Raw genomic sequence first — 56,027 nt, 5'->3', positions numbered from 1 at the left:
CGGGCGCTCGGCTCCGACGAGTCTTCCTACGAGACCGTGTCTGCGGCCCAGCAGGTGTACGGCACCAACGTGATGGCAGCCCAGGGCGACAACGACGGCCGCGTGCAGGACGCCGCGATGCACAGCGTCGAGATGCACGGCCTGCTGGACCAGGCCCGTACCGAGGCCATCGGTCACCAGTACGCCGACGAGGAGGACGCGCGGAACCGGGCGCTCGAAAAGCAGGCCGCGTGGCGCGAGTTCGCAGTCGGCGCGGCGATCGGTGTCGGTACCGGCGTGGCTTCGGAGGTCATGATCCCGGCTGCCGGCGTCGCGGCCATCGCGGTTCCGCTCGCGTACGAGTCCGCCGGCTCAGCCGGTGAAACCATGATGGGAACGCACACGATCGACTGGCTCCACGACAATGAATACAACAATGACCAAAAAGCCATCGATTCCGTCCAGGATGCAAAAGACCGTGGAGCGAACAGAGCGATGACACCGCTCTTGAATTACGCGAAGGACCAGCACATGACTCCGCATCAAGTCTCGGAACTGACTCGGAATGCGCAGGACGCATACGATCGTGGCGGAAACGCCAGCGACACCGATGACACGCGGGGCTGGTGACAGGGGTGCGTAAGGCCGTCCTCGTTCCTGCCATGGCTGCGCTGCTCCTTGTGTCCGCTGGATGCAGCTCCGACAGCAAGAAGAAGCAAGCCGGCCCCGCGGCGGAAACCTGCAAAACCTTCCTCGGTGAAGCCGGAGAGGCATGGGTGAAGGGCAGCGCCAAGCAAGAGACCGGCGTGAGGGACGTCACGGGCCTTGCCGCCGCCCAAGAGGAATTCCGAAAGAACGCCAAGTCGTGGCGCCCCGCAGATAAAGGTAAGGTATCCCGTGTCAGGGATTCCGAGGTCTGTAACATCAGTGTGCGCGAACAGAGGCCGCACAAGGATTACTTGTCGCTACGCTTCGGTGCATCCGGGTTTCCCTTTGATGCCCCCTTCGGTGAAGAAGGTGAGTCCAGCGGCTCTGAAACTCTGATCCCGGTAAATTCTGACGTGAAGCTGGTCACCAGGAAACCACTCGGCTCGACCACTTATTATGTCTATGTGAAGTGCCAGGTGTCTGGGGCGGAATCCGGTCAAGAAGTGGGTATGCCGCTGGAGGGGTCCATGGCGGATACTCTCACCGGTAGCGGGAGGGCGGAGCACTTGAAGCGTCTTCTCTACTCCGCCCGCGTGGCGGCGAAGGAATTCGGCTGCTCGAATAGCCCTGTCATTCCGGCCGTCCCTTCATCGCGTTGACCGGCAAGGTCGGCCTGCCAGTTCGCGGCTCATGGGCGTGGCGTGAAAGCCGCATGGTGTCCGCGTTTGGCTTCGGGGGCCGGCCGGCCGGATCTCGTACGACGGGCCCCGTGTCGTGCTCACCGCGGGAGGACTGGGTGCCACCTGGGCCCTGGAGGCGCGGCGCGCTCATCGGGCGTTCGCGTCGCTGGCCGTCAGCTGTGCCACGTAGGGCGTGGCTGTGAGTGTTCGCCCGGAGTGGAACCGCGGATGTAGGTAGCCGGCCCCGGGTAAACCATCGACATGAAACGTCGACAACAATTCAGTCGGTGGCCCCCGACCATGGGACGCCAGATTTACGAGTGGTCCGCCTGGGAACGATCAGCGAGGGCATCCGGCCTCGGGGTTATGTGATGCAGGTCACGGGAATGGTCCGCGTGCGAGATCGTGTTGACGCTCGTCGAGGCGTCCGCGGCGAGGGCCTGCGGCCGAACCCGCACTGGTACTACCGTGAGGCTGGGGACGGGCCGGCAGACGAAAGCGGCCCCCAGGGTAGCCTCAAGGACAACTATTCTGACGTCATCGCAGGTGGCAGCGTTGCAGCGACTCTCCGGGGGGTTTTGATGTTTGCAGCCCTGAGTGAACACGACATCGCTCCCCGCACGGCCGCCGTGCGAGGCGGTACGGTGGGGCGTGAAGGATGCGGCTACGCGGTCCGAGGAGGGAGCCACCGATGATTCTGCTCCGTCGCCTGCTTGGTGACGTGCTGCGTCGGCAGCGCCAGCGCCAGGGCCGTACTCTGCGCGAAGTCTCCTCGTCCGCCCGAGTCTCGCTCGGCTATCTTTCCGAGGTGGAGCGGGGGCAGAAGGAGGCTTCCTCCGAGCTGCTCTCCGCGATCTGCGACGCGCTTGACGTACGGATGTCCGAGCTGATGCGCGAGGTGAGCGACGAGCTCGCTCTCGCGGAGCTGGCCGAGTCGGCAGCAGCGGTCCCGTCGGAGCCGGTGCCCGCACCGGTTCGTCCGATGCTCAATTCCGTCTCCGTGGCCGGCGTTCCGCCGGAGCGGGTGACCATCAAGGCGCCTGCGGAGGCGGTCGACGTCGTAGCGGCCTAGCCCCTGGTCCTCAGGACAGGGGTCCTGGCACCGCCGGCCTTGCGTCTCCGTACAGCGTGACGTGTGCGAAAGCCCTGATCGGGTACCCGATCAGGGCTTTCTGCTGTCTTTTGCAGGGACGGAAGGGACGGAAGTCCATGGCTAAAGTCGTCATGTGTCCGTAATAGTTCCTGTGTGCCATCGTTGATGGTGTTTCGATACGGAGGTGACGGATGAACGTCGTGAAGAGCCCGCTGTCCGATGCTGACCTGAAGACCGTGTCCGAGGCGCTGCAGGGCGCCCTCGTGGACCTGGTGGACCTCTCGCTGGTGGCGAAGCAGGTCCACTGGAATGTGGTGGGACCCCGGTTCCGCTCGGTGCATCTGCAGCTCGATGAGGTCGTCGACATGGCCCGGCAGTACTCCGACACGGTGGCGGAGCGCGCGTCCGCGCTCGGCGTGTCGCCCGACGGGCGCGCCAAGACCGTCGCCGCGGCCAGCGGCATCGGTGCCGTGGCCGAGGGCTGGGTGAAGGACGTGGACGCCGTCGGCACGCTCGTCGACGCGCTCGGTGCCGTGATCACCCGAATGCGGGAGCGGATCGACGCGACCGGCGAGGCCGACCCGGTGAGCCAGGACATCTTCATCGGCATCACCGGCGACCTGGAGAAGCACCACTGGATGTTCCAGGCCGAGCACAGCGGCTGAGGCCGCGGTCGCCGGGTGGTGGGACGCCACCACGGGAGCCGGGGGCGCGCCACGCATCGTCGTGGCGCGCCCCTTGTGTGCGCTCCGGGGGACGCGGTGGGGTGGTGGGGTTGTTCCGGCGGTGGTCTTGTGGGCTTCGGGGGCGGTGCGGGCGAGCGGGTTCCGTTTGGGTGGTGACCTTGGGTCGCCTGGGCGGTGACGCTGGGTTGCTTGGCGGTTCCTGCGGGGCCGGTGGTGGCTGCGGGGTCCGTGGAGTCCGTGGGGTCTGAGGGCTCTGTGGGGCGGTAGTGGGTCTGGCGGCGGTGGTCGGAGGCGCGAAGGTGCGTCAGGTCAGTGGAGGTGGCGGCGGTGACACGGCGGACGCTGCGCTGGATACCGGTGCTCGTACTGGGCGCGCTGTGGTGGTGGGGTGTGCTGCGGCTCGCCTTCGCACCTGACGCGGGCGCGTTCGAGGGTGCCGTCGCGGCCGGCGGCTGGGGGCTGAGTCTGCTCCCGGTGCACGCGTTGCCGAAGTCGCGGGCTGCGGGGGTCGCGGGGGCGCCGGGCAGGCATGGGGCGCGGCGCGTGCGGCTTGTTGCGGTACGGGTGGTGCGGGGTGTGGGGGCGGGGCTGTGGGGGCGGGTGCGGGGTCGTTCTGCTGAGGTGGGGTCGGCTGGGGCGGGTTCTTCGGTGGGCGGTACGGGGGAGGGGAGCGGTGGGGCCGGTGCGGCTGGTCGGGGTGGTGCGGCTGGCGGGGGTGGTGAGGCTGACCAAAATGGCGGGGCCGGTGGGGGCCGGTGGGGGCCGTGGGGGCGGTGAGGCCGGTGGGGGTGGTTGGGGTGGTGTGGTCACCAGGGCATGGCGACGCCGCCGTTCGGGCGGAGGATCTGGCCGGTCGTGAACGCCGCCGCGTCCGACGCGAGGTGCAGTACCGCGTGCGCGACGTCGTCCGGTTCGCCCACTCGGCCCAGCGGGGACATCCGTACCATCAGCGCCTCGGTGTGGGCCTGTACGTCCTCGTCGTGCCGGGTCGTCATCGGCGTACGGATCCAGCCGGGCGCGACCGCGTTGACGCGGATGCCGTGCGGGCCGACTTCCGTGGCGAGGGTCTTCGTGAGCTGGACGACCGCCGCTTTGGCCACGCCGTAGCAGAGCAGCCCCGGGCCGCCGGTGTCGACGGCGCCTGAGGCCATCGTGACGATGCTGCCCCGCGTACCCGCCGCGATCATGGCGCGGGCCGCCTCCTGACACGCGTACAGCACGCCCTTGAAGTTCACGGCGAACACGCGGTCCAGGTCCTCGTCGCGTGTCTCCAGGACCGGGCTGCTGTGCATGATCCCGGCGACCGCCGCGAGGATGTCCAGGCCGCCGGAGGTGCTGACGGTCGCGGCGACGGCCTGCGCGAGCTGTGCGCGGTCACTCACGTCGACGGTGTGGGTGTGGGCCGTGCCGCCGCGTTCCTCGATGCGGGCCGCCGTCTCGTGCAGGCCCTGCGGGTCGCGGTCCGCGCAGTGCACGGTGGCGCCCGCTTCGGCGAGCAGGACGGCGCAGGCGCGGCCGATACCGCTCGCGGCGCCGGTGACGAGTGCGGTGCGTCCGGTGAGGTCGTACGCCTTGACGGGCATGAGGGGACGGTACGAGCTTTTCTGACGGGGCGTCAATTGGCGTGCGGGGGGTGGTTATGGGCGTGCGGCGGGTTCGTACTGCGCGTGCGGGGCGGCTGGGCGCGGTGCGGGTCAGCTGGGGAGGAGGCCGGCCGGGGTGAGGTCAGCGGGTGGGGGCGGGGCCCGGCTGGCAGGTGGGGCACCAGTAGGTGGGGCGTTCGCGGGAGCCGTCGCCCTGGTCGGCCACCCGGATCGGGGTGCGGCAACGCAGGCAGGGGCGCGGGGCGCGGCCGTAGACGTAGAGGCGTTCGCCGGGGCGGGTGCTGCCGGTGGTGACGCGGTTCGGGCGGTCGCGGTTGGCTTCCAGGAGCTTCTTGGCGAGCGGCGGGATGCGGTCGGCGGTCTCGGCGGGGAGGGCGCCGACGGGCTGCCAGGGGCTGGTGCGGAGCAGGAAGCACAGCTCGGATTTGTAGATGTTGCCGATGCCGGCGAGGTTGCGCTGGTCGAGGAGGGCTTCGCCGAGTTCGCGGGCGGGGTCCCTGAGGAGGTTGCGCAGGGCCGTGTCCGGGTCCCAGTCGGGGCCGAGGAGGTCGGGGCCGAGGTGGCCCACGGCCTTCGGCTCGTCGCTGGTCCGGATCAGTTCCAGCACGGGCAGGCGGTAGCCGACGGCGGTGTGGGCCGCGTTGCCGAGGATCGCCCGGATCTGGTGGGCGGGGCCGCCGCGCCAGCGCTCACCTGCGGCGAAGACGCGCCAGGAGCCGTCCATCCGCAGATGCGAGTGCAGGGTGAGGCCGCCTTCTACGCGGGTCAGCAGGTGCTTGCCGCGCGGGGTGACGTCCAACACCGTCCGGCCGCGCAGGTCCGACGTGGCGAAACGGGGGACCCGCAGGTCGTAGCGCGTCAGCACCTGTCCCGCCAGCGCGTGGTCCAGCCGCTTGGCGGTCTGCAGGACGGTGTCTCCTTCGGGCATGTCATCAGGGTAGGTGGGGCGGGGTGGCGGTGCGGGGTGAGTGGTGTGTGCGGGGTGAGGGGGCGAGGTCGCCGGGGGCGGGACCGGGCGGGGCCAGAGCTGGCCGGGGCCAGGTCTCCTACGCCCTGAGTCTCAGCCCCCTCGGCGTCGCGTGGAAGCCGGCCGCTTCCAGGAGCGGGGCGTACGGGGAGGTCAGCGCCGCCGTGCCGTTGACGCGCTCGACGGTGATCGTGCCGAGCGCGCCGGAGCGGGCCGCGTCCGCGAGCGCGCCCGCCGCGGCCGGTACGCGCGGGTCCTCCGCCAGTTGGGCCGGGGTGCCGGGAGCCTCGGCGGAACCGTCCGTGGACGGCCACGCGAGCAGCGTCTTGCCGCCGCGCTCCATGTAGAGCGTCAGCTCCCCGTCGACCAGGACCACCAGGGAGCCGGCTTTGCGCCCGGGCTTGTGACCCGCTCCGGTCGGCGGCTCGGGCCAGGGCAGGGCCGCCCCGTACGCGTTGGCCGGGTCCGCCGCCGCCAGCACCAGCGCCCGCGCGGCCGCCGATCTGCCCGGCGCGTCCACGGCCGCGTACGGATCGGGCGGTGCGGCGCCCCGCTCCCGCGCGTTCGCCGCGGCGCGCAGGCGGTCCACCGCGCCGTCCATGGTGAACTGGGCCGCGCCGAGCCCCTCCACCACGTATCCGCGCCGTGCCTGCCCGCTCTCCTCGAAGACGGACAGAACCCGGTACGTCGCCGAGAAGCCGCCCTCGACCCCTTCGGCGGCGACGGCCCCGCGGGTCACCACGCCGTGCCGGTCCAGGAGGGTGCGGGCCAGGGCGTGGGCGCGGACCGTCGCGTCCGGCTCCGGCGCGGGCAGCAGCGACCAGCGGCCGGCGACCGTCGGCGGGCCGGTGCGGGAGGAGGCCCGGGCGGCCGCCGTGAGGCTCCCGTAACGCCCGCGCGGCACCGCTCTGCGCGCGCGGTGCGCCGTGGAACCGGCGGTGCGGCCCGAGCCGAGCACCGCGCGCATCGGCGCCAGCGTGTCGTTCGTCAGGCGGCCCGACCAGGCCAGCTCCCACAGGGCGTCGGCGAGCTGAGGGTCGGACGCCTCGGGGTGCGTCGTGGCGCGGACCTGATCGGCGATCTGCCGGAAGAACAGACCGTAGCCGCCGGACAGCGCGTCCAGCACCGACTGGTGCAGGGCCGTCGGCTCGAGCGGGTGCGGGGGCGGCAGCAGCAGCGGAGCCGCGTCGGCGAGATACAGGCTCACCCAGCCGTCCTTGCCCGGCAGCGAGCCCGCGCCCGCCCACAACACCTCACCGGACGCGGTGAGTTCGTCGAGCATCGCCGGGGCGTAGTTCGCCAGGCGCGAGGGCAGCACCAGCTTCTCCAGTGCCGACGCGGGTACGGAAGCGCCCTGGAGCTGCTCGATCGCGCGCACCAGGCCGTCCATGCCGCGCAGCCCGCCGCCGCCCACGTGCTGCCATTGCGGCAGGAACTGGGCGAGCGCGGCCGGCGGCACCGGCTCCAGCTCGTGCCGCAGCGCCGCGAGAGAGCGCCGCCGCAGCCGGCGCAGGACCGCCGCGTCGCACCACTCCTGGCTGATGCCCGCAGGATGGAACTCGCCCTGCACCACCCGCCCCGCCGCCGCGAGCCGCTGCAACGCGCCCTCGGTGACCGCCGTGCCGAGCCCGAAACGGGCCGCGGCCGTGGCCGACGTGAACGGGCCGTGCGTGCGCGCGTACCGGGCGAGAAGGTCGCCCAGCGGGTCCTTGACCGGCTCCGTGAACGCCTCCGGGACGCCGACCGGCAGCGCCGTGCCGAGCGCGTCCCGCAGCCGGCCCGCGTCCTCGATCGCCGCCCAGTGGTCCGCGCCCGCGACCCGGACCCGGATGGCGCGCCGGGCCGCCGCCAGCTCCCGCGCCCAGCCCGGCTCCGCGCCCCGCTCCGCCAGCTCCCCGTCCGTCAGCGGACCGAGCAGCCGCAGCAGGTCCGCGACGCCCTCGGCGTCCTTGACGCGCCGGTCCTCCGTACGCCATTGCAGTTCCTGCTCCAGCTCGGCCAGAACGTCCGCGTCGAGCAGTTCGCGCAGCTCCGCCTGGCCCAGCAGCTCGGCCAGCAGATGCGAGTCGAGCGACAGCGCCGCCGCACGCCTCTCCGCGAGCGGCGAGTCACCCTCGTACAAGAACTGAGCCACGTAACCGAACAGCAGGGAGCGCGCGAACGGGGACGCCTCCGGGGTGGTGACCTCGACGAGGCGGACCCGGCGCGCCTCGATGTCCCCCATCAGCTCCGCGAGTCCCGGTACGTCGAAGACGTCCTGGAGGCACTCGCGCACCGCTTCGAGGACGATCGGGAACGAGCCGAACTCGCTGGCCACCTCCAGCAGTTGCGACGCCCGCTGCCGCTGCTGCCACAGGGGCGTGCGCTTGCCCGGGTTGCGCTTGGGGAGCAGCAGCGCGCGGGCCGCGCACTCGCGGAAGCGGGCCGCGAACAGGGCCGAGCCGCCGACCTGATCGGTGACGAGCTGGTCCACGTCACCCTTGTCGAAGGCGACGTCGGCGGCGCCGATGGGGGCCTGCTCGGCGTCGTACTCCAGGCCCGGCTTGGAAGGCTCCTGGTCGAGCAGGTCGAGGCCCATGAGATCGGCGTCAGGAAGGCGCAGCACGATGCCGTCGTCGGCGTGCATGACCTGCGCGTCCATGCCGTACTTCTCGCTGAGGCGGGCCCCCAGGGCGAGCGCCCACGGGGCGTGGACCTGGGCGCCGAACGGGGAGTGGACCACGACCCGCCAGTCGCCCAGCTCGTCGCGGAACCGCTCCACGACGATCGTGCGGTCGTCCGGGATGTGACCGCACGCCTCCCGCTGCTCGGCCAGGTACGCCAGCACGTTCTGCGCGGCCCAGGTGTCGAGGCCCGCCGCGGCGAGCCGCACGCGCGCGTGGTCCGGCTCCATCGAACCGACCTCGCGCAGGAACGCGCCCAGTGCCCGGCCCAGTTCGAGCGGCCGGCCCAGCTGGTCGCCCTTCCAGAACGGCAGCCGGCCCGGCACCCCGGGGGCCGGTGACACGAGGACGCGGTCGCGCGTGATGTCCTCGATCCGCCACGAGCTGGTGCCGAGGGTGAAGACGTCCCCCACCCGGGACTCGTAGACCATCTCCTCGTCCAGCTCGCCGACCCGGCCGCCGCCCTTCTTCGGGTCGGCGCCCGCGAGGAAGACGCCGAACAGGCCGCGATCGGGGATCGTGCCGCCGGAGGTCACCGCGAGGCGCTGCGCGCCCGGCCGGCCGGTGACGGTCCCCGCGACGCGGTCCCACACCACGCGCGGGCGCAGCTCGGCGAACGCGTCGGACGGATAGCGGCCCGCCAGCATGTCGAGGACGCCCGTGAACGCCGACTCGGGCAGCGACGCGAAGGGCGCCGCCCGGCGCACGAGCGCCAGCAGGTCGTCCACCTGCCAGGTGTCGAGGGCCGTCATGGCGACGAGCTGCTGCGCCAGTACGTCCAGCGGGTTCGCCGGGACGCGCAGCGACTCGATGGCGCCCGAACGCATCCGCTCGGTCACCACCGCCGACTGCACGAGGTCGCCCCGGTACTTCGGGAAGACCACGCCGGTGGACACGGCGCCCACCTGGTGGCCCGCGCGCCCGACGCGCTGGAGGCCGGAGGCGACCGAGGGCGGCGACTCCACCTGCACCACGAGGTCGACGGCGCCCATGTCGATGCCCAGCTCCAGGCTGGACGTGGCGACGACCGCCGGCAGCCGGCCCGCCTTCAGATCCTCCTCGACGAGCGCCCGCTGCTCCTTGGACACCGACCCGTGGTGGGCGCGCGCGATGACCGGCGGGGCGCCCGTGGCCGCGCCCGAGCCGCCCATCAGTTCGGCCGGGGAGTGATGCTCGGGCATCGCCTCGCCGGTGGCGCGCTCGTAGGCGATCTCATTCAGCCTGTTGCACAAGCGCTCCGCCAGGCGGCGCGAGTTCGCGAACACGATCGTCGAGCGGTGCGCCTCGATCAGGTCGGCGATCCGCTCCTCGACGTGCGGCCAGATCGACGGCCGCTCGGCGCCCTGGTCGGAGTCGGCCACCGGGGAGCCGCCCAGCTCACCCAGGTCCTCCACCGGCACGACCACTGACAGGTCGAACTCCTTGCCGGACGGCGGCTGCACGATCTCCACCTTGCGCTGCGGCGACAGATACCGCGCCACCTCGTCCACCGGGCGGACCGTCGCCGACAGGCCGATCCGGCGGGCCGGGCGTGGCAGCAGCTCGTCCAGGCGCTCCAGGGACAGCGCGAGATGGGCGCCCCGCTTGGTGCCCGCCACCGCGTGCACCTCGTCCAGGATCACCGTCTCGATGCCGGTCAGCGCGTCGCGCGTGGCCGACGTCAGCATCAGGAACAGCGACTCGGGCGTCGTGATGAGGATGTCCGGCGGCCTCGTCGCCAGCGCGCGGCGCTCCGCCGGGGGAGTGTCGCCCGACCGGATGCCGACCTTCACCTCCGGCTCGGGCAGCCCGAGCCGGACCGCCTCCTGCCGGATACCGGTCAGCGGACTGCGGAGATTGCGCTCCACGTCGACGGCCAGCGCCTTCAGCGGCGACACGTACAGCACGCGGCAGCGCTTCTTCGGGTCCGCGGGCGCCGGCGTGGAGGCGAGCTGGTCCAGCGCGGCGAGGAACGCGGCCAGCGTCTTGCCGGACCCCGTCGGCGCGACGACCAGCACGTCCGACCCCTCGCCGATCGCCCGCCAGGCGCCTTCCTGCGCGGTCGTGGGCGCGGGAAAGGCCCCCGTGAACCAATCGCGGGTCGCGGGGGAGAACCCCTCGAGAACACTGCGGGAGCCGTGCGCCCCCTGCCTGGGCCTGACCATGCCCCCATCCTGCACCCCGCCACTGACAAACGCCGTGACCTGCGAAAACGGCTAGTTCAGCGGGGTGTCGTGACGCAGAATGGAGGGATGGCGGGCGAGCGGGAGTGGGCGCGGCACTGGCGGTACGAGCAGGTGCCGGGCCTCGACCTGCTCCGGGCCCGCTACCTGCGGCACACCTTCCCCCGCCACAGCCACGAGGGCTACGTCCTCGGCGCCGTCACGAGCGGCGTCGAGACCGTCGGCCTGCGCGAGGGCACGGTGCACGCGGGCCCCGGCAGCGTCGTCATGATCAATCCGGAGGTGGCGCACACCGCGAAGGCCGGCGGCCCGGACGGCTGGTCGTACGCGACCCTCTACCCCTCCGCGGACGTGGTCGCCGAGATCGCCGCCGAGACCACCACGGTGCGGGGCACGCCGGCCTTCGGGCGGACCATCGTCACCGACCCGCGCGCCTCCGAGCTCATCACCGAGGTGCACAGGGCGGCCGAGCAGGGCAACGCGCTGGCCGCCGACAGCCTCCTGCGCGTCGTCCTCGCCGGGCTGCTGCGCGACCACGGAGCCGCCCTCGTCCCGCGGCCCTCCCGCTCGGCCGGGGCCCGCGCGGCGGCACGCGCGCGTGCGGCGCTGGAACACGCGATGGCCGAGCCGCCGTCCCTGGAAGCTCTCGCCGCCGAGGTCGGCACCAGCCCGTTCGCCCTGTTGCGCGCCTTCCGGGGCGCCTACGGGATGCCCCCGCACGCCTGGCTCACCAACGCGCGCGTGCGCGAGGCCCGCCGCCTCCTGGAAGCGGGCGCCGCCCCCGCGGACGTGGCCGCCGCCGTCGGCTTCAGCGACCAGCCGCACCTGAACCGCCACTTCACGCGCATCGTCGGCGTGCCGCCGGGCGCGTACCAGCGAGAACGCCATCAGGCGGGAACGCGCGACAGTACGGGCGCACGCGACCACGCGCGCGGGGCCCGCATCGCGCGCGTGCGTGACCTCGGTGTCGGCGGAGGGCGCAAGAACGTACAAGACCGTGCCGAGGGCGCTCTCGTAACGTCATCGGCGTGGCAGAACAGACAACACCCACCGACATACGAGCAGCGGACGACCCGGCCGCCGGTGCTCCTGGACCCGGCAGCGGATCCGACGCCGCTGTCGTCCGTGACGCCCTCGGGGTCGGGATCGCCGTCGGCCTGTCCGGCTTCGCCTTCGGAGTGACGTCGGCGGGCAGCGGCCTGAGCGTCCTCCAGACCTGCGTGCTCAGCCTGCTCGTCTTCACCGGCGCCTCGCAGTTCGCCCTCGTCGGCGCGCTCGCAGCGGGCGGCAACCCCTTCACGGCCGCGGCCGGCGCCTTCTTCCTGGGCGTGCGCAACGCGTTCTACGGACTGCGCCTGTCGCAGTTGCTCGCGCTCCCGCGCGCGGTGCGGCCTTTCGCGGCGCACTGGGTGATCGACGAGACCTCCGCCGTCTCCCTCGCCCAGAAGACCCGCAGAGGCGCGCGTATCGGCTTCACGGTCACCGGGCTCACCCTCTACGTGCTGTGGAACCTCACCACCCTGCTCGGCGCCCTCGGTGCCGAAGCCCTCGGTGACACCGACGCCTGGGGGCTGGACGCCGCCGGTCCCGCCGTCTTCCTCGCACTGCTCGCCCCCATGCTCCGCACGACCACCGAGCGGGCCGTGGCCGCGCTCGCCGTCGTCCTCGGCCTGGGGCTGCTCCCCGTGCTCCCCGCGGGCGTCCCCGTCCTCGTCGCCGCGCTCGCCGCCCCCGCCGTGCTCTACGTGGAAGGCCGCCGACGGGGCCCGAAGCGCGCGGCACAGCGCGATACGCGACAAGGGGCGGCACAGCCCGACACCGACACGCGACAGGGAGCGGCACAGCCCGACGCGCGACAAGGAGACGAACGTTGAACATCTGGATCGCCGTCGGCCTCACCGCCGTGGGCTGCTACGCCGTCAAACTCATCGGGCTGCTCGTCCCTGCAGGCGTTCTCGAACGCCCCGTCGTCAAGCGGCTCTCCGCGCTGCTGCCGGTGGCCCTGCTCGCCGCGCTCACCGCCCAGCAGACCTTCCAGAACGGGCACGCCCTGACCGTGGACGCCCGGGCCGCCGGGGTCGCCGCGGCGGCCGTCGCGCTCCTCCTGCGCGCCCCCTTCCTTGTCGTCGTGGCCGCGGCCGTCGTCGTCACCGCCGGCCTCCGCGCGCTCACCGGCTGACCGACCGCCGCACCACGCGCCTTACGGGCGGCTCACAAGGGCCGCCCATAAGCGCGCAGGGTGCGCAGCGCATCGATCGTCACCAGGGAGCGCGACTCCAGGGCCGCGCCGGGCGTCCACTGGCGCCAGTTCACCGGCCAGCCCCCGTCGTCGCGCTGCTCGCTCGCCAGGTGATCCAGCGAACGGGCCATCTCCTCGTCCGTGAACCAGGAACGCGCCAGCGAGTCGGGCGTCCGCGCGTAGTCGTACGGGAAGTGGTGTTCCCCCGGCGCGTAGCCGGGCGCCACCGGCCACTCGTCCACGCGCGTGGGGTCGAGCACGGCGAGTCGCTGCTCGCGCACCAGGCGGCCCAACCGGTCGGCAGCCGCCCGCGCGCGTGAGCGGTCCGGCACCCCGTCCAGGAAGGCGACGGCCGCCTCGATCTCGTACGGGTGCGACGTCGTCAGGGACTCGATGACCGACCAGCAGAAGTCGGTGGCCCGGAACAGCCAGGCGTGCCACACCTCGTTGCGGTGCAGCAGGCCGACCACCGGCCCTGTGGCGAGCAGCTCGCCCGGCGGGTCGTCGACGACCGGCACGAACGGCGCGTGCGGATAGCCCCGCTGGCTGGGACAGACGGCGGGCAGCGCGCCCTGCGGGGTCGACACGGCGGTCAGATAGCGGCACATCCGCTCCACACGCAGCCCCGAGCAGCGCCCGATCGTGTCGAGGACCCGCAGCGCGTGCCCGGTGTGCAGCGGCTGGCTCACCGGCCCCCGCAGATCCGGCTCCAGGGCGTGCCCGTACCCGTCGTCCGCGTTGCGGTAGGCGACCAGGGCGCTCTCCACGGCGTCGGCCGCCGCCGGAGAGCCGTCCAGGAAGTGGTACGTGAAGCGGCGCTGTTCCAGCACGCGCGCGGTGAGCCACACGAACTCCCCGGCGCGGGCGAGCGGAGAGCGTGCCGACGGCGAGGGGACGGGGGAAGCTCCGGATTCGGCCATGCACCGACCGTAGGGCGCGAACCGTCCCCGGGAGGCGTCCCCGCGCCCGGCTGCACTCTCAGGGGCGGGATACTGGAGGCATGCGGTTGACGGTCTTCTGCTTACACACCTGATCACACAGCCGCTGACCTGGCCTTTTATGAGCGTTCGGGGGCTTGTTTGGCCCTCAGGGAGTTTCTGGGGAGTTTCACGCTCCGCCGAACCACGCGTCCATAGCTGCTCGCCCCTTGCTTCCGGCTTCCGGCATGAAGTGCGTGTATGTACGGAGAGTGAACGCCGGGTCGTGGTGTCCGAGCCATCGGGCCAGCGACACGATCGACTCGCCCGCTTCGAGCTGAACGCTGGCGTAGGTGTGACGCAAGGCATGGAAGCCCAACTCGTGTGAAGGGCTCCACCTGCTGGCCCCGTTGCTGCGGTCGGTCTCCACTATCAGGCCGGCGGAGGCCAGAGCAGGCTTCCATATCCGGGTGTTCCAGGTATCGCGGTTCCACGCCCGGCGCTGCTGCGTCGTCAGAAGCAACTGGTGAGTACGGGGGGCCCATTCGACGCGCTGGCGGTCGGTCTGCGGTTCGTGCGGACTCTTCCACGGCAAAGAGACCTCGCGCGATGACCACCGCTGCTGGTGCCGCCTGATGAGCGCCAGGACGCTGGGAGCCGCTTCTACCGTCCTCGTCTTCCCACCCTTGGGTGGCGCGTAGAACAGCTTGCCGTCGATCATGCATATCTGCCTCTGCACGTGCACCAGGCCGTTGACCTCGTCCACGTCCTCCGGCGAAAGCCCGAAGACCTCCCCTTGACGTAGGCCGAGACCGGTAGCGAGGTCAACCGCGAGACGATTCCGCTCGAGGAGACCGTCGCGCACGCTCATCACCTGAGCGCGCGACCAAGCCCGTGCTTTCTGCTCCGGCTTGGCGGGCGGCTTGACTGAACGGCTTGCCTTGAGTGGGTGTTTGGCCAGCCGGCCGTCGTCGACTGCGGCTTGCAGGATGACGGAGAGGTGACCCCAAATCGCCCGGATCGTTCCCGGCGCCAAGCTCTCTTCCAGGCCCGTCAGCCACCCTCGCAGCGGGGCCGCGGCGATACTGCCAAGAGGGTAGGAGCCGAGCTGCGGAATGACGTGCTTCCAGACACGCCTCCGCACAATGTCCCGCGTGGTCGCCGCGTACCTATTGTGAGGCCACCATTCCTCCTCGATGTACGTGCGCAACAGCATGGCCCCGTTGCGCGGGTCGACGAACTCCTGCCTGCCGATATCGACTTGGGCCTGCGACAGCCACGATTTGGCATCCTCTTTGCGCGCGAAGCTGCGCGCGCGAACCCCGGGGATGCCCGCGACTTTGTAGCGCTTTCCTTTGCCATGCAGGGCGGTGCGCTGCTTGGTGCGCTTACTGATCCAGCGGTCTTCTATGTAGCCCTGCACCTTAAACCTCTCCGCCCGCCGATTTCAGCCCCGGCGTTCGCCCGCAGCGAAATTCCCCCGAGCCATTTGGTCTTCTAAACGCCAACGCTACGCAATGTTGAGACATGTTCGAATTGTGACCCCACGCACAGCTGGCGAACCCTCTCGGCGCCCGCTACCTTGATCGTCGTCGGCCCTAAAAAGCCCGACAAACAGGGATTTTACTGGCCCCGTCCGTCACCGAGGAGCTTCAATGACGACCCTCCACGATTCGAACACTGACCCCTCTCCGCCCGGCCTTTTAACCACCACCGAAGTGTCCGAGCGCCTGCGGGTGTGCAAGGAAACGCTCCGCCGCTGGCGGGCCCGGGGGGAGGGGCCCGAATTCGTGAAGATCAACTGTCGCGTCGTGGTCTACGAGACCTCCGCCGTGGAGCGCTGGTTAAGCAGCTGCAAAGAGGAAACCGCCCAGGACCGCCGGGCTCGCGCTCACGAGATGCGCCCGTATGAAAGGGCACTCACCGCTGTTCCTCTCCAGAAGACTTCCCGGTGAACCCGCCAACTTCCTATATCTGTAGGGAAATTGCTATGCCCACAGTCACTTTTGTCGACGAGCTTCCCGCCGCCCAGACCCGCAATGAAGAGACCGCCGCTTGGGCGGAAGAAGTGTCCGCAACTCTGCGGCAGGTCCAGGGCCAATGGGCGATCGTCGAGCGCGGCCGGCGGGCAGCGGCCCGGACCGCCGCCGTCAAGGGAGCGCTGGTCGTCTTCCGTCCGGCCGGTTCCTTCGAGGCCGCAACCCGCACGGTCGACGGCGAGATGCGCTGCTACGCCCGCTACGTCGGCGGCCCCGAGGCGAAGAGTGTGCCCCGACAGCACCAGGCCTGAATTTCACCTCTGAAAAGCGCACACGAAACCGCCGGGGATCGGCGTGACGCCCGTTGCCGCGGGTGGCACGTCGAGGCCCCTCCCAAGGAATGGAGGAACCATGTCCATGATGCCTGATCCCGCCGGCCCCGATGACCTAAGCGCCGCTGAGGTCACTGACTCCTTAGGGCGTGCACAGACCGTGTGCCACCTTGCGGCCGGTCGCATACCCCCATCGCTTCAAGGGCGCCTGATGGCGTCGACAGCCCAGCAGCAGGCAAAGCACGCTCGCGCCGGCGGCGCCGTGACTGGGCGGACCGTGCATCTGACAGAAAGGTGCGACACGGAGGGGTGCGGGCAGGTCGACAACGAACAGCCGCTGCCTGCTGGCTGGTTCGTGGTCTGGGCCTCCGCAGACCGCGACGGGCTGATGGCCTGCTCCGGGTGGTGCGCGACGCGGCTGGTAGCGCGCGCGGACGTGTGGTCGCTGCGCGGACATGCGGCCGGGCCGGGGGCGGACACATGATGACCGTAAATGTCCGTCCCCCGGAGGCGGACGTCCGTCTGCCGGGCGCGCGGCTGCTCGGGCGCCCGGCGCCGGGCAGTGCACTGTGGGACGCGCTGCACTACGGCCCGGACCATGTGACGGCGACGCAGGCCGCGGTCATTCTCGGTGTCTCCTCGTGGATGTCCCCCTACACCCTGCACTGCGTGAAGGCCGGACTGGTCACACCGGAACGGAAACAGTCCGCGGCCATGTCCTGGGGGATGCGCCTGGAGTCGGCCATCGCGGACGCGTTCGCCGAGGCGCACCCGGACATGTCCGTACTGGACACCGGCACCTGGCGGTCGGCGGCGCGTGCGTATCAGGTCGCCACCCCGGACCGGCTGCTCGCTGACGGGGACGGGCGGACGTGTGGCCTGCTGGAAGTCAAGACCGCCCGCTACGACACCGGCTGGGGTCCGGACGGCTCCGACGATCCCGGGGACATTCCGGTCTCCTACTACTGCCAGGTGCAGTGGCAGCTGGACTGCCTCGGCCTGGACACGGCGTATGTGGCCGTACTGATCGCGGGCAGTGACTTCCGCACGTACCGCTTCGGCCGGGACCGTGCGGGCATCGGCAGGATGCGCCAGGCGGCGGAGGACTTCCTCGCGTCCGTCGCGTCCGGACACCGTCCGCAGTTGGACGGCAGCGTGTCCACCTACGACACGGTCCGCCGCCTGCCGGACGTCTTCTGCGACGAGGAGGCGGAGGTGTCCGCCACGGTGGCCGCAGCTTTCCGGGCATCCGTGCTCGCTCTGAAGGACGCCGAGGCCGCCAAACGTCTGGCTGCGTCCGCCCTCCTCGACGGGTTGGGCTGTGCCCGCCGTGCCGTCCACCTGGGCCAGACCGTCGCTACCCGCACCGCGAACGCGGACGGCTCGACGAAGGCACTCATCCCGAACAAGAACTTCCTGAAGGACAGCGCCCAATGACCTCCCCCATCACCACGGCGGTGGCCCGCCGGCAGTCTGACCCGGCTGCCGTGATCGGCGCGCACAAGGGCGACTTCGCCACCGTGCTGCCCTCCCACATCAAGCCGGAGACCTTCGTCCGCCTCGCCCAAGGCGCCCTGCGCCGCGACGTCAAGCTCGGCCAGGCCTTCGCCAACGATCCGGGCCAGGCGATGTCCGTCCTGCTGGACGCGGCCCGCCTGGGCCTGGACCCGGCCACCGAGCAATATCACCTGGTCCCGTTCAAGGGGCGGGTGCAGGGGATCGTGGGCTGGCAGGGGGAGATCGAACTGATCTACCGGGCCGGCGCAGTCTCTTCCGTCATCGTCGAGACCGTCCACGACGGGGACGAGTTCGCCTATGAGCCGGGGCGGGATGAGCGTCCCCGGCACGTCATCGACTGGTCCCTGGCAGACCGCGGGCCGCTGCGGCTGGTGTACGCGTACGCGGTCATGAAGGACGGCGCCACCTCCAAGGTGGTTGTCCTGAACAAGACGGACATCGAGCGGGCCAAGAAGACCAGCCAGGGCGCCGGCTCGCCGTCCTCCCCGTGGACCCTGCACGAGGCAGCCATGTGGTCCAAGACGGCCGTGCACCGGCTCGCCAAGTACGTGCCCACCAGCGCCGAATACATCACCGCCCAGGTCCGCGCCGTCCGCCAGGCCGACACCCCCACCCCGCCCACCGCGCCAGAGCCGGAGCCGGACGTGATCCACGCCGAGTTCGTCGACGACCAGGAGCAGGAGGCCGGCGCATGACGGCCGGTGCCGCCGACGTTCTCAAGGACGGGGGCATAGCCCGCGCCGATACCCACGCGGACCAGGGCTGGAAAAGGCGCGCCGATGACGCGATCCGGCTGCTGGCGTACGCGCTGCCGCCAGAAGAGACGTTCCAGGCCGCCGACGTCGCACAGCTGGCCGGCGAACCCGAACACCCCAACGCCTGGGGCGGGCGACTCAAGGCCGCCGCCGCGGCCGGCGTCATCGAGCCCGCCGGCTACGCCAGATCAGCGCGCCCCACCGTGCACTCCTCCATCGTCTGCACCTGGCGCGGCACCAGCCACTACCGCTGCCTGCCTGCCGGCACCCGGGAGGGCATGTGAACCCGTCCAAGCGCAAGGGCACCGCGTGGGAGACGGCGATCGTGCGGACTCTGCGGGAGCACGGGCACCCCCATGTCGAACGCCGGGCCCTGGGCGGCGCGCAGGACCGGGGTGACATCGCGGGCCTGCCCGGAGTCGTGATCGAGGCGAAGAACACCGCGCGCCTGGAGCTGGCCGCCTGGCTCGACGAACTCGCCGCCGAAATGCGCACCGACAGGGCCGACATCGGCGCCGTGTGGCACAAGCGGCGCGGCAGGTCATCCCCGCTCGACGGCTACGTCACCATGCCCGCCCGCGTCTTCCTCCGCCTCCTAGCCGACCGCTGAGCCCCACCCGACACGTCCTCGCCGCCGGCACCGCAGCACGCCATCAAAGGCCGCCTTGGGCCCGGAGGTTGCCGCATCGATTCCGCAACACCACGAGAGAAGAACCGCGTTGAGCCCTGAGGAGCAGCCCGCAGCCACGCCCGGCAGCGTGCCGAACGCCTTCGGCAACGCCCTCGCCTGGAAGTGGACGCGGCAGATGCCCACCGCCGTCCGGCGATCGGGCCTGCCCACGCTCCTCTATGCCCTGCGCGCCATGGCCAACGCGGCGGGCGAACTGCGCTTCGGCGACCGTAAGCCGATGCGGATCCAGGACATCGCCAAGGCGGCCTGTGCCGACGAGAAGGACGCGCGCCGGTACCTGGAGGCAGCCATCCGCGCCGGCGTCGTCATCATCCGTGGCGAGCGACGTCGAGGAGCGGCCAACCTATACGCACTCGTCCTCGCCCCCTTCCCCGACTGGGCCGCCGCTGAGGACTACCTGAAGTCCACCGCGAGGAAGCCCGGCAAGCGCGGGACGGCGTGGCGGGCTGGCGGAAGTTCGGGGGACCGCGCCCCGAACCAGTTCGGGGGACCGCGCCCGGAACTTGGGGCCGAAACCGAGGATGAAGTTCGGGGGACCGCGCCCCGTATGAGTTCGGGGGACCGCGCCCCGAATGGTTCGGGGGACCGCGCCCCGAACAACCCAGGTACTTCCCAAGGTCTTCCCAAGACGAGGACGAGGTCGGTTTTCAACCTCAGGTAGTTGGGCCCACCCGACCCCAACCGATCGACCTCGTGACCACGAACACCGCCGCCCCTGGTCGGCCCAGGGCGGCCGGCTCGCTCGGTCCACCACACCCCACAAGCCCGCACCGGCGCCACCCACACCCACACGAAAGCGAGGCCACCACGTGAACCCCAAGACGCCCACCACCCCGCGCTGCGCCGCCTGCCGCCGCTGGCTGAAACACGGCACGGCCTGCGAGCAGCGCCTCCAACCCGCAAGCCCCAGGCCGAGTTCGACACCGAGCACCGCACCGGTCCCCGGGATCGACGGACAGATCGCACTGCCCCTGACCGAACACCAACCCACCCTCTGGTCCCTGTGACCGCAAAGGAGCCCTACATGACCGAGACCCCGACACCTGCCGCCGGCCAGGTCTGGCAGGACAACGACCCGCGCAGCTACGGCCGCAAGGTCCACATCGTCGAGATCGCCGACACACACGCCCTCGTCGAACTCCACCAACCACGCGGAGCTGGCCACAACACGAAGCCCGGACGCCGCACCCGCATTCGCCTCGACCGCTTCAAGCCCACCAGCACCGGCTACCGCTACCTCGGCACCTACCCCACGCAGTGCTCCGGTGAGCCGGGCCCCTGCCCCGAGCACGGGCATCACACCGAGTCGCTGAAGCAGAACGCCGAGCCCGAGACCGACCACTGCCTCGACAACCCGCTGCTGGCCGCCCAGCTCGGCCGCCCGGCGCGCTTCCCTCACTGCCCGCCCGGCGCTGGCCCAGTTCCGGCCACGCATTGGATCAAGCATGTGCAGCGCCACCACCCGGAAGCCGCCCCGTCCCGCACCGACCAGAACCTCCGCGACCGCATTGCCCAGACTGCCCTCCGCGCCGTTGAAGCCGCGCTCGGCGACACCCTGACGCCTTCCGCGAGGGGCGAGGCGCTCGCCGGGATCGCAGCCGTCCTCCCCGCGCCCGCCGACCGGGCCGCCGTGCTCTACGAGGCCGCCGACCACCTGCGGACGCTCCGCAGGAGCGAGACAGAGTGGCTGCCCGCGACCGGGCTGGCGAGCGGCGAACAGGAACTGCGCCGCCTGGCCGACAAGGCGCAGCAGGGCGAGCCCGCGCCGTCCGCAGCATCCGCCGAGCGAGACGCCCTGCTCCGCCTGCGCGCCGTTGAGCGCCTGTGCTCGGGCCGCCCCGGCTACCACACGATCACCGTCAAGGAAGTGCTCACCGCCATGAGCGACGCCGCCGACGAGGCGCAGCAGGCAAGCATCCGCCCCCGACCGTGAAGGCTGCCCGTGAACCCCGACACGCTCCTGCCCCACTTCCTGCCTGCTCCCGGAAGCAACCTCCTGCCCTGCGCCGCGCCCGGTACCAACCCGGAGGTGTTCTTCAGCAACGACCCTCTCGACATCGCCACCGCCCAGGCCGTCTGCGCTACCTGCCCCCAGGCGCACCGCCGCGCGTGCGCCGCCTGGGCCGCCGAACAGCGTGAATGGGGCACCTGGGGCGGCACCACCGAACACGAGCGCGCCCGCGCGGGCCACCGCCCCACCGGCTGGTCCGGCACCCCGGCACCCCGCGACCTCAAGCCCTGCGGCACCGATGCCGCCTACTACCGCCACGTACGCAACGGCCAAACCCCCTGCCCGCCCTGCTCCGCTACGCACCGGGCCGTCGAGCGCCGCAAAGCCGCCCGCCGCCGCGCCCGCAACACCGCGTAGCCCACCACCCCGCACGCACCCAGCACCCAAGGGAGCCCCGTGGAAACCCCCGCCTGCACGCACTGCGCCCGCACTCTGCGGGCCGACGAGATGGGCCGCTACCTGTGCCGCCTGTGCGAGACCCGCACCGCCCAGCAGCTCACCGGCATACCCGCCCTCGCTCGGCAGTTGGCCGACATCCTTGAACCCGGCCCCCGTCCCAACACCGGCGCCCGGGCTTCCAGCCGCGTCCACTCCCCGGCCCCCTGCAACCTCGACGCCCTCTCGCTCCTGGGCCCCGGCGGCATCACCGCTCACCTCGACACCTGGGTACGCGACTGGTGCGACCACCTCGACTGGCAGCCGCCCCCCGCCTACCGGGGCGACCCCATCACCCAGGCCGCCCGCTTCCTGCGCCTCAACCTGCCCTGGGCCGCCGAACGCCACCCGGCCGTGGACGACTTCACCCGCGAGACCAGCGAACTGCACCACCAGGCCGCTGCCTTGCTCGACCCGGCGCAGCGGTCTCACCACATAGGACACTGTCCCGTTTGCAGTCACGGCCTCAGGTTCCGGCCCGGACACGTGCACGTTCGCTGCACCTTCTGCGGCGGCCGCTGGGATGTCCTTGAACTGGCGAAAGTGATGCATGGCACTCCCACCGCCCCATAAAACGGTGACAGCGTGAACCCATTTGGGGTATGCTGAAGACACAACAGAAAAGAGGTGGGAGTGAAAATCTCCGAGGAAATCCGAAACTGGATCTCCCAGGTCATCATTCCGCTGATAACCCTGTGGCTCACCTACAGGGCAGGACGCGAAAGAGGCCGAAAAGACGACCAGGATTAGGAGAAAGGGAGGCCCGGGGCGAGTGAAGCGCCCCGGCCCTCCCCCTCGAAGACTCCCACACCCCGCGCCCCGCCAACAAGAACAGGAGAAGCACCCGCATGCCACTGCGCCGCCCATGGCTGCCGATCATCCCCCTGATCGCCATCATCGTCACCAACCCCCTCCCCATGAGCGAGACCGCCCACTGGGCACTCATCACCATCTGCCTCGCCCTAGCCGTCGCCGCATTCATCTGGACCCGAAACAGCAATGGGAAGTAAACGCCCCGCCCTCCGCCTCGCGGGCCTCACCGAGGCCGCCGACGCCATGGGCATCACCAAACAGGCAGCCGCCCGCGCCCTGAAGAAACCAGGCGCACCCTCCCCGCTCGCCGAACTAGCTCAGGGCCCCGTATGGGACCTCGACCAAATCGAAAGCTGGAACAGCCAACGCCACCGCACCCCAGGCCGCCCCCGCAAAGAAACACCACCACCAGGTCACTGACACCAGCAGTTGCTTGCGCCTCACGCCGTCTGAAACACTCACAGACACCGGCACACGTATGCCCAACCACTACTTGAAGGCCCCGAGAGCGGACACCCCGCCCGGGGCCTTCGCCATGCCCCGGGCGGAACGGAGACGAACGTGTCCTCAACCACACCCATCACCTGCGACACCGTCGCCGCCGCTCGGCACTACCACCTGCGCCCCGCCCTCATCCGCCTCTGGCTCCATCGCGGCCACCTCACCCACCACGGCCACGACCCACGAGGACGCGCCCTCGTCGACCTCCACGAAATCCGCGACCGGATAGGGCGAACGCAGTGACCACCAAACCGAGCGGAACCCTCCACCACGGCGACGCCCTCACCCTCCTGCCCACCCTGCCCACCGCCTCAGCCGACGTCGCCATCCCCGAGCAGCCCCCTCTCCCTTCGGACACACCCCCAGCCTGATCAGGCATAGCCCCCCGTCTGACTGGCCATGCCCCGGGTCCCGGCGCAGCGAAGGGCACTGTCGTCTACGCCTCTGCGGCCCGACAAGCGTGAAGCTGTGCAGCGCGTCGCTCGCGGTACAGCAGCAAGCGATACCACCAGCAGCGGACCCAGCGTGCCCGTAGGGAGGAGCCGCTTGTGTCTCGTCGTGCCCTGTCCATCTGCCCCACGGCCGGCTGCCCCGAGGTGACGACCGGCGGCCGGTGCCCCACCTGCCGGAGAGCGGCCGAGCAGCGGCGCGGCAGCGCGCGCCAGCGCGGCTACGACCGCGACCACGAGCAGCAGTTCCGGCGGCCGGTGCTCGACCGTGATCCGGTGTGCGTCATCTGCCGTACGCGACCGAGCCAGCACGCTGATCATTGGCCGCTGTCCAGGCGCGAGCTGTTGCAGCGCGGAGAAGATCCCAACGACCCGAGGCGCGGTCGCGGTCTGTGCGCCTCGTGCCACGCGCGACACACAGCAGCAGCTCAGCCAGGAGGCTGGAACGCAGCGAACAACGGCTGAGACGACGAGCGCGCGGCGCCGAGGACGGTACCGGTGCGAGCCCGAAGCGGCACCACGGGGCCAGGGGCGGCGAAAATCGTCACGGAAAGTGACAAAACCCCTGGGGGATACCCCCTTGTCCCCTCCTGCAAAGAACCGTCGGAGAGGCGACCCGCTGTGTGTACGGGATTGAGGATCTCCCCGGCCCCCTTTCCGTCACGTTCCGTAACCCCGCTTCTCTGGCTCTGGAGAGGAGGCGATGACCCATGGCCGGTGTAGGACCGGTACCGAAGGACCCGAGCCAGCGACGGCGGCGCAATGCCGACATCACCGCGGGCGCCGCCCTTCCCCGTAGCGGCCCCGAGGGCCCGACGCCCCCGCTCCCGGGAGGCCACGACTACGACACACGGACCCTGTCCTGGTACGAGACGTGGCGCACCGCGCCGCAGGCGGCAGCGTTCCTGGCCACGGACTGGCAGCGGCTGCACATGCTCGCTCAGCTCGTCGAGCAGTACTGGCAGGAGCCGCGCAAGGACCTGCTGGCAGAGATCCGGCTCAACGAATCGTCCCTGGGCGGTACGGCGGCGGACCGGGTGCGGCTGCGCTGGACCGTGGCCGACGAAGAAAAGCCGGCCGCGTGCAAGGCCCCGGGCAAGAGCAAGGCCGCCGCGTCCCGGCGCGATCGGGTCCTGAAGGTCGTCCATGACCAGCCAGGAAGCTGACGGCCTGGTTTCGCTCGGGTTCGCCGCGGTCGACTGGATCGAGCACTACCTGTGCCACGGTCCCGGGGACGTCCAGGGCGATGACCTGGTCATCGACGACGAGATGTATGCCTTCATCGTCCGCGCCTACGAACTCGACCCTCTCACCGGCCGCCGCAAGGTCAACCGCGCGTTCCTGTCGCGTCCGAAGGGCCGCGCCAAGTCGGAGCTGGCCGGGGCGCTGGTGTGCTTCGAGGCGCTGGGACCGTGCCGGTTCGACGGTTTCGACGCGGACGGCGATCCGGTGGGCCGGCCGCAGACGTACCCCTTCATCCGGTGCCTGGCCACCGAGGAGAATCAGTCTGGCAACACCTACGACAACGTCACCGCCATGCTCGACCATCTCAGCGAGCATTACGGCGACGAGTTCCCGGGGCTGGACCTGGGCCGCAGCGCGCAGACCTCCAGCCGTATCTACATCGAGGGCGGCGGGGAGATCGTCCCCTCGACCTCCTCCGGCGCAGCGAAGGACGGCGGCAAGGAGACCTTCGCCGTCTTCGACGAGACGCACCTGTACGTGCTGCCGGAACTGCGGGCGATGCACAAGACGGTGCGCCGCAACCTCGTCAAGCGCCGGGCGGCGGAGCCGTGGTCGCTGGAGACGTCCACGATGTACGCGGTCGGCGAGAACAGCGTGGCCGAGGCGACGCACGAGTACGCCAAGGCCATCAAGAAGGGCAAGGTGCGGGACGGGGGGCTGCTGTTCGATCACCGCCAGGCGCCGCACGTGGAGGACCTGCACAATGACGCCCAGCTCATGCCGGCCCTCAAGCACGTCTACGGCGACGCGTCCGGCTGGATGGATCTGGAGCGCATCGCCTCCGACATCCGGGAGCCGGACACCGATCCGGCCGACGCCCGCCGCTACTTCCTCAACCAGCCGGGCACGGCCTCCGCGCGCGCTTTCGACCGGGCCCGCTGGGACGAGCTGGCCCGGCCCGGATTCGTGGTGGCGGACGGCGAGGCGATCACGATCGGGTTCGACGGGGCCCGGTGGCGCGATGCGACCGCCCTGGTGGCCACCCACCTGACCAGCGGCCACCAGTGGCCGCTGGGGATCTGGGAAGCGCCCGCGAACAAGCAGGCGGCCGATGCCTGGGAGGTGCCCGAGCATGAAGTGACCGAGGTACTCCAGGACGCCTTCGACACCTGGCGGGTGGTGCGGCTGTACGCGGACCCGCCCTGGTGGGAGGAGACAGTCGCCTCCTGGCAGGGGCGGTGGGGCAGCTCCCTGGTAGCCGAGTGGTGGACACACCGCGCCCGCCCGATGGCCTTCGCGCTGCGCGCGTACCGGACGGCCATGACAGCCGGTGAGATCAGCCACGACGGCGACGAGGTCCTGGCCCAGCACATCGGCCACGCCGTCAAGCGCGACGCCCGCGTCAAGGACGACGAGGGCAAGCCGATGTGGACGATCCAGAAAGACCGCCACGACTCGCCGCGCAAGATCGACGCGGCCATGGCGGGCTGCCTGTCCTGGGAAGCCCGCCGCGACGCCATCGCCGCCGGCGCCGCGGGCGAAGAGAACGCATACGTATGGATCGACTGACAGGAGGCGGCCAGTGGAGTTGTGGAAGGCCCAGGCCCTGGCCGACCGGCTCATCTCGGAGTTGCAGGCACGGACACCAGAGATCCAAAAGCACGTCGACTACTACCGCGGAAAGCACCCCCTGCGGTTCGCTTCGGCGGAGTTCCGTAAGTACTTCGAGGAGCAGTACCGGGGGTTTGCGGACAACTGGACGCAACCGGTCGCGGACAGCCCTGTGGAGCGGCTGACGGTGACCGGAGTGAAGCCGGTCGGGGGCGGCGCGGACAGGGAGTTGTGGTCGGTGTGGCAACGCAACGGTCTTGATGCCGATTCCCAGCTGAGTTTCACCGGGGCGGGGACGGCGGCGCGGACCTTCGCGCTGGTGTGGGGCGACCCGGACGCTCCGGACGTGCCGCGGGTGACGTTCGAGGACGCCCGGCAGGCCATCGTCGCCTACGAGCCCGGCTCACGCCGCAGGCGCCGGGCAGCGCTCAAGACCTGGCAGGACGGTTCGCGCGAGTACGCCACCCTGTATCTGCCCGATGAGGTGTGGAAGTTGCAGCGGCCGGCGCTGGGCACGCTGGTGCGCAAGTCACTGATCATGGAGCAGGTCGACGATCTCCTGTACGCGTGGGAGCCCGTGGACCGCGGTGAGGGAGTGCCCAATCCGCAGCCCAACCCACTGGGTGTGGTGCCGATGGTCGAGCTGCCCAACCGGCCGTTGCTGGCGGATGATCCCATCTCGGACGTGTCCGGAACCGTCGCTATGCAGGATGCCCTCAACTTGCTTTGGTCGCAGCTGTTTACGGCTGCGGACGGTGCTGCTTTCCCGGCGCGGGTGATGATGGGCCAGGAGCCGCCCAAGACCCCGATCCTGGACAAGAACGGGCAGAAGGTCGGTGATCGGCCGGTGCCGCTGGAGAAGTTCGCCGCCGGGCGGGTGATGTTCTTCGGCAACAAGGACGCGCGCATCGGCTCGTGGCCGGCGGCCAACCTCACCGCCTACACCGACGTGATCGAGGTAGCGGTCGGCCACATCGCCGCCCAGACCCGCACCCCCCAGCACTACCTGATCGGCCGCATGGCCAACCTGAGCGGGGATGCACTGATCGCCGCCGAGACGGGCCTGGTCAAGAAGGTGCAGGAGAAACAGCTCTGGTACGGCCAGGCGCTGCGCGAGGTCTTCCAGCTCATCGCGCTGGCCCGCGGCGAGAGCGCTCGCGCGGACGCGCTGGTCGGGGGCGAAGTGCTGTGGGCTGATGCCGAATCGCGCAACACCGCCCAGCTCGCCGACGCCTTGTTGAAGCTCCGCCAGATCGGTTTCCCCTTCGAGTGGCTGGCCGGCCGCTACGGGCTGACCCCGACCGAGATCGCTGACCTGATGGCCATGCGGGAACGCGAGGCGGACGCCGACCCGATCTCGGCGCTGGTGAACCCCAAGCCCGCCCCCGAATTCGCCACGGTCGGCGCGGGAGGTGAGGACGAGTGACGGACACGACCGTTGCCGAGCGGCGCGGGTCGGTGCGCGTGGAGAGCCTGGCCGCTGCCTACTACCGGCGCCAGAACCGTCTGGCCGCCGCCGCGTCGCGCTTGGCGGCGCAGTGGTGGCGCCGGATGCCCCGCGCCGACATCGACCTGTACTGGCGTCTGCACGCCGCCGCGCTGTGGGCCATCGTGGCCGCGATGCAGGAACAGGCCGCCGAGAGCGCCGACACCTACGTCTCCGCGATCTTGGCCGCTCAGGGAGTCGATCCGGACCCGGACGGACGCATCCGGACGGCCGCTTTCGCCGGGCGGGCGGCCGACGGGCGCCCGCTGGAGTCGCTGCTGTACCAGCCGCTGATCACCACCAAGACCCTCATCGGCCGTGGCATCCCTGAAGGCGCCGCGTTCGAGCGGGGACTGGCCGAGCTGCTGAACATCACCGGCTCCGAGGTCGCCGACGCCGGTCGCTCGGCGGCCGGGGCGCGTATCGCTTCGGATCGGGCGTGCGCGGGATACGTGCGAATGTGCTCGGCGGGCGCCTGCGCGCGCTGCTCGATCCTGGCGGGGCGGGTCTACGCCGTCAACCAGGGCTTTCGCCGGCACCGGCGCTGTCACTGCTACCACGTGCCGATGGCCCGCCAAGCCCGCTGGAAGCAGCTCGCCCGGACCTACGTGGAGGATCCGCGCGAGCACTTCGAGCGCCTGACCAAAGCCGAGCAGGACCGGCTCTACACCAAGGCCGGTGCGGAGGCCATCCGCGACGGCGCGGACATCGCCCAGGTCGTCAACGTCCGTCGCGGTGGGCTGTACACCGCCGACGTCTTCGGCCGGCGGGTGCAGGCCACCTACGAAGGCACCCGGCGCCGCTCGACGCCGTTCGTGCAGGGGGAACTGCGGCGCGCGATCGAGAGAGGCGAGCTGCCGCGCGGGCACAGCGGGCGCGGGTGGCGCACGAAAGCGCCGCGCCTGACTCCGGAGGCCATTTACAAGGTCGCTTCCGACCGAGACGAGGTCATTCGGATGCTGAAACGGTACGGCTACATCTACTGACCACCTCTGAACCGACCATCAGGGCCCGCGCAATGCGGGCCCTTCGCCATGAAAGGAGGGCGCAATGCCCACCGAAGAGAACGCCTCCGTCGCTGACGAGGACCAGGAGCAGGGCAGCGGCCGGACCGAGGACCACGGCCAGGAGCAGGAGGCCGACCCTGAGGGTGCGGACCAGCTCGGTGACGCCGGGAAGCGCGCGCTGGATGCCATGAAGGCGCGCTACAAGGCTGAGCGGGAGGCACGGCGCAAGGCCGAAGCCGAACGCGACGCCGCCCAGACGACCGACGAAGAGGCCCGCAAGGCCCGCGAGCTGGAGCAGGCCGCCCTTGCCAAGGCCAACGAGCGCATTCTTCGGGCAGAGATCCGCGCCGCCGCCAAGGGCCAGCTCGCCGACCCGGCCGACGCGCTGACCTTCCTCGACCTGGACGCGTTCGAGGTCGGCGCCGATGGCGCGGTGGACGCCGACGAGATCGCTGACGCGATCGGTGCCCTGATCAAGTCCAAGCCCTACCTGGGCACTGCGGCCGCACGCACGCCCCATTTCGCCGATACCGGCGACGGCGGCGCCCGCGCCGGGCAGGGCACCAAGCCCCAACTCACGCGCGAGGAGCTGGCGAAGCTGTCGCCGGCAGCGCGCATGACGGCCTTCACCGAGGGCCGCTGCAAGAACCTCACCGGCTGACCCGACAGGGGCGGCCGGACCGACCCATGAAAGGCCCCTGATGGCGATCACCAAGTTTGTTCCCGAGCTGTGGAGCGCTGCGGTCCAGCTGCCCTTCGAGCGCACCCTGGTCTACGGCCAGCCCACCGTCTCGAACCGCAAGTACGAGGGCGAAATCCGGCAGATGGGCGACACCGTCCACGTCACCTCCATCCTCGACCCCACCGTGAGGTCTTACGACAAGACCACCGACCTCCAGGAAGAGGACCTGGCGGACGAGCAGGCCGATCTGAAGATCGACCAGGGCGACTACTTCAACTTCCGGGTCAACGACGTCGACAAGGTCCAGGCGGCCGGAGACTTTCAGGGCCCGGCCACCCAGCGCGCCGGCTTCCGCATGAAGGACCAGCTGGACCGCTACATCGCCTCCCTGTACACCGGGGCTGCCAAGGCCAACCAGCTCGGCGCGATCGACGTCGCCAAGAGCGCGCCGGAGGCCGCCTACGACGTGCTGGTCGAACTCGGCGTGAAGCTCGACGAGGCCGACTGCCCCACCGATGGCCGCTACGTGGTCGTGCCGCCGGACTTCCACGGTGTACTGCTGCGCGATGACCGGTTCGTGCGCGTGGATGCCTCCGGCAGCGAGCAGGGCCTGCGCAACGGGCTCGTGGGCCGCGCCGCCGGCTTCGACATCCTCAAGTCCAACAACTGCCCGTCTCCCGCCGAGGGCGAGCGGATCGTGCAGGCCGGTATCCCTGACGCGCTGAGCGTGGCCCAGCAGATCGTGGAGACCGAGGCCCTGCGCTCCCAGAACCGCTTCGCTGACCTGGTGCGTGGCCTGAACATCTACGGCGCCAAGCTGTTCCACCCCGAGGGCATCGCCACCGCCCAGGTCAAGGTCACCGGTGGCACGGCGCCGACACCGCCCGAGGAAGACGGCAAGGTCACACAGCGCGTGGGGAAGAAGGTCTGATGGCCGCCCCGCTGAGTGGCCCGTCCCCGCCGCTGGCCACCCCGGACGACGCCGTCCGCTACGGCAAGAAGCTGCCCGAGAACCCGGAAGAGGCCGAGGCTCTCCTGGCTACGGCCTCGGCCCGTATCCGGCGGGCGGCCGGCCAGGAGATCACCCTTTCCGAGGTCACGGTGCGCCTGCCCGTGGAACGCGGTGCGGTGCTGCTCCCCGCCCCACCAGTCCATGCAGTCACCGCGGTGCGCGCGGTGGCCGCGGACGGCACCGCCACGGAGATCACCGGCTGGGGGTGGGACGGCATCAGCCTGTCGGGCCTGGGCGGCGCGCTGCTGGTGGAGGCCGTCTACACCTGCGGCTACGACCCGGTTCCGGCCGGGATCGTGGAGCTGTGCTGTCAGGTCGCGCAACGTCTGGCGGACACCGTGTCCGGCATGGACATCGGCATCCGCCAGCAGTCCATCGACAACTACAGCGTCACGTACGCGGTGGAACAGATCGACTCCGCAGGGGATCTCCTGCCCGGCGAACTGACCGCGCTCGGGCGCGTCCTGGGCATGCGGGAGGTGTGGGTGGTGGACACCGTATGAACCACTCCGTCGCCCGCCTCCTCGCCCACGGGCGGGCGGCGGCCACGGCCCTGATGACCGACGCCTGCCACATCGAGCGCACCCGGGTCACCACCACCGACGACGGCCAGGACGTGGAGGAGGCCGTCGCGCTGTATGCGGGCCGATGCCGCGTGCGGCCGAGTCCGCAGGCCGCCGTCGACGATCTGACCGGCACCGCGCTGGTGGCCGCCTGGCCCTACGTCGTCTCCGTCCCCCTCGAGGTCGCCGGCGTCCGCGCGGGCGATGCCGTGCAGGTCACTACCTCCGATGACCCGTCCCTGACCGGTCTGCGTCTGCGGGTGCGCTCGATCGATCGCGGTACGCAGATCACTGCCCGGCGCCTGGGCTGCGAGGAGGTCAACCGGTGAGTACCAGCATCACAGTCACGGTCACGGGCGCGGTCGAGACTGCCGCCAGCTTCACCAGGGCCGCGGTCGTACTGAGGACCACGTCCCGGCAGGCGGTGGAGGTCAGCGCCCGCCGGATCAAGGACGACGCCAAGCGCCGGATCTCCGGCCATCCCCACCTTCCTCATTACCCGTACTCGATCACCTACGACCTACGTGCCAGTGCGGCCGGCCCGTGGGCGGAGATCGGACCGGACAAGAACCGCACCCAGGGCCCGCTGGGCAACGTCATCGAGTTCGGCACCCGCAACAACGCGCCGATTCCCCACATCGGCCCGGCCTTTGAAGCAGCGGTGCCCGACTTCATCCACGGCATGATCCGGGCCGTCACCGACGCCACCCGATAGGAGCCGTCGTGAACGTCACCGACCGCCTGGTCGAAGCCCTGCGAGCGGCCGGCATCCCCACCGGGGACGGTGAGGCCCGCGAGGACGGCCGAGAGCTGACCGGCCGCTACGTCATCGTCTGGCCGGTGGCTGAGCACACTCCGACCGGCAGCGTGTGGAACCCGAACACCGACCGCCGCCTGGACCTACAGATCACCTCGTGCGGGCCCACCCGGCGGGCGGCCGACCAGGTCGCCGAGCAGGCCCGCACGGTCGCCCTGGGCGCCCTGGCGGCGCCGGACGGCTACGCGTGGCTCGCCCCGGCCGCCTACGTCACCGGCCAGCCCACCACCCGCGAACACCCCACCGACCCCACGCGGCCGGACCTGCGCGGCTTCTACCGCGCCGACGTCTACCGCTACACCATCACCCCCAGCACGTAAGGAAGTTGACCATGGCTCGTAGGAGTTTTACCGGCCTGGGCCGGATCTACTGGGTACCGACTGTCGCCGACCCAGCCGCTCCCGCCGTCGCTGAGATCGAGGCCGGCACCGAGCTGACATCCAGCGTCAAGCGCGACGGGCTGGACATCCCGCGCTCGGCGGAAACCATCGACATCTCCGACGCCGGATCACGCGTCAACAAGAGCGCGCCGGGCACTGTCGGTGGCGACGCGCTGACCATCACCGCCTGGCGCGACTCCGACAAGAGTCTGGATGTCGCCTGGTCGACCCTCGTTGATGACGCCACCGGGTACCTCGTCGTCAACCGGTGGGGCAACAAGCAGGACGAAAAGACCGGCCTGGGCACCGGCGCGGAGGCCGGGAAGACCGTCGCCCCTGCTTCCGGTGACCGTGTCGAGGTATACGCGTGCACGGTCACCTCGAGGGCCATGGACGCCATCGGCGCCGACGCCAACTCGTGCACCATCACCCTGACCCAGGGCGGCATCCCCCAACTTGACGCCACCGTTGCCGATGGCGGGGGCGGCAAGCCGCCGGAGGAAGGCGAAGAGGTCACCGAGCGCGTAGGGGAGACGGTCTGATGGCTGAGTGGAAGGCGCCTCTCCCCGACGCGGACGTCAAGGTCGGCGACGACGGACACCCCGCCATGCACAACCAGGTTGTCACCGCGATCCTGGAATGCCGCCAGAACGTGGACGCCATCCCCGCAGGCCCCGCCGGTCCTGCGGGTCCTAAGGGGGCGGACGGCAAGCCGGGTGAAAAGGGGCCCAAGGGCGACCCCGGAGCTGCCGGCAAGGACGGCGCACCTGGACGAGCGGGCAAGGACGGCGCCACCACCGCGACCGACCTGACCGTAGCCGCCATCGATGGCGTCGAGGGCACTACCGCCCAGGCGGTTCTCGAGAACCTCGCCAAGCGCCTGGCCGCCCTGGAAAAGACCGCGGCCTAACCCCAGGGCCGATCCAGCCGCCCGCCAGAGGCACCTGCCCGGCAAGTGCCCCTGCCCCCCTTCACCTCCATCGAGGAGCCCCGTTGACCACCCCCCGCACCCTCGCCGCCGTCCGGAGCGAGATCCGCCGCCCGACCAAGAGCATCGACCTGCTCCTGGACGGCGAACTCGTGGAACGCATCGAGCGCCTGGAGCGCGAGCACGCCCAGGCCCTGCGCACCGACGAGCAGTCCAACACCCCCGATCGCGCCCCCGCCATCGCGTTCGAGATCGACGAACTGCGCGAACTGGCCGCCGGGGCCCGGCAGACGTTCACCTTCCAGGCCCTGCCCCACCGCGCCTACCAGCGTCTGCGCACCGAGCACCCGCCGACCGCCGATCAGGTGACACAGGCCAGGGACAAGGGCCTGGAGGAGCCCGCGTTCGACCCGGACACCTTCGCCCCTGCCCTGGTGGCCGTCACCTGCACCGACCCCGCCGGCAGCCCCGAGGAGTGGGCCGAGATGTGGCAGGAGCTGTCCGACGGCCAGGTCGCCACCCTGTTCACCACCGCGCTGGCCTGCCAGTTCCAGGTGCCCGACCTGGCCCCAAAATCCGTGACCGGCTGACCCGCTCGCCCCACCTGCGGGCGCAGATGGCGTACTGCGCACCCCACGGCATCCCGTACTCGGTGCTGATGGGGCGCGTAGTTGGTCCGGGTGAGCCGGAATGGACCGAAGAGGACACCCTCCTGGCCGTGGAGTGGCAGCGCATGCAGGACTCCACCTGCGCCGGCTGCGGCCAGCAGCTCGCCGACAGCCTGACCGATGACGGCGGCTTCGAGACCGAACTGGTGCGCTGCTACGGCTGCAAGGTCAAGGAGAAGCGCGCCGAGGAAATCGGCAAGACCAAGGGCGAAACCGCCGGATTGAAGATCCTCGTCCGGCAGCTCCCCGAAGAGAACTAGCACGGGCCGTCGCGGGCCGCACAAGAGTAGGAGGCCCGCTATGGCGGAACGTTCCATCACGGTCAACGTCAGGGCGAACACCGCCGGATACAACGCGGGGATGACGCAGGCGTCCTCCCGTACCCGTGCGCTCGCTGACGCCTCCCGTATCGCCGGCGCCGGCGTGCGCGGCCTGGGGGCGGCAGGACGTGGCGCCCACGGTGGACTCACCCAGGTCGCCCAGGGTGCCACCGCCTCCCATCGCTCCCTCACCCAGATGTCCACCGCCGGCACCGGCGCCATGAGCGCCCTCGGCGGCGGCATCAAGGGAACCATGGCCCCGATGGCCGGATTCGCCGCGCTGATGGGCACCGGCCTGGGAATCAAGGAGGTCATCACCCAGGGCAACGAGATGCAGGTCTCCATGGAGACTTGGAAGGCCATCAGCGGCGCCACCAGCGAGCAGATGGAGAAGATGCGCGGCGTCGCCCACAAGCTCGGTGACGACATGTCGCTGCCCACCGTCACCACAGCGGGCGCCGCCGAGGCCATGCTCGCGCTGTCCAAGGCCAGCTTCAGCGCCGAGGACTCCATGACCGCGGTTCGGGACATCAGCATCCTGGCCACCGCCGAAATGATCAGCGTCGATACCGCCGCCACGATGGCCGGCGACATGATGAACCAGTTCGGCCTCGAAGCGGCCGATACGGCGCGGGTCGTGGACACGCTGACCAACTCCACCAACGCGAGCACGATCTCGGTCACCGACATGTACGACTCGATGAGGTTCATCGGGCCGGTCGCCAACGCGGCGAAGGTGAGTTTCGAGGACACCGCCACGGCGGTGGCGATGCTGGGCAACGCGGGTATCAAGGGCGGCGAGGCGGGCACCGCCCTGCGCGGCATCCTCGCCTCTCTGGCCGCCCCCTCCAAGCAGGCATCTCAGGCGATGGAGGAGCTCGGGCTCGAGGTCTACGACCAGCAGGGGAAGTTTGTCGGCCTCATGCCGCTCATCACGCAGCTGACAGCGGCGAAGAAGCGGATGACCGACCAGGAATTCGCCGCCGCGGCGGCGACCGCGTTCGGCCGCGAGACCCTCTCCGGCGTCATGGCCCTCGCCGAGCAGGGCCCCAAGACGTTCGGCGAGATCTCCGAGGCGGTCCGCAAGCAGGGCTCGGCCATGGAGCTGGCCGCCGTCAAGTCCAAGGGCCTGGGCGGCGCCGTCAACGGCCTCAACTCCCAGCTCGCCATGGTCGGCACCGTCATCTACGACTCCGTCGCACCCAGCCTGGAAAGGGCCACCCGCGCCGGCGCCGACCTCGTCAAGCAGGCCATACCCACGGTGGTCGAAGGCTTCGACAAGGCCAAGGAAGCCGCCAAGGCGTTTGCCGACCTCTCCAGCGGGGCGATGGGCGTAGTGGGCTCCGCTCTCAGCCCGGTCGTCACCACGGTCGGCTCCCTGGCGTCGGCGTTCGGTGGCCTGTCAGGGCCGTTGCAGGCCACCACCCTGGCCCTCGGCGCCCTGGTGGCGATGCGCGGCCGGGTCAGTGATCTGGGCGCCTCCATGGGCCAGGCCGGCAGTGAGTTCCGCCGGATCAGCGAACTCAACCGTGAACTGCGTCCGGAGATCCACCACACCGCCACAGCCTTCCAGGTCCTCGGGCAGCGCTCCCCGGCCATCGCGCAGATCGGCAGCGCCTTCATGACCGCGCACGGCGGCGCCGACCGCTTCGGCCGCACCGCCGGAGTAGCTGCCGCCGCCGGCAAGGGCCTCCAACTGGCCGGCTCCGGAATCATGGGCCTCTTCGGCGGCCCCCTCGGCCTGGCCCTCTCCGGCGCAACCGTCGCCATGGGCCTGTGGGCGGACGCCACCGCCAAAGCCCAGCAGGAGGCCGATCGGCAGCAGGGCGTGGTGAAGGCGCTGACGGATGCGCTGATCGCTTCCGACGGCGCGGTCAACGGGCACGTGAAGGCTCTGGTCGAGCAGGAACTGGCCGAACGCAAGGTCGAGGGCACCGGCAAGACCCTCCTGGAGCTGGCCGACGCGCAGGGCATCTCCCGCAAGCAGCTCACCGGGGCGGTCCTGGGCAACCGTGACGCCTACAACGACCTGATCGGGGAGCTGCGCAAGACGGCGAAGGAATCAGAGCAGATCACCGCTGTGGGGACCCGAGTGACCCTCGTCCAGACCGGAGAGGGCAAAAGCGCGGGCCAGCTCGCCGATGCGCTCGAGAAGACGAACGGCACCTTCGCCAAGTCCCGGGACGCAGCCGCGAAGTACCTCGACATGCTGGAGAAGACGACCCCGTATACCAGCGATTTCACCGAGGCCCTCAAGAAGCTGGGCGACGAGTCCGCCTCAGCCGACCAGCGCATTGCCGCCCTGTCCACGAGCCTGGACATTCTCTCCGGCGAACAGCTCGACTCGCAGAAAGCCACCGACGCATCCCGGCGCGCTCTCGCGGGCCATCGGGAGGCCGTTCAGCGGGCCAAGGAGGCCGGGGACGCGTGGGGTTCCAGTCTGCTGGACAACGCCGGCAGGCTGGATGTGAGCACGAAGGCTGGCGACATCCTGGCGCGCTCGCTCGACGGCCTCACCGCGGCCGGCAAGCAGCAGATCGATGCCGCCGCACAGTCCGCGGAGTGGAACGGGCGCAAGTTCCCCTCCGGCGCCCAAGCCGCCGCCGCGGCAGCCGAAGACTTGCGGGCACGCCTGGTGCAGCAGGCCAAGGCGTTCAATCTGACCGATGCAGAAGCCCAGCAGCTGATCGACACCTACGGGATCATCCCGCAGAACGTCACCACCACCTACAAGCTGGCCGGCGCGGATGAGGTGAAACAGGAGCTGGCCGGCGTCTACCTGGAACTTGCGGCCCAGCCCGACGAGAAGAAGATCACCCTAAAGTCCCTCACCGACGAGGCCAGGGAGAGGCTGAGGGACTTCCACATCTACGCAGATAAACTCCCGGACAACAAGGGCTTCACGCTCGATGTGCGGGACAAGGACGCGCGCAAGAAGATGGCGAAGGCGGAGGGCTTCAAGTTCTCCCCGAAGACCATCAAGCTCGACGCCCCGAACAAGAGCGCTCTGACGAGCATTCAGAAGGTGCGGAACAAGGTCGCCGGCACCAAGGGCAAGACCATCGTCATGGACGTGCCCAACAAGGACGCTATCGCCGCCTTGCGGGCCATCGGCTTCGACATTAAGCCCCTCACCAAGGACAAGAAGAAGGTGACGATTACCGTCCCGACCAAGGACCCGAAGAAGAACGCCCACCTCATCGATCAGCTGTTGCAGGTGATGCAGAAGAAGAAGCGCTCCGTCAAAATCGACATTCCCACAACGGGTCCGAACGGGCAGATCAGCACCATCCAGGGGTCCATCAACAGGATCACCGGCAGAACGGTGACCATCCACGTGCGCACGGTGAAGACGACCGAACAGCGTGCCGATGGCGGTATCGACGAGGCATACGCGGACGGCGGGATCAGGGGCGTAGCCAGGTCGTGGCGCAGGCCCGGGGTCGCGCAGATCGCGCCGGCGGGGGCGAACGTCTTGTGGGCCGAACGGGAGACCGGCGGAGAGGCATACATTCCGCTGTCGCCGGCGAAGCGGGGCCGCTCGAAGAGCATCGTCGAGGACGTGGTGGACCGGTTCGGGGGACAGGTGGCATGGGCGCCGACGGTGCGTCAGTCCGGAGGCGGGAATGTGGCGGGGCTTGAGCGGGCGCTGTCCCGTATCGAGCGCCTGGCCGGGGCCCTGGCGGACACCGGCGCCCGCCCCCGGGGTCCGGCGGTCAGCATCGGCGAGATCCACCAGCACGCCGGCACATCCACCCGCGAGCTGGTGAACGAGCTGGAGTGGGCGGCCCGCGGCCGAGGGTGGAGGTGAAGGCGATGAGCTCCTTCGTGCGCTACCGCGATCTCACCTTGGACCACGGCCTGTTCGGCTGGCAGTCGCTGGAGGGCTGGGAGGAGCTGCCCGGTCTGGATGTGGCGGATGCGCTGCGTCAGAACCAGCACGGGGCGTGGCCGGGCCGGATGCTGGCCCAGCCCCGGACCATCACCCTGGAGGGCCTCAGCATCCGCGCCGCCGACCGCGCCCGCCTCGGACAGGCGGTAGCCGCGCTGAACAGGGCGATGGCCATCACCGACCGCGAGTATCCGCTCTATGTCGACCTGGATGACGGGCGCGGTGTGCTCATGGTCTACGCCCGGCCGGTGCGGCGCCAGATTCCCATTGGCCGGCACTACACGACCGGCCGCGGTATCACCCCCGCCCAGGGGGCGCTCCAGTGGGAGTGCACCGATTCGCGCCGCTACCGGCCGGCCGAGTCGACCGCCTTCGCCGGCCTGCCGAAGCCGGAACCGGGCCTGGACTGGGGCCCCGGCCCGGAGCCCGACTCCGGCTCGGTCAGGCCGCTGCCCGCCTTGGAGTCGGGCCTGGAGTGGACGGACGGGCTGGACTGGGGAGAGGGAGGCGGCGCGGGAAGTCTCCGCGCCGTCAACGACGGCGACGCTGCCACCGTTCTACGCATCGAGATCCAGGGCCCGGTGGCCGAGCCGCGCATAGTGCAGCCGTCCGGGCAGATGCTGGAGTACGACATCACCCTCACCGCCCGCGACCGCCTCACCATCGACACCCGGGAAGGCACCGTCACCATCAACGGCTCCGTCTCTCGCCTGTACACCGCCACCCGCCGCAGCACACCGGAACGCGCCTTCACCCTCCCGCCCGGCGTGAACGAACTCTTCTTCCGCGCCCAAGAGTTCAACCGGTCGGCGCGATGCACGGTCAAATGGCGCTCCGCCTACTGGTGACCTTGGGCCCAACGCCTCTACACGCTTGCCCATGGTGCTCTTACCTTCGCTTCCGTCACCTCAGGACGAGCAAGGATCGCCATGCATCAGGCCACCGACGTGCCGCCCATGCCCTCTCAACCGCCCACCGCCGGAGTTCCCGAGCCTCGGCCATTCCTCAAGCGCTTTTGCCGCAAGAAGGTACTCATTCCTGCCGCAATAGCAATCTGCTTGACCATCACTGGCGTCATCTTGAGCACTTCAAGAAGTGGCAATGGGAAGCAGCAAGTCGCCGCTGAGTGTGCGAACAGGAAGCTGAAGGAGATGGCTGACGAACTAGATGCCGCAATCGAACCTACAAAGTATACGACAACGAAGTCGCGGGCCTTTAATGTCTTGAAATGCATTGACGATCTGGACGGAGACCCCCAAAAAATACCGGACAAAAAATATCGCGCACACATGTACTCCGCCCTCAACGCGGCAGCAGCCATGAACGTGGTAGACCGGGGTGAAGAATATGAGATAGAGCGTAATGTGTACGAGAATTCATTCACCATCTACAACTACATGGCCGAATCAATTGACATAGAGAGCCCATTTAAGAGCTGGTGATCAGCAATTCGTTAACCCAAGCGCTGACGTGCACGACGGCACGTCGGCGCTTTCGTATGAGATGAGGATGATGTGTGATGGCAGTGCGTGCGGTGTGGCTGACGAACCGGGGGGACAAGGAGGGCGGGCAGACGCGTGTCGATACGCGGCTGGCTCCCCTGGGTACGTACATGCCGGATGGTGAGCTGGCCTCCCTATCGGGTGTGATCGCCGGGGGGAATCCGCTGGCTATCAGTCCGTCAGGGCCCATGAGCGCGACCATCAGTCAGGGGCGCGCCGTCGTCCAGGGGCAGGCCAGTCAGGGCGCCTACCAGCTGGTGGTGACCGAGCCGGTTCCGCTCGACTTCGCGGACGGTGATCCTCAGCACCCGCGTATCGATCTGGTCGTCCTGCGCGTGTATGACCCGCAGTATCAGAGCGGTCAGCCGGCCCGCGCGGCCGTGGAGATCGTGCCCGGCATCCCGGACGCCGACCCGGTCGAGCCGGCGGTGCCGGAGGTAAGTCTGCCGCTGTATACGGTGCGGGTGGACGCAGGGGCCTCGGCCGGGTCGGGCGGCATCGACTGGAACTCGGCCGTGACCGGTCACCTCCGCGCAGCGACCATGTACTCCGGGATCACCCCGGCCGCGTTCTTGGAGCCGGATTTCAACGGCAGCTATGAGGGCCAGTACCGCGACGACGGTACCGGCCTGATGCGCTGGAACGGCGGGCAGTGGGATGCGGTCACTACCGACAGCGGCTGGAGCGACCTGTACCTGGACGCCGGGTTTACCCATCCCGGCCACGGTCATCGGGCGCAGTACCGGGTGATCGGCCCGGTGGTGTATTTGCGCGGGCGGATCAGCAAGACCGGTGGCGCGAAGATCACGGATACGGACACCATCCTGACGTTGCCTGCCGAGATCTGGCCGGCCGCGCTGGTGGGCTGGTCCTCGCCCCGCGACTCCACCACCACCCCCGCCCTGATCCGTGCGGAACTGAAGACGGACGGCACCATGCGCATTTACGCGCGCGGCGAGGAACCGTCGTGGATCTCCTTGGACACCGTCTCCTACTTCACCAGCTAGGGGGGGAGCCGTGCCTGTCTACCGTGCTGTCTTCTGTGACCTGCGTACCGACCAGGTCCTGGATGTACTGCCCGCCGAGCAGATCCGTTTCGATGAGTACATCGGCAAGACCGGCACCGCATCGGTGTCGATACCCGTCACGAGCCCCTCCATGGCCGGCCGCGCCCGCGCGGCGGTCACCCCAGCGCGTACCGCGCTGTGGATCGAGCGGGACGGGGATATCTGGTGGGGCGGGATCGTGTGGACGGCCACCATCACCCCGCCCTCCCGCAGCGGCCCCGGCGGGCTCGAGGTGCAGGCCGCCACGTTCGACTCCTACCTGGCCCGCCGCATCCTCACCGACGGGTGGGAGGGCGAGCAGATCGACCAGTTCGATATCGCCCGCCAGCTCGTCGACTACACCCAGAGGACTGCCGGCGGCGACATCGGCATCACCCTCGACTGGAGCCGCACATCCGGTGTGCTGCGGGACCGTACCTACTCGCGCTACGACCTGCACTATGTGCGCGACCTCCTCGACCAGCTCAGCAAGGTCGAGCGCGGCTTCGAGTGGCGCATCCGCGCCTACCGCACCAGCCAGGGCCGGCGCACCAAGGAACTCCAGCTCGGATATCCCGCGATCCGCACCGGGCACACCGAGGTCCTCCTCGACCGGCCCGGCGCCGTCCTGGACTACCAGCTGCCCACGGACGGCGCCGTGCGCGCGACCCACTGGATTTCCCGAGGTGCCTCCGTCAACTCCAATCAGGCCGCCGACTCCTACCCGCTGATGTCCACACTGTGGGGGTTCCTCGACGCGCTCGATCAGGGCTGGCCGCGGCTGGACGGCTCCAGCGACTACACCACCGTCGAACGCAAGGAGACCCTGGACGCGCACGCGAGAGCCGACCTGGTCGCCGCGTGGAGCGCGACCCAGGTTCCCCAGGTGACCGTGAAACTCGACCAGACCTCACTGTCGCCGCATCTGTTGGGGGCCACGGTGCGGCTGCGGATCCGCGACGAGTGGCACCCCGATGGCCTGGACGCCCGCTACCGGCTGATCGGCATGAGCGTCACCCCGCCGACCCGCACCAGCGGCGAGAGCGCCCAGCTGTATCTGGAGCTGCCCGAGGCCACCCCCAGTTCCGCCCGCACCCGCGCCATGCTCCAGGAGATCTGATGGCCGCCATCCCCCAAGACCTGCTAGACCGCCTGCGGGAACTCGAGCGCGAGGTACGCGAGTTGCGCGGCCGGTCCCAGATGCGCCCGCGCATGGACCAGATCCTCAACGGCAACGTGATCATCGGCGAGGGCGGAAGCCTCCAGGTCCGCGCCCCGGACGGCACCACCCTCACCCACATCGGCCGGGTACTGCCCGACTATCCCGACGGCAGGCCCCAGCAAGGTTTCGACGTGCGGCGCGACGACGGCTCCCTGGCCATCGTGGTGCGCACCTACGACACCAAGGGCACTCCCACGCAGCCGGTGCAGCTCCTGGACCGATCCCAGAACATCATCGTCGCCGACGACGTGGTCAACGAGGGCCTCGCGCGCCCCTACATCCCCTACACGCTGGTGATGGCCAACCATTCCACCACCAGCACCGAGTGGACCGGCTGCTACGAGAGTTACGGCATCGCCCAGCACCCCCGCGTCGCCGCCGACATCGGCATGTCCTACTACGGCGGCCAGGGCGGCCAGGTCCGCGTCCTGATCAACGACGAGGTCGTGGCCACCGGGGCAACCCTGCGCGGCCACTGGCCCGTTCCCGGCTACCGCTACGGCGACCGGATCAAGCTCGAGGTCCAGGCCCGCCGCACCGGCAAAGCCACCGAGGTCTTCCCCCGCCCCTACTACCTCCTGGGCGTCGAAAGCCGGCCCTTCTACCAGCCCGGCGCCGAACCCCCGACCGCCGCACCCGCGCCGCAACCCCTCTGACGCCGGCGGCCTCCGCGCCGCCCGCACCCCCAGCCCCGTCCCGGTCTTCGGTACGGGGCTTTGTCGTACCACTGAAAGGAACCGAACATGATCACTGGTATCGATGTCTCGTCCTGGCAGTCCACCACCCCGAACCTGGCGGGCAAGGACTTCTGCATCATCAAGGCCACCGAGTCCACCCACTACATCAACCCCAAGCAGACCGCCCAGGCCGCCCACGCCCGCGCCGCCGGCCTCGTCGTCGGCTTCTACCACTTCCTCCACCCGGGCAACCTCGACGCCCAGGCCCGCTACTTCGTCGACAAGTGCGACAGCGTCCAGGGCGACTTCCTCGCCATCGACTGGGAAACCTCCTCCAGCGGCGCCGCTACCTGCGCCGAGAAGGACACCTTCATCCGCAAGGTCAAGGCCCTGCGACCGGACAAGAAGGTGCTCCTCTACTGCAACCGCGACTTCTGGCTCAACCGCGACACCACCTCCTACGCCGGCGACGGCCTGTGGATCGCCGACTACACCACGGCCGGCAAGCCCAAGATCACGGCGAAGTGGCTCATCCACCAGTACACCGACACCCCCGTCGACACCAACGTCGCCCGCTTCGACACCCGCGCGGCCATGCGCGCCTGGGCCGCCGGCACCACCCCGCCGGTCACCTACCAGCCGTTCCCGGGCGAGGCATGGTTCAAGGCCAAGCCCAACAGCCCGATCATCACCGCCATGGGCCGGCGCCTGGTCGCCGAGGGCTGCTCCGCCTACACCCAGGGCCCCGGCCCGCAGTGGAGCGACGCCGACCGCGAGTCCTTCCGCAAGTGGCAGAAGAAGCTGGGCGACGCCCCCGAGTTCTGCGACGGCTGGCCCGGCCTGCGCCAGTGGAACGCGCTCAAGGTCCCGAAGGTGAGCTGACGTGACCGGACCGGCATTCTGGGCCGCCGCCCTCGAGCGCGCCCTGCGCACCTTCGCCCAGGCCCTGCTCGCCGTCCTCGGCGCCGCCGGCGCCGGACTCCTCGACGCGCCGTGGCTGCCCGCCCTGTCCACCGCCGCCATGGCCGCCGTCCTGTCCCTGCTCACCTCGGTAGCCACCCCCGATGGCCCGGGACTGACGGAACAGGCCACCGGACGCCACCGCGCAGACAGCAGGAGCCGCCCGTGAACTCGTCCCAGACACCCGACGTTGCCCTGGAACTGGCCGAGCTGCGCCGCACCATGGAAGTCGGCTTCACCCAGCAGTCCGGCCAACTAGCCCTCCTCGTCCAGCGCACCGACCAAACCGACCAGGAGATCAAACAACACGCCGCCCGCATCGACGCCCTCGAGCGCACCCGCTGGCCCCTGCCCGCCCTCGGCGCACTGACCGGGCTGGCCGGCGCCGCCACCGGCGTCTTCGCCCTATTCGCCCGCTAACAACGGCCCCCACCACCCTCGCGGTGGTGGGGGCCTTTCGTCATGCCCGATTGCACGCAATCAGCAACCTGAGAACGTGATCTGCAATCCTCGACAATTCACCTGCGCACACGCCCTACCGCGTCGCATGCTCGATGCCCCAACATCCGCTGACGGAGGACGAAATGACCCTGCGGTTCATCGGCACCACCAGCGACGACGGCGACTGCCCCACCCTGTACGAGATCCCGGAGACCGACGAGATCCTCGTCCAGGGCGACATCGAGACCAACCCCGAGCACCTTGCCGCGCTGCGCGACGTGAAGCCCACGGAGTCGTTCGTCCGCGTCCCCCGCGACCTGCTGATCCGCTACGCCCCGCGCGAAGCCGCTCCGCCCCTGACGCCCTTCAAGGAGATCAGCCACCTGTTCACCGAGTTCCGGCACACCGCGTGGCGCCTGGAGACCCGGCGGGGCTACGCCTCCGACCGCAACAGCCAGAAGTGGGCGCGCTGGCTCGCGGGCGAGGACATCGCCGCCGACCCGGCCAACGCGTGGCGCGAGAACGTCGAGGCCCAGACCGCCGAAGGTAAGAGGTTCGAGCGCGTGCGGCTGGTCGACGTGCCGGCCACCGAGGGGCAGCAGTTCCTCGCGGCGAGCGCTCCGAGCAACATCGCGGCCGGCGAGGACATCCGCCACCTCACCCGCGCCCGCGCGCGGGAACTGCGTCTGCCTGACTACGACTTCTGGCTGTTCGACTCCCAGATCCTCGCCCGGTTCGCGTTCGACGACGAAGACACCACCCTCGGCGTGTACGTCACCGAGGACCCCGCCGAGGTGCTCGCCGCCTGCCAGGCCCGCGACGCCGCCTGGCACCACGCCCTGCCCGCCGCCGAGTTCGAGCAGCGGGTACGTTCCCATGCGTGAGTGACTTCCAGGAGGCTCGGCAGATCCTCGGCGCACGGCTCAGCGAGCTGCGCGCCGAGGCCGGCATGGAGGGGAAAGACCTAGCCGCGAAGCTGGGGTGGCAGCCCTCCAAGGTGAGCCGCCTCCAGACCGGGAAGCAGACCGCGAAGGCCGCCGACATCACGGAGTGGGCGGCAGCGGTGGGCCGGCCAGATGTGGAGCCGGAACTGCAGGGGCTGCGTGCGGGTGTGGAGTTGAAGCACCGCACGTGGAGGCGGCAGCTCGCGGGCGGGCATGCGGATCGGCAGAAGCTGGCGATCCGCGAGACGGAGGCGACGCGCCTGACCCGCGCGTTTGAGGTGGCCCGGATCCCTGGCCTGTTGCAGACCCGCGAGTACGCGCGCGTCATCTTCGACTCGAACGCCCGCTTCCGCGAGATCCCGGCGACGACGGACAAGGCTGTGCAGAACCGCATGCGCCGCCAGGAGGCGTTGTACGAGCCGGGCCGCGAGTTCCGGTTCCTGCTGTGCGAGGCGGCCCTGTATCACCGCTCGTGCCCGAAGGACGTAATGGCCGCGCAGCTCGACCGGCTCTACAACGTGGTCGGCCAGCCTCAAGTCGACCTGGCCGTGATCCCCTTCGGCGCCGAGCTACGGCGTACGGCCGCACATTCCTTCTGGATCTACGACCGGCGGCAGGTGATCGTGGAGACGATCACGGAGGAGCTGTGGCTCACCGCCGATGAGGACATCCGCCTGTACGAGCGAGCGTGGGAGTGGCTCGACTCGTCGGCCGTGCGCGGGCCGATCGCCCGCCGGTTGATCGGCCGAGCACGGGCCTCTCTTGACCTTGCGTGAACAATCGCAGCAACTGACGTCCTGTCAGGTGCAACTACGCGCAATCGATCAACAACCGCGCTCGTCACGCTCCTACCGTTCACGTCATGGCCGCAGAACTTCGCGCTACCCATCACCCTCCTGGTGACGTATGGCTCGCCGAATGCTCCGGGCACCAGCGCCTCGCGCACGAGGTGTGGTCGTTGGGCGGGCTCGCGCCGATCCCCTGCACCCGATGGCTCGCCGCTGAGGCCCCCCTTGTCGACGCTCTGATCGCACGGAAACACATCCCCGTGCGTCGCCGAGGGCCGCTGCTCGTGGACCAGGACCGCTACGTCGCTTGGTGGCTGGTCCCTCTCAGCGCCGCCGAGGAGCTCGCTGACCTCTCCACCCTCGTGGTCCACCCCTACGCATGGGCCCTGCACTGCCCGTCGACTGAACGGCCCGCGTGCGGCCGTTCCTGGGCCGATCCGCCGGACGGGTCGGGAGCACTCGCTGACCCCACCTACCTCGCCGCGGCGTTCAGACCCGCCGCCGGCCGACTCCCTCTGGAGACGCTGTGACGACGACTCCTCCGCAGCTCCCCCCGACCGGCGACCTCGCCGAAGACCAACTGTGCGGGCGCGCGTGCGCCCGATGCGCGGGCCCCCTCGTCGGCGCGGCCAGCGTCGACCTCGGTGAGCGCGTCGACCCCGACGCCGAGCGGCTGATCTTCCCGAGGGCCTGCGACTCCTGCGCGGGGGTGTCATGACCGCCCCCCAGGTCGAGACGGCCGAGGCACCCACACCCATCACGGTGGACGTCCCCATGTTCGCCATGAGCACGGCCCGGCGGCGCGGGCGCGCCTGCGCCTGGTGCGGCACGAGCCTGGTCGGGTGGGCGAGCATCGGCCTCGGCCGACGTCGCGCTCCGGATACCGGGCGGGTGATCAGCCCTCGCGGATGCCACGACTGCACCGTCACGTTCGTGTACATCCAGTTCCTGGAGCACACGATCACGTGCCCGCAGTGCGCCCTGCTCGGGCTGGCCTGCCCCGCCTCGGCGCCGCTACGGAGCGCCCTCAGCAAAGGACGGTGGACGTGACCGTCCCGCTCGACTTCGAGGGCATCCGCGCCGCCGCCCGCGCCGCCGAGCAAGTCGTGTACTCCGAGACGCCCCGCGCCCGGCTCGACCAGATGATCGACGGCATGCAGGCGCTCCTGCAACTGCTGACCCGCAAGGACCTGTACGAGTCCGAGCAGGACCACCGCGCCGCGCTCAACCTCGCCAACGTAATGGCCGGCCCCGACCTCGTACCGGCCGACACTGACCCCGCGCTCAGCGCGTACCAGTACCTCGCCCTGCTCGGGGTGGCGGTGTCGAAGTTGGTGCAGCGCCTCGACCCGCCGATGCGCACCACGTTCATCGGACGGCGGGACCTGCCGCCGGTACGCCGGTGTGGCGTCGCGGGCGGGGGTGTGCGGTGATCTGCGCACGCTGTGACGAGCCGATCCGCGAGGGCGAAGAGTGGGAGACGCGGGAGGTGTTCAGCGCATCCGGGCCCGGAGGGTCCGTCATCCTCCACCGCAACAAGTGCCCCCGCCCGCCACGACCGCACCAGACGTCGCCGGACTACCGTCGCTGACCCCCAGCTCCCGCCGCCCGCCAATCCCCCGCCGGGCGGCGGGATATCGGGCCGGGCCGCCCGCGCCGATGGGCGGCCCGGCCTGCCCCCGCAGGGTGCTCGCGGACGGGCGGCGGCCGAAGGCGAACCCGGCCGCCGCCCACCGCCCCGTCTCCCTGCGTTCCGGTCCTCACGGGCAGGAGACGGGGCCCCTCCGTACCCGGTCAGGCCGCCGCGAGCTGGTCTGTCTCGTAGGCGTGCAGGATGCGCCGGCCCTGTCTGCCGGTCACACCGAAGTACGCGCCCAGCGTCGCGCCGTTCACCTCCCGGCCGGTACGGAGCAGCCTGCATGAACCCGTGTCCCCCCGTCTTTTCCACGGCTTCGTCCTGGGCCTCTGCCGGGCCGGTGGGGGAACGAGCGACGCTCCCGACCGACAAGCCACCGAGCAGGGAGTAGGTCGTACTCCCGTCTAAACGGGCCACACCTAAGGCCGAAGGTCCTGCAACGTCGGGACCTTCTCCGAGAATCGTCGGTTGCCGCATGGAGATGCACTAATGACGCAGCGTCAAGGGGCGATGCACTGAGCGGTATGACGTGTCGTCATAACCGTGCTTTCGTATGGGTAAGGAGCCACAGTGGGCAGGAATATTCTGAAGAAGTCTGCGGGCGTTGTCATGGCCGCCACGCTCTTTGCCTTCGGGGGAGCCGCAGTGCCTGCCATCGCCGCCGATGGCGCACCCTCCACTGGCGCTACAGCGGAGACAGGCGCGGAGATATCGCCCATGACCGCGAGCGGTTTCGGCAACATCAACGCCTTCAAGTACAGCTATGGCGGCATCACCATCTCGGTCCCCAAGGGCTGCATGCTCTGGCACACGATCACCGGCGGCGGAAAGAAGATCACGGGGCAGAACGCCAACGTGCAAGGCAGTGCGCTGTGCGGCGCGAAGCCGCAATTCTGCAACTGGCGGATCGACTTCACCTACGCCGACACCAACAACAAGACCTACAAGACCTCGAGGGGGAAGACACACACCACCTGCAACCGTTTCCCGTCCCGTAACAACGCACCGCAGACACTGCCCAAGTACGGTAAGGCGTGCGCGCGGATCTACGTGAACGGATCCCAGCGCGGTTCCCAGTGTCACTACATCAAGAAGTGAGAGCTCGATGAGGCGTCCGCAACCTGTACCCGACTGGTGGCGGGGCGAGACTCGTGTCTTCGTAGGCGCGACCATGTTCTTCTTCGTTGTCAGCGTTGCCGCACCCCCTCATGAGATCAGTCTCGGTTCCCTGACATCTGCAGTGATCATGGGCGTAGTCGCCATGTGGGTTTTTCGTTACTGGGCTCGGCGCAGCCGCCTGCAGGACGCGAATGACCAAGACGTGCCCTTGAGCGACACTCCCGTCCCTGAGGGGCCGCGCCGCTCATTGCGGTGGTCCCTGGGCTTGCTCTTCGTTGTCGGGGGCGCCACGTTCATGACTGGATACGGGCTGACCACCACGGCGGCGTGGTGGGTCTATGCGGTTCTGTCGCTGGGCACGCTCATCGGCATCCACATCTGGAACCGCAAGAGCACTGCCTCAAGCGCTCATGCCGATTCCGATGGCCGCTGACGGTACACGCGGGCCTCTTCGGCCTTGAGGCCTCATGCCACTCCGTGAGCCGCCGGCCGTTGACTGGGCTGGTGGCGATGGCGGCGAAGGCAAGAAAGGTTCTGGCTTGAATTCGTAGCGTCGGTGGAGCCGACGACAGCCTGCCAGCCAGGACATGGTCGCCGCGCCGTTCCCTCCCGAGCGGTGAGGGCGCCGCCCACCGCCCCGTCTCCTGCGTTCCCGTTCCCCGCGGGCAGGAGACGGGGCTCCTCTACACCAGTCAGGCCGCCGCGAGCTGGTCTGTTTCGTAGGCGTGCAGGATGCGCCGGCCCTGTCTGCCGGTCACACCGAAGTACGCGCCCAGCGTCGCGCCGTTCACCTCCTGGCCGGTCGCGCGCAGCTCGTCCACGGCGGCCTCGATGTCCGCCCGTGTCCGCCCCGCGCGCACCCGGCGTGCCCCGTCCGTTCGGCGTGCCCCGTCCGTTCGGCGTGCCGCGTCCGTTCGGCGTGCCCCGTGCGTCCGGCGTGCCCCGTGCGTCCGGCGCGTCCGGTGCGTCCGGTGCATCCGGCCTCCTCCGGGACCTCGTCCAACGCCTGGCGCGTCTGAGCCACCGCGTCAGCGACCTCCCACAGCGCCCACGCACCCCGGCGCCGCTCCCCGGTCTCCCGGTCCAGCCGCGCACTCGCCCGCTCCACACAGTCCTCGCACAGCCATCGGCCTTCCCGGGCCCGCGCGAACGGGCCCGCCACGTCGCCACAGCGGCACTGCAACGGATACGCGCCCATCAGGCCGACACCTCCGTCCGTACCGTCGCCCAGTCCCCGCGGCTGAGGCTCCTGAGCGGCGTGTCTGAAGCCCGACGTGCCAGAATCCGCGCCCGCAGACTTAGCCCTTCCTCAGCGGGCAGCGCCACCGGGGCCTCGGCGGCCGAGCTGGCCTGTTCCACCCGGCACCCGGGACACAGCCGCTCGTCGGCCAGCGGCCGGAACAGCAGCGGCTGCGTGTGCCCGTCCCCGGCGCACTCCCGCATCCCCGCCACCCGCGACTTCACCGGCCTTGCAGCGGCCTCAGGGGCCTGCTGAGCGGCGAACGGGGGCGGGGTGACCTCGGAGGTCTCGAACCGCTTGCGCAAGCAGCCACCCAGCCACCGAACGCCTTTCAGGTCGCTGGTGACCAGGGATTTCAGCGCTTCCCAGGTCTCACCGTCAGCGAGCCGCTCGGCCGCAGTCCGCGTCAGCCCCTCCCGCATCCCCAGCACGATCCGAGTCCCCGCGGCCTCCTCGGCACACCGAAGGGCAGACCGCGCGGCCTCCAGGTGCGCGGCAACCTGCCGCTCCCGGGCCTGCTCCACGAACAGACGCCCCGCGTCCTCCGGGGCCTCGACGGGCGCCGCCTGCTCCTCGACGATCGCCGCCTGGTCCTCGTCGCTCTCTTCTCCGCCCTCCCCGTCGTCAGGCTCTGGCCGGGGGGTAGGGGGGTGGGTCTGGTGTATGTCAGAGGTCTGGTTCCCCTTTAGGGGTGAGTCGCCGCTTTCCGGAACATTCCGGTTCCGTACTGTCCGGGACTCGGAGCCGATCCACAGCCGCGAGTTCATGATCCGGACCCCCAGGCGCCGCGACTCGGCCGTGTCCCGCCCCGTCCTCAGGGCCTCTTCGGCAGCTTCCCAGCCCGCGGAGATCTCCTCCGGGGTGCGCAGCGGCATCTGGGAGATCATGACCTTCGAGGACGGCCGGCCCAGCTCGGGGCACCAGCGACCCTTGTCCGTGTGGTGACGCCCCGACTCGCGCAGTTCCCGCAGGACCTTCCGGCGCCGCACCGACCCGAAGCCGAGCCGCTTGCGCAGGCTCTCGACGTTCGTGTCATTGACCGGCGGTAGATCTGTCGCCACGGCGAGAAGCCGAAAAGTGTCCGAGGACAGGCTCAAGTCCTGCACAGCAACGTGGTTGACCTGCGTAAAGCGCCTGCGCGAAGGCGCGCTAGAATGCCCAAGCATCCCGATACCAGCCTCTTTCTGGTTCGTGGTGTAGGCCCTCGAACGGTGTTCCAGCACCAGTCGGGGGCCGCTTCGTTTTGGTACGAAGCGGACCGAACGGGAGCAGAGTAAGCACATTCCGGACCCCCCGTCCACCATGATCACGTTCTGTCACCGCCTCTGACCTGCGAAAACGCCCCGCCGGACGGTTCGCCGACAGGGAGTTTCCAGGGAGTTTCGAGCTCGATCCAGGGAGTTTTCAGGGAGAATCGCTGTGCACGCCAACGCTACGCAAAGTCGTCTCCTGTGGAGGTGTTTACGCAGGTCAGAGGCGATGTCCGACCCCAACTATGCAACTAGACGAGGAATCCGTATGCGAATGACGGTCTTCTGGCAGCGGATGGCGGATCACTTCGGGTCCGGGTACGCCGACACGTTCGCGCGCGACCATGTGATGGCGGGGCTCGGCGGGCGTACGGTCCACCAGGCGCTCGACGCGGGCTGGGACGCGAAGGAGGTCTGGCGCGTGGTGTGCGCGACGATGGACGTGCCCGCCGAGAAGCGCTGACCGGCGCGGTGAGTCAGGGCAGGGCACCGGATGTCGGTGGCGTGGGCGAGACTTGCACCGTGGCAGCGACAGACGAGACCCGACAGGTGGCGGACGACGCCGCTCCGCCCGGCATCACGCCTCCCGAGCGGCCGAGCGACCCCGCGCCCGCACCGCGCCCCCGGATGCCCCGCTGGCTGCCCCGGGCCATGGTCCTCGCGCTCGCCCTCGTCGCCTGCTTCCAGCTGGGCAGTTGGGCCTTCCACCAGCTCACCGGCCTGCTGATCAACGTACTGATCGCGTTCTTCCTCGCTCTCGCCGTCGAGCCCGCCGTGAGCTGGATGTCGGCGCGCGGCATGCGCCGCGGCCTGGCCACCGGCATCGTCTTCCTCGCCGTGATGATCCTGGGCGCGGGCTTCGTCGTCCTGCTCGGCTCGATGATGGCGGGGCAGATCGTCGACCTCTTCGACGACTTCCCCAAGTACCTTGATCAGGTCATCAACTGGATCAACACGACGTTCCGCACCGACCTCAACCGGGTCGCTGTGCAAGACAGCGTGCTGCACTCCGACTGGCTCCAGAAGTACGTGCAGAACAGCGCCACGGGCGTCCTGGATGTCTCCGCGCAGGTGCTGGGCGGGCTGTTCCAGCTCCTGACGATCCTGCTGTTCTCGTTCTACTTCGCCGCCGACGGCCCGCGTCTGCGCCGCGCGCTGTGCTCGATCCTGCCGCCGGCCCGTCAGGCCGAGGTGCTGCGCGCCTGGGAGATCGCCGTCGACAAGACAGGCGGCTATCTGTACTCGCGCGGCCTGATGGCGCTGATCTCCGGCATCGCGCACTACATCCTGCTGGCGGCACTGGGTGTTCCGTACGCGCCCGTGCTCGGTGTGTGGGTCGGTCTCGTCTCGCAGTTCATCCCGACGATCGGCACCTACCTCGCCGGCGCGCTGCCGATGCTGATCGCCTTCACGGTCGACCCCTGGTACGCGCTGTGGGTGCTCATCTTCGTGGTCGTCTATCAGCAGTTCGAGAACTACATGCTGCAACCGAAGCTGACCGCGAAGTCCGTGGACATCCACCCGGCGGTCGCCTTCGGCTCGGTCATCGCGGGCACGGCGCTGCTCGGCGCGGTCGGCGCGCTGATCGCCATCCCGGCCGTGGCGACGCTCCAGGCGTTCCTGGGGGCGTACGTGAAGCGCTACGCCGTGACCGACGACCCGCGCGTGCACGGGCACCGCAGCCGCGCCGGAGAGCCGCTCCTCGCGCGGGTGCGCAGAGCACTGCACAGACCGGACGAGCGGCCGTAGCGGTAGCGCGCGCCGGGAGGTCACCAGGTGAGGGCCGCAGAGACGCCGGCGGCCAGGACAGCGAGCAGGTAGCAGGCGACGGCCGCGTACAGGACGCCGTTCTTGCGGCGGTCGCTCCAGCGCGTACGGGACAGCAGCCAGGCCAGGGCGGGCAGGACGAGCACCGCGTGCAGGCTCACCCCGTGCAGCGGCTTGAGGGCGGACGTCGACCGGTAGGCCGCTTCCTGGTGGCCGGTCCTGGTGAGGACCACCCCGCGCGCGATCATCGCCGCGCCGGACGCGAGCGCCACGAGGAGCACGGCGAAGCCGGTGCGGACGGCGAGGGGCATGCCGGGAGGACCACCGGGGCGGTGCCGGAAGGAGTCGACGGCGAAGACCGTCAGCAGCAGCACCAGGACGCCGCCGCCCACGGCGAGCGTCATGGAGACGGCCGTGTCGAACGGGGTCTCCATGTCGAGATGCGACGGCACCTTGCGCCATGCCTGAAGCGTGATGCCGCCGACTTCCACCACGCAGTCCGCCGCGAACACGGTCAGCAGGGTCGTACGCAGGCGCGCGCCGGTCCGCAGATACGACGTGACCCAGGTGAGCGCCATCAGCGTCAGGCCGAAGGACAGCCCGAAGGTGAGGGGCTTGCGCCAGGACACGGGCCCGTCCCAGGGGCCGCCGGCGACGAGGAAGACGACGCCGTGGGCGAGTCCCGAGGCGATGAGCACGGCGCCGGTGGCGTAGCACCAGCGCTCGGCCCGGCGCGGCGCGGTGCGCTCCGCGTGCTCGGGGGGACCGGAGGGCCGCTGCGTGAAGACGGGCGGTGGGGGTGGGGGCGTGTCCATGCGGCCAGGCTCCTCGGCGCGTGCGCCCCGGGCGTCGTCCGGGCGGAGGCATCTGGCGTACCTCCGGGGGAGTATCCGGGCCGATCGGGCCTTGGCGTACCTCTGGAGGAAGGTTCTGGCGGAGCGGGCGGGAGCGGGCCAGGGAGGGCTGGAGAGAGGGCGGGGCGGGGAGGGCCGGCAGGCCGTGAAGGGTGCGCTGGGGGCGTCCGTCCCTGCCGTCACGGCCGGAGGCTCAGGCGCTCACCAGGTCGGCCTGTAGAGCCGCGAGGAGCCAGTCGTGGGAGGAGCCGGGTGTCGGCTCCGGGGGGCCGCCCTCGGGCGTGGTCAGCTCGGCGACGAGGTCCCAGTAACGGTCGAGGCGCGGGTCCGACGAGAGCTGCCGGGCGAGCCCGACGCGGAAGGCCGGGGTGTCGCGGGAACCGCTCACGCGCGCGTAGGTGTCCACGAAGCAGTCCAGCGCCTCGCCCGGAGCGGGCGCATCGCCCGCCCGCAAGCGCGGAGCCGCCAGCTCGTACGCCTCCGCCAGCCCGCCGTACAGCACGGCCGCTTCCCGCGCGCCCGCCGACGCGTGCGCGGCAGGCTGGGTCGGGGCGGCGTCCGGGGTGCAAGGGCGCGACACGAGCGCGCACAGCCGGGCGAAGGCCAGCACGTGCGCGGGGGACGGGGAGTCGGGCGGGGCCGGGACGGCCGCCTCCAGGAAGGCGGACCGCGACGCGGCCGGCATCCGCGGCGGCAGCCAGGCGCGCCAGAACCGGGCCAGCGGAGCCGTGCTCGGCGGGGTGCCGAGCGCGCCGACCAGCCGTAGCCGGTCCGCCCTCTCGGCCGGCGGGCACTCCTGGACGAGCCGCAGGGCCGCCTCCTGCCAGCGCAGTGCGCTCAACCGGCTCCCCAGTTCGCGCAACTGTCCGGCCACGGCGTCCTCCAGTACGCCCTCCGCCCCCACCCGCTCGTCGACGACGCGCAGCACTTCGGGCACGGGCAGGCCGAGGCCGCGCAGCGAACGGATCAGCCGCAGGCGGTCCAGCGCATCCGAGCCGTACCGCCGGTGCCCGCCCGCGCTGCGGGCACGCTCCGGCAGCAGCCCGCTGTCGGAGTAGAAGCGGACGGTCTTCACCGTCGTGCCCGCGCGCTCGGCGAGCTCGCCGATGCTCCACAGGGGACCGGACGGGTCGGCGGACGAGTCGGGTCGGTCGGACAGCTCCGTCACTTGAACCTCCCTCAGGGGGAGTTCCTAACGTACCCGCAGCCACTGACAACACCTTGACGGAGGGCGTGGAGATGACCGAGTTCGTAGTGGTGCCGGGCCTGTTCACGGGCACGCACGCGTGGCGCGAGACGGCCGGGAAGCTGGCCGCGGAAGGCGCGCGGGTGCGCGTGGTGGACCTCGGGCCCGCACGCGACCTGGAGGAGCACATCGAGCGGGTCGTGGCGGCTATCGACATGACTGCCGTCGACGAGGCCGGAGCCGGGGACGGCCATGGTCATGGCGACGGCCTCCGTGCCGGTCAGCGCGGGGGCGACGAGAGGCGGAACGTCGTGCTGGTCGGTCACGACTACGGCGTGTACCCGGCGACGGGCGCTGCCGATCGGCGCGCGGAGCGCATCGCGCGCGTGGTGTACGTCGACGCGGGTCCGGTGCAGGACGGCGCGGCGGCGCTCGCCGCGGTCCCCGACCAGCAACTGCGCGAGCGTCTCGCCGAGGACGCCACCGGCGCGGGCGACCTGCCTGTGCCGGCGCCCGAGGAGTGGCGGAAGTGGGGCAGTACCGCGGGGCTGAGCGCCGACGCCCTGGCCCGCCTGAGCGCGCACGGCGTGCCGCAGCCGCTGGGCACCCTGACGCGGCCGTTGCGCCTGACCGGCGCGGTCGCGGCGCTGCCGACCACCGGTGTGCTCTGCGCGGACAACGGCGCGACCCTCGACATGCTCCGCATGATGCTCCGCTTCGGCGAGCCTGCGATCAAGGCGCTGGTCAGGCCCGACATCACCTTCTTCGAACTGCCGACCGGGCACTGGCCGATGCTGTCCTGCCCCGAACGGCTCGCCGGCACGCTGCTGCGGGCCGCGGCCGACGAGGGCACCCGCCTCGAACCGGGGGACGACACCGATCAGCCGGCGGAGCCCGGCTATCTGCGTCCCTTCCTGCTCGACGTCCCGGAGGTTCCGCGTGACCGGCGCGGCACCCTCGACCTGTACGTCCCCGAGGGCGCGGCGGACCCGGGACCCCGCCCCGCGCTCGTCATCGTGCACGGCGGCCCGGTGCCGCAGGACGCGAGCCCGAGCCCCCGCGACTGGCCGACCCTCGTCGGCTACGCCCGGCTCGCGGCCTCCCACGGCGCGATCGGCGTCACCTTCGACCACCGGCTGCACGACGTCACTGCGTACCCGAAAGCGGCGGAGGACGTGGCAGCGGCCGTGGCCGAGGTGCGCGCCGATCCGCGGGTCGACTCCGAGCGGATCGCCCTGTGGTTCTTCTCCGGGGGCGGGCCGCTGTCGGCGCCGTGGCTGAGCGAGGCGCCGCCGTGGCTGCGGTGCGTGGGGGCGAGCTACCCGATCATGGCGCCGCTGCCCAACTGGGGCGTGAACGATCCCCGCTTCCGGCCCGCGGACGTGGCGGCACGAGGCGGTACGCCGCCCTTCGTCCTCATCCGCGTCGGGCGCGAGGCCCCGGCCGTCGCCGCGACGGTGGGCGAGTTCGTCGAAGCGGCCGAGGCGAGCGGCGCCCCGCTGGAACTGGTGGATGTCCCCGAGGCACCCCACGCCTTCGAGGGCGTCGACCACACCGCGCCCGCACGGGAGGGGGTGGCCGAGGCGATGCGGCGGGTGCTGGCGCATCTGACGGGGGAGTGACGCGGCCCCCGCCCCTGGGGCCCGGACCCTGTTGCCCCTGCCCGGTGAAGCCCGGTGACCCAGGACATGAATCGGGGCGGGGGGTGTCGCGTGGTGCGCT

The 56,027-nt window shown here is 70.4% G+C and carries 61 protein-coding genes and 2 pseudogenes (1 of these 63 only partly in view); 53 read left to right on the top strand and 10 right to left on the bottom strand.

What is annotated here, in order from left to right; genetic code table 11:
• The 4 genes from ACZ7LY_RS02475 to ACZ7LY_RS02460 all read left to right on the top strand — a co-directional run.
• Positions 1–609, top strand: partial view of a hypothetical protein gene (locus tag ACZ7LY_RS02475; protein WP_471622632.1) — the final stretch only. Its footprint begins 915 nt before the window's first position; 609 of the gene's 1,524 nt are visible here — the last part of the coding sequence; its start codon lies beyond the left edge, outside the window; its stop codon occupies positions 607–609.
• A 32-nt stretch (positions 610–641) separates the two neighbouring features.
• Entirely contained in the window at positions 642–1,286 is a 645-nt protein-coding gene (locus ACZ7LY_RS02470) for a hypothetical protein (RefSeq protein WP_471622599.1), read from the top strand.
• A gap of 712 nt (positions 1,287–1,998) precedes the next feature.
• Positions 1,999–2,379: a helix-turn-helix domain-containing protein gene (locus tag ACZ7LY_RS02465; RefSeq protein ID WP_188336490.1), complete on the top strand. Its 381-nt coding sequence runs from the start codon at positions 1,999–2,001 to the stop codon at positions 2,377–2,379.
• Between the two features lie 212 nt (positions 2,380–2,591).
• Positions 2,592–3,065: a Dps family protein gene (locus ACZ7LY_RS02460; protein WP_471622598.1), complete on the top strand. Its 474-nt coding sequence runs from the start codon at positions 2,592–2,594 to the stop codon at positions 3,063–3,065.
• Between the two features lie 827 nt (positions 3,066–3,892).
• On the opposite strand, the gene ACZ7LY_RS02455 is transcribed toward ACZ7LY_RS02460, so the two are convergent.
• The 3 genes from ACZ7LY_RS02455 to ACZ7LY_RS02445 form a co-directional block, all read right to left on the bottom strand.
• A complete protein-coding gene (locus ACZ7LY_RS02455; RefSeq protein WP_471622597.1) occupies positions 3,893–4,669 on the bottom strand; it encodes an SDR family NAD(P)-dependent oxidoreductase in 777 nt (258 codons plus the stop codon).
• Between the two features lie 142 nt (positions 4,670–4,811).
• On the bottom strand, positions 4,812–5,618 hold the full coding sequence (locus ACZ7LY_RS02450) for an Fpg/Nei family DNA glycosylase (protein ID WP_471622596.1): 807 nt from the start codon (positions 5,616–5,618) through the stop codon (positions 4,812–4,814).
• Positions 5,619–5,736: 118 nt separating this feature from the next.
• On the bottom strand, positions 5,737–10,464 hold the full coding sequence (locus ACZ7LY_RS02445) for an ATP-dependent helicase (protein WP_471622595.1): 4,728 nt from the start codon (positions 10,462–10,464) through the stop codon (positions 5,737–5,739).
• An 87-nt stretch (positions 10,465–10,551) separates the two neighbouring features.
• Between ACZ7LY_RS02445 and ACZ7LY_RS02440 the strand changes: the two are divergent.
• The 3 genes and pseudogenes from ACZ7LY_RS02440 to ACZ7LY_RS02430 form a co-directional block, all read left to right on the top strand.
• Positions 10,552–11,367 (top strand): annotated as a pseudogene (locus tag ACZ7LY_RS02440) (AraC family transcriptional regulator); the annotation flags it as partial.
• Positions 11,368–11,510: 143 nt separating this feature from the next.
• On the top strand, positions 11,511–12,356 hold the full coding sequence (locus tag ACZ7LY_RS02435) for an AzlC family ABC transporter permease (protein ID WP_471622594.1): 846 nt from the start codon (positions 11,511–11,513) through the stop codon (positions 12,354–12,356).
• Positions 12,353–12,661 (top strand): AzlD domain-containing protein, encoded by a 309-nt coding sequence (locus tag ACZ7LY_RS02430; protein WP_471622593.1) that lies wholly within the window; start codon positions 12,353–12,355, stop codon positions 12,659–12,661. The genes ACZ7LY_RS02435 and ACZ7LY_RS02430 overlap by 4 nt, the downstream gene beginning before the upstream one ends.
• Before the next feature lie 32 nt (positions 12,662–12,693).
• On the opposite strand, the gene ACZ7LY_RS02425 is transcribed toward ACZ7LY_RS02430, so the two are convergent.
• Both ACZ7LY_RS02425 and ACZ7LY_RS02420 read right to left on the bottom strand, forming a co-directional pair.
• Positions 12,694–13,641: a hypothetical protein gene (locus tag ACZ7LY_RS02425; RefSeq protein ID WP_471622592.1), complete on the bottom strand. Its 948-nt coding sequence runs from the start codon at positions 13,639–13,641 to the stop codon at positions 12,694–12,696.
• Between the two features lie 187 nt (positions 13,642–13,828).
• The gene (locus ACZ7LY_RS02420; protein WP_471622591.1) at positions 13,829–15,061 is read right to left on the bottom strand and encodes a tyrosine-type recombinase/integrase; all 1,233 of its coding nucleotides are present in this window, start codon (positions 15,059–15,061) and stop codon (positions 13,829–13,831) included.
• A gap of 232 nt (positions 15,062–15,293) precedes the next feature.
• Between ACZ7LY_RS02420 and ACZ7LY_RS02415 the strand changes: the two genes are divergently transcribed.
• From ACZ7LY_RS02415 to ACZ7LY_RS02205, 43 genes are all read left to right on the top strand, one after another.
• Entirely contained in the window at positions 15,294–15,593 is a 300-nt protein-coding gene (locus ACZ7LY_RS02415; protein WP_471622590.1) for a helix-turn-helix transcriptional regulator, read from the top strand.
• 35 nt (positions 15,594–15,628) lie between these two features.
• Positions 15,629–15,928, top strand: a complete 300-nt coding sequence (locus tag ACZ7LY_RS02410) for a hypothetical protein (RefSeq protein ID WP_471622589.1) — start codon at positions 15,629–15,631, stop codon at positions 15,926–15,928.
• Between the two features lie 501 nt (positions 15,929–16,429).
• The gene (locus ACZ7LY_RS02405; protein WP_471622588.1) at positions 16,430–17,386 is read left to right on the top strand and encodes a YqaJ viral recombinase family nuclease; all 957 of its coding nucleotides are present in this window, start codon (positions 16,430–16,432) and stop codon (positions 17,384–17,386) included.
• On the top strand, positions 17,383–18,162 hold the full coding sequence (locus tag ACZ7LY_RS02400) for a recombinase RecT (protein WP_471622587.1): 780 nt from the start codon (positions 17,383–17,385) through the stop codon (positions 18,160–18,162). Before ACZ7LY_RS02405 ends, ACZ7LY_RS02400 begins: the two co-directional genes overlap by 4 nt.
• Positions 18,159–18,506: a hypothetical protein gene (locus tag ACZ7LY_RS02395; RefSeq protein WP_471622586.1), complete on the top strand. Its 348-nt coding sequence runs from the start codon at positions 18,159–18,161 to the stop codon at positions 18,504–18,506. The genes ACZ7LY_RS02400 and ACZ7LY_RS02395 overlap by 4 nt, the downstream gene beginning before the upstream one ends.
• Entirely contained in the window at positions 18,503–18,832 is a 330-nt protein-coding gene (locus ACZ7LY_RS02390; RefSeq protein ID WP_471622585.1) for a hypothetical protein, read from the top strand. Before ACZ7LY_RS02395 ends, ACZ7LY_RS02390 begins: the two co-directional genes overlap by 4 nt.
• A gap of 148 nt (positions 18,833–18,980) precedes the next feature.
• Positions 18,981–19,574, top strand: a complete 594-nt coding sequence (locus ACZ7LY_RS02385) for a hypothetical protein (RefSeq protein ID WP_471622584.1) — start codon at positions 18,981–18,983, stop codon at positions 19,572–19,574.
• Positions 19,575–19,937: 363 nt separating this feature from the next.
• Positions 19,938–20,846 (top strand): hypothetical protein, encoded by a 909-nt coding sequence (locus tag ACZ7LY_RS02380; protein WP_471622583.1) that lies wholly within the window; start codon positions 19,938–19,940, stop codon positions 20,844–20,846.
• 9 nt (positions 20,847–20,855) lie between these two features.
• Positions 20,856–21,281 (top strand): WhiB family transcriptional regulator, encoded by a 426-nt coding sequence (locus ACZ7LY_RS02375; protein WP_471622582.1) that lies wholly within the window; start codon positions 20,856–20,858, stop codon positions 21,279–21,281.
• 39 nt (positions 21,282–21,320) lie between these two features.
• On the top strand, positions 21,321–21,932 hold the full coding sequence (locus ACZ7LY_RS02370) for a hypothetical protein (RefSeq protein WP_471622581.1): 612 nt from the start codon (positions 21,321–21,323) through the stop codon (positions 21,930–21,932).
• 275 nt (positions 21,933–22,207) lie between these two features.
• Positions 22,208–22,369, top strand: a complete 162-nt coding sequence (locus ACZ7LY_RS02365) for a hypothetical protein (protein WP_471622580.1) — start codon at positions 22,208–22,210, stop codon at positions 22,367–22,369.
• Positions 22,370–22,733: 364 nt separating this feature from the next.
• Complete coding sequence (locus ACZ7LY_RS02360; protein ID WP_471622579.1) at positions 22,734–22,916, top strand: hypothetical protein; 183 nt, start codon at positions 22,734–22,736, stop codon at positions 22,914–22,916.
• A 916-nt stretch (positions 22,917–23,832) separates the two neighbouring features.
• A complete protein-coding gene (locus ACZ7LY_RS02355) occupies positions 23,833–24,288 on the top strand; it encodes a phage terminase small subunit (protein WP_471622578.1) in 456 nt (151 codons plus the stop codon).
• Positions 24,269–25,876 carry a terminase gene (locus ACZ7LY_RS02350; RefSeq protein ID WP_471622577.1) on the top strand — a complete coding sequence of 536 codons (1,608 nt, stop codon included), beginning with the start codon at positions 24,269–24,271 and terminating at the stop codon, positions 25,874–25,876. Before ACZ7LY_RS02355 ends, ACZ7LY_RS02350 begins: the two co-directional genes overlap by 20 nt.
• A 13-nt stretch (positions 25,877–25,889) precedes the next feature.
• Positions 25,890–27,344, top strand: coding sequence for a phage portal protein (locus tag ACZ7LY_RS02345; RefSeq protein WP_471622576.1), 1,455 nt, complete (start codon positions 25,890–25,892; stop codon positions 27,342–27,344).
• Entirely contained in the window at positions 27,341–28,390 is a 1,050-nt protein-coding gene (locus tag ACZ7LY_RS02340) for a VG15 protein (protein WP_471622575.1), read from the top strand. The genes ACZ7LY_RS02345 and ACZ7LY_RS02340 overlap by 4 nt, the downstream gene beginning before the upstream one ends.
• A gap of 64 nt (positions 28,391–28,454) precedes the next feature.
• Positions 28,455–29,072 carry a hypothetical protein gene (locus tag ACZ7LY_RS02335; protein WP_471622574.1) on the top strand — a complete coding sequence of 206 codons (618 nt, stop codon included), beginning with the start codon at positions 28,455–28,457 and terminating at the stop codon, positions 29,070–29,072.
• Positions 29,073–29,112: 40 nt separating this feature from the next.
• The gene (locus tag ACZ7LY_RS02330) at positions 29,113–30,024 is read left to right on the top strand and encodes a phage major capsid protein (protein ID WP_471622573.1); all 912 of its coding nucleotides are present in this window, start codon (positions 29,113–29,115) and stop codon (positions 30,022–30,024) included.
• Positions 30,024–30,608 carry a head-tail connector protein gene (locus ACZ7LY_RS02325; RefSeq protein ID WP_471622572.1) on the top strand — a complete coding sequence of 195 codons (585 nt, stop codon included), beginning with the start codon at positions 30,024–30,026 and terminating at the stop codon, positions 30,606–30,608. The genes ACZ7LY_RS02330 and ACZ7LY_RS02325 overlap by 1 nt, the downstream gene beginning before the upstream one ends.
• Positions 30,605–30,997, top strand: a complete 393-nt coding sequence (locus tag ACZ7LY_RS02320; protein WP_471525530.1) for a DUF6093 family protein — start codon at positions 30,605–30,607, stop codon at positions 30,995–30,997. Before ACZ7LY_RS02325 ends, ACZ7LY_RS02320 begins: the two co-directional genes overlap by 4 nt.
• Positions 30,994–31,383, top strand: coding sequence for an HK97-gp10 family putative phage morphogenesis protein (locus tag ACZ7LY_RS02315; RefSeq protein WP_471622571.1), 390 nt, complete (start codon positions 30,994–30,996; stop codon positions 31,381–31,383). The genes ACZ7LY_RS02320 and ACZ7LY_RS02315 overlap by 4 nt, the downstream gene beginning before the upstream one ends.
• Before the next feature lie 8 nt (positions 31,384–31,391).
• Positions 31,392–31,805 (top strand): hypothetical protein, encoded by a 414-nt coding sequence (locus ACZ7LY_RS02310; RefSeq protein WP_471622570.1) that lies wholly within the window; start codon positions 31,392–31,394, stop codon positions 31,803–31,805.
• Between the two features lie 11 nt (positions 31,806–31,816).
• The gene (locus ACZ7LY_RS02305; protein WP_471622569.1) at positions 31,817–32,407 is read left to right on the top strand and encodes a phage tail tube protein; all 591 of its coding nucleotides are present in this window, start codon (positions 31,817–31,819) and stop codon (positions 32,405–32,407) included.
• Positions 32,407–32,775: a collagen-like triple helix repeat-containing protein gene (locus ACZ7LY_RS02300; RefSeq protein WP_471622568.1), complete on the top strand. Its 369-nt coding sequence runs from the start codon at positions 32,407–32,409 to the stop codon at positions 32,773–32,775. The genes ACZ7LY_RS02305 and ACZ7LY_RS02300 overlap by 1 nt, the downstream gene beginning before the upstream one ends.
• An 83-nt stretch (positions 32,776–32,858) precedes the next feature.
• A complete protein-coding gene (locus tag ACZ7LY_RS02295; protein WP_471622567.1) occupies positions 32,859–33,383 on the top strand; it encodes a hypothetical protein in 525 nt (174 codons plus the stop codon).
• A gap of 68 nt (positions 33,384–33,451) precedes the next feature.
• On the top strand, positions 33,452–33,721 hold the full coding sequence (locus tag ACZ7LY_RS02290; protein WP_471622566.1) for a hypothetical protein: 270 nt from the start codon (positions 33,452–33,454) through the stop codon (positions 33,719–33,721).
• 40 nt (positions 33,722–33,761) lie between these two features.
• Positions 33,762–37,592: a phage tail tape measure protein gene (locus ACZ7LY_RS02285; protein WP_471622565.1), complete on the top strand. Its 3,831-nt coding sequence runs from the start codon at positions 33,762–33,764 to the stop codon at positions 37,590–37,592.
• 5 nt (positions 37,593–37,597) lie between these two features.
• Entirely contained in the window at positions 37,598–38,521 is a 924-nt protein-coding gene (locus ACZ7LY_RS02280) for a phage distal tail protein (protein ID WP_471622564.1), read from the top strand.
• An 81-nt stretch (positions 38,522–38,602) separates the two neighbouring features.
• Positions 38,603–39,115 carry a hypothetical protein gene (locus ACZ7LY_RS02275; protein WP_471525588.1) on the top strand — a complete coding sequence of 171 codons (513 nt, stop codon included), beginning with the start codon at positions 38,603–38,605 and terminating at the stop codon, positions 39,113–39,115.
• 77 nt (positions 39,116–39,192) lie between these two features.
• Complete coding sequence (locus ACZ7LY_RS02270; protein ID WP_471622563.1) at positions 39,193–40,182, top strand: hypothetical protein; 990 nt, start codon at positions 39,193–39,195, stop codon at positions 40,180–40,182.
• A 10-nt stretch (positions 40,183–40,192) separates the two neighbouring features.
• A complete protein-coding gene (locus ACZ7LY_RS02265; protein WP_471622562.1) occupies positions 40,193–41,341 on the top strand; it encodes a hypothetical protein in 1,149 nt (382 codons plus the stop codon).
• A complete protein-coding gene (locus ACZ7LY_RS02260; protein WP_471622561.1) occupies positions 41,341–42,099 on the top strand; it encodes a hypothetical protein in 759 nt (252 codons plus the stop codon). The genes ACZ7LY_RS02265 and ACZ7LY_RS02260 overlap by 1 nt, the downstream gene beginning before the upstream one ends.
• 87 nt (positions 42,100–42,186) lie before the next feature.
• Positions 42,187–43,002, top strand: coding sequence for a GH25 family lysozyme (locus ACZ7LY_RS02255; protein ID WP_471622560.1), 816 nt, complete (start codon positions 42,187–42,189; stop codon positions 43,000–43,002).
• 1 nt (position 43,003) lies between these two features.
• Positions 43,004–43,249 (top strand): holin, encoded by a 246-nt coding sequence (locus tag ACZ7LY_RS02250; protein ID WP_471622559.1) that lies wholly within the window; start codon positions 43,004–43,006, stop codon positions 43,247–43,249.
• 53 nt (positions 43,250–43,302) lie between these two features.
• Positions 43,303–43,500: a hypothetical protein gene (locus ACZ7LY_RS02245; protein ID WP_471622629.1), complete on the top strand. Its 198-nt coding sequence runs from the start codon at positions 43,303–43,305 to the stop codon at positions 43,498–43,500.
• A 164-nt stretch (positions 43,501–43,664) separates the two neighbouring features.
• Entirely contained in the window at positions 43,665–44,405 is a 741-nt protein-coding gene (locus tag ACZ7LY_RS02240) for a DUF6879 family protein (RefSeq protein WP_471622558.1), read from the top strand.
• The gene (locus ACZ7LY_RS02235; protein ID WP_471622557.1) at positions 44,402–45,241 is read left to right on the top strand and encodes a helix-turn-helix domain-containing protein; all 840 of its coding nucleotides are present in this window, start codon (positions 44,402–44,404) and stop codon (positions 45,239–45,241) included. Before ACZ7LY_RS02240 ends, ACZ7LY_RS02235 begins: the two co-directional genes overlap by 4 nt.
• Positions 45,242–45,327: 86 nt before the next feature.
• Positions 45,328–45,783 carry a hypothetical protein gene (locus ACZ7LY_RS02230; protein ID WP_471622556.1) on the top strand — a complete coding sequence of 152 codons (456 nt, stop codon included), beginning with the start codon at positions 45,328–45,330 and terminating at the stop codon, positions 45,781–45,783.
• Positions 45,780–45,971, top strand: coding sequence for a hypothetical protein (locus tag ACZ7LY_RS02225; RefSeq protein ID WP_471622555.1), 192 nt, complete (start codon positions 45,780–45,782; stop codon positions 45,969–45,971). The genes ACZ7LY_RS02230 and ACZ7LY_RS02225 overlap by 4 nt, the downstream gene beginning before the upstream one ends.
• Positions 45,968–46,303, top strand: a complete 336-nt coding sequence (locus ACZ7LY_RS02220; RefSeq protein WP_471622554.1) for a hypothetical protein — start codon at positions 45,968–45,970, stop codon at positions 46,301–46,303. Before ACZ7LY_RS02225 ends, ACZ7LY_RS02220 begins: the two co-directional genes overlap by 4 nt.
• The gene (locus tag ACZ7LY_RS02215; protein ID WP_471622553.1) at positions 46,300–46,686 is read left to right on the top strand and encodes a hypothetical protein; all 387 of its coding nucleotides are present in this window, start codon (positions 46,300–46,302) and stop codon (positions 46,684–46,686) included. Before ACZ7LY_RS02220 ends, ACZ7LY_RS02215 begins: the two co-directional genes overlap by 4 nt.
• A 773-nt stretch (positions 46,687–47,459) precedes the next feature.
• Complete coding sequence (locus ACZ7LY_RS02210; protein ID WP_471525791.1) at positions 47,460–47,987, top strand: hypothetical protein; 528 nt, start codon at positions 47,460–47,462, stop codon at positions 47,985–47,987.
• Positions 47,988–48,060: 73 nt separating this feature from the next.
• Positions 48,061–48,441 carry a hypothetical protein gene (locus ACZ7LY_RS02205; RefSeq protein ID WP_471525790.1) on the top strand — a complete coding sequence of 127 codons (381 nt, stop codon included), beginning with the start codon at positions 48,061–48,063 and terminating at the stop codon, positions 48,439–48,441.
• A gap of 43 nt (positions 48,442–48,484) precedes the next feature.
• Here the strand turns inward: ACZ7LY_RS02205 and ACZ7LY_RS02200 are convergent.
• The 3 genes and pseudogenes from ACZ7LY_RS02200 to ACZ7LY_RS02190 form a co-directional block, all read right to left on the bottom strand.
• Positions 48,485–48,600: pseudogene (locus ACZ7LY_RS02200) on the bottom strand (IS5/IS1182 family transposase); the annotation flags it as partial.
• Positions 48,601–48,700: 100 nt separating this feature from the next.
• Positions 48,701–48,868, bottom strand: a complete 168-nt coding sequence (locus ACZ7LY_RS02195; RefSeq protein WP_471622552.1) for a hypothetical protein — start codon at positions 48,866–48,868, stop codon at positions 48,701–48,703.
• A gap of 337 nt (positions 48,869–49,205) precedes the next feature.
• Positions 49,206–50,354 (bottom strand): hypothetical protein, encoded by a 1,149-nt coding sequence (locus ACZ7LY_RS02190; protein WP_471622551.1) that lies wholly within the window; start codon positions 50,352–50,354, stop codon positions 49,206–49,208.
• 412 nt (positions 50,355–50,766) lie between these two features.
• Here ACZ7LY_RS02190 and ACZ7LY_RS02185 point away from each other — a divergent pair, with 412 nt between their 5' ends.
• Both ACZ7LY_RS02185 and ACZ7LY_RS02180 read left to right on the top strand, forming a co-directional pair.
• Positions 50,767–50,961, top strand: coding sequence for a DUF3046 domain-containing protein (locus ACZ7LY_RS02185; protein WP_471622550.1), 195 nt, complete (start codon positions 50,767–50,769; stop codon positions 50,959–50,961).
• Positions 50,962–51,020: 59 nt separating this feature from the next.
• Positions 51,021–52,247, top strand: coding sequence for an AI-2E family transporter (locus ACZ7LY_RS02180; protein ID WP_471622549.1), 1,227 nt, complete (start codon positions 51,021–51,023; stop codon positions 52,245–52,247).
• Positions 52,248–52,267: 20 nt separating this feature from the next.
• Here ACZ7LY_RS02180 and ACZ7LY_RS02175 read toward each other — a convergent pair whose 3' ends face one another.
• The gene (locus tag ACZ7LY_RS02175; protein WP_471622548.1) at positions 52,268–53,080 is read right to left on the bottom strand and encodes a hypothetical protein; all 813 of its coding nucleotides are present in this window, start codon (positions 53,078–53,080) and stop codon (positions 52,268–52,270) included.
• Between the two features lie 232 nt (positions 53,081–53,312).
• Positions 53,313–54,287, bottom strand: a complete 975-nt coding sequence (locus tag ACZ7LY_RS02170; protein ID WP_471622547.1) for a helix-turn-helix domain-containing protein — start codon at positions 54,285–54,287, stop codon at positions 53,313–53,315.
• 71 nt (positions 54,288–54,358) lie between these two features.
• On the opposite strand from ACZ7LY_RS02170, the gene ACZ7LY_RS02165 reads away from it, so the two are divergent.
• Complete coding sequence (locus ACZ7LY_RS02165) at positions 54,359–55,927, top strand: alpha/beta fold hydrolase (protein ID WP_471622546.1); 1,569 nt, start codon at positions 54,359–54,361, stop codon at positions 55,925–55,927.
• Positions 55,928–56,027: the final 100 nt, after the last annotated feature.

The sequence above is a fragment of the Streptomyces sp. NPDC107550 genome, from assembly GCF_055639095.1.
Note: the sequence above shows the minus strand (reverse complement) of the source record. Positions and strands in the feature narration are given on the sequence as shown.

Bases quoted from the DNA above. Each gene is read 5' to 3' on its own strand.
- ACZ7LY_RS02470 (WP_471622599.1), top strand. From the start codon at position 642: ATGGCTGCGCTGCTCCTTGTGTCCGCTGGATGCAGCTCCGACAGCAAG.
- ACZ7LY_RS02465 (WP_188336490.1), top strand. From the start codon at position 1,999: ATGATTCTGCTCCGTCGCCTGCTTGGTGACGTGCTGCGTCGGCAGCGC.
- ACZ7LY_RS02460 (WP_471622598.1), top strand. From the start codon at position 2,592: ATGAACGTCGTGAAGAGCCCGCTGTCCGATGCTGACCTGAAGACCGTG.
- ACZ7LY_RS02455 (WP_471622597.1), bottom strand. From the start codon at position 4,669: ATGCCCGTCAAGGCGTACGACCTCACCGGACGCACCGCACTCGTCACC.
- ACZ7LY_RS02450 (WP_471622596.1), bottom strand. From the start codon at position 5,618: ATGCCCGAAGGAGACACCGTCCTGCAGACCGCCAAGCGGCTGGACCAC.
- ACZ7LY_RS02445 (WP_471622595.1), bottom strand. From the start codon at position 10,464: ATGGTCAGGCCCAGGCAGGGGGCGCACGGCTCCCGCAGTGTTCTCGAG.
- ACZ7LY_RS02425 (WP_471622592.1), bottom strand. From the start codon at position 13,641: ATGGCCGAATCCGGAGCTTCCCCCGTCCCCTCGCCGTCGGCACGCTCT.
- ACZ7LY_RS02415 (WP_471622590.1), top strand. From the start codon at position 15,294: ATGACGACCCTCCACGATTCGAACACTGACCCCTCTCCGCCCGGCCTT.
- ACZ7LY_RS02410 (WP_471622589.1), top strand. From the start codon at position 15,629: ATGCCCACAGTCACTTTTGTCGACGAGCTTCCCGCCGCCCAGACCCGC.
- ACZ7LY_RS02405 (WP_471622588.1), top strand. From the start codon at position 16,430: ATGATGACCGTAAATGTCCGTCCCCCGGAGGCGGACGTCCGTCTGCCG.
- ACZ7LY_RS02400 (WP_471622587.1), top strand. From the start codon at position 17,383: ATGACCTCCCCCATCACCACGGCGGTGGCCCGCCGGCAGTCTGACCCG.
- ACZ7LY_RS02395 (WP_471622586.1), top strand. From the start codon at position 18,159: ATGACGGCCGGTGCCGCCGACGTTCTCAAGGACGGGGGCATAGCCCGC.
- ACZ7LY_RS02380 (WP_471622583.1), top strand. From the start codon at position 19,938: ATGACCGAGACCCCGACACCTGCCGCCGGCCAGGTCTGGCAGGACAAC.
- ACZ7LY_RS02365 (WP_471622580.1), top strand. From the start codon at position 22,208: ATGCCACTGCGCCGCCCATGGCTGCCGATCATCCCCCTGATCGCCATC.
- ACZ7LY_RS02355 (WP_471622578.1), top strand. From the start codon at position 23,833: ATGGCCGGTGTAGGACCGGTACCGAAGGACCCGAGCCAGCGACGGCGG.
- ACZ7LY_RS02350 (WP_471622577.1), top strand. From the start codon at position 24,269: ATGACCAGCCAGGAAGCTGACGGCCTGGTTTCGCTCGGGTTCGCCGCG.
- ACZ7LY_RS02335 (WP_471622574.1), top strand. From the start codon at position 28,455: ATGCCCACCGAAGAGAACGCCTCCGTCGCTGACGAGGACCAGGAGCAG.
- ACZ7LY_RS02330 (WP_471622573.1), top strand. From the start codon at position 29,113: ATGGCGATCACCAAGTTTGTTCCCGAGCTGTGGAGCGCTGCGGTCCAG.
- ACZ7LY_RS02325 (WP_471622572.1), top strand. From the start codon at position 30,024: ATGGCCGCCCCGCTGAGTGGCCCGTCCCCGCCGCTGGCCACCCCGGAC.
- ACZ7LY_RS02320 (WP_471525530.1), top strand. From the start codon at position 30,605: ATGAACCACTCCGTCGCCCGCCTCCTCGCCCACGGGCGGGCGGCGGCC.
- ACZ7LY_RS02305 (WP_471622569.1), top strand. From the start codon at position 31,817: ATGGCTCGTAGGAGTTTTACCGGCCTGGGCCGGATCTACTGGGTACCG.
- ACZ7LY_RS02300 (WP_471622568.1), top strand. From the start codon at position 32,407: ATGGCTGAGTGGAAGGCGCCTCTCCCCGACGCGGACGTCAAGGTCGGC.
- ACZ7LY_RS02290 (WP_471622566.1), top strand. From the start codon at position 33,452: ATGGGGCGCGTAGTTGGTCCGGGTGAGCCGGAATGGACCGAAGAGGAC.
- ACZ7LY_RS02285 (WP_471622565.1), top strand. From the start codon at position 33,762: ATGGCGGAACGTTCCATCACGGTCAACGTCAGGGCGAACACCGCCGGA.
- ACZ7LY_RS02280 (WP_471622564.1), top strand. From the start codon at position 37,598: ATGAGCTCCTTCGTGCGCTACCGCGATCTCACCTTGGACCACGGCCTG.
- ACZ7LY_RS02275 (WP_471525588.1), top strand. From the start codon at position 38,603: ATGCATCAGGCCACCGACGTGCCGCCCATGCCCTCTCAACCGCCCACC.
- ACZ7LY_RS02270 (WP_471622563.1), top strand. From the start codon at position 39,193: ATGGCAGTGCGTGCGGTGTGGCTGACGAACCGGGGGGACAAGGAGGGC.
- ACZ7LY_RS02260 (WP_471622561.1), top strand. From the start codon at position 41,341: ATGGCCGCCATCCCCCAAGACCTGCTAGACCGCCTGCGGGAACTCGAG.
- ACZ7LY_RS02255 (WP_471622560.1), top strand. From the start codon at position 42,187: ATGATCACTGGTATCGATGTCTCGTCCTGGCAGTCCACCACCCCGAAC.
- ACZ7LY_RS02245 (WP_471622629.1), top strand. From the start codon at position 43,303: ATGGAAGTCGGCTTCACCCAGCAGTCCGGCCAACTAGCCCTCCTCGTC.
- ACZ7LY_RS02240 (WP_471622558.1), top strand. From the start codon at position 43,665: ATGACCCTGCGGTTCATCGGCACCACCAGCGACGACGGCGACTGCCCC.
- ACZ7LY_RS02230 (WP_471622556.1), top strand. From the start codon at position 45,328: ATGGCCGCAGAACTTCGCGCTACCCATCACCCTCCTGGTGACGTATGG.
- ACZ7LY_RS02220 (WP_471622554.1), top strand. From the start codon at position 45,968: ATGACCGCCCCCCAGGTCGAGACGGCCGAGGCACCCACACCCATCACG.
- ACZ7LY_RS02205 (WP_471525790.1), top strand. From the start codon at position 48,061: ATGTTCTTCTTCGTTGTCAGCGTTGCCGCACCCCCTCATGAGATCAGT.
- ACZ7LY_RS02185 (WP_471622550.1), top strand. From the start codon at position 50,767: ATGCGAATGACGGTCTTCTGGCAGCGGATGGCGGATCACTTCGGGTCC.
- ACZ7LY_RS02175 (WP_471622548.1), bottom strand. From the start codon at position 53,080: ATGGACACGCCCCCACCCCCACCGCCCGTCTTCACGCAGCGGCCCTCC.
- ACZ7LY_RS02165 (WP_471622546.1), top strand. From the start codon at position 54,359: ATGACCGAGTTCGTAGTGGTGCCGGGCCTGTTCACGGGCACGCACGCG.